This is a genomic window from Streptomyces tauricus (assembly GCF_014650955.1).
Taxonomy (GTDB): domain Bacteria; phylum Actinomycetota; class Actinomycetes; order Streptomycetales; family Streptomycetaceae; genus Streptomyces; species Streptomyces tauricus.
This window is the reverse complement of the sequence record NZ_BMVY01000006.1, coordinates 1-56409: the sequence shown is the minus strand read 5'-3', so window position 1 is coordinate 56409 and position 56409 is coordinate 1. Positions and strand designations below refer to the sequence as shown.

Here is a 56409-nt window from a genome sequence, read left to right as displayed (position 1 = left end):
GGCCTCGCTGCGGGCCGGCGGCTCCGACAGCTGAGCCCCGCTCGCTCCCCCGACCGACCCGCCCCAGACCCCGGAGGTCGTCATGCAGATCAAGACCGTGTCCCACACCCTCGCGGGCGCCGACCCCGCCGGGTTCACCCTGGCCCTCGCGGTGGCCCACGAACTGCACGCGCCCGCGCCCCGCGCGCCCGAGATGGCCACGGCGCGGGCGCCGCGCGGCTCCGCCCGACGCGGCGGCGGCGCGGCCCGCGCCCGCCGTACCGTACGAGGCTGATCTCCCGCCGTCGAGGCTGCTCTCCCGCCGTCAGGCGGCTCTACGAGAACAGGCCCGAAACGTGCGAGGCTGAAAGCGCCCCGCCCACGTCCCACCGCACCCGAGGAACTGACCGCGATGAGCCCCGCCGAAGGCGACCGTGAACCCCAGCGCATCCTGATCGTCGACGACGAGCCGGCCGTGCGCGAAGCACTCCAGCGCAGTCTCGCCTTCGAGGGGTACGACACGGAGGTGGCCGTCGACGGCGCGGACGCGCTGGAGAAGTCCATCGCGTACCAGCCCGACCTGGTCGTCCTCGACATCCAGATGCCCCGGATGGACGGCCTGACCGCCGCCCGCCGGATGCGCGGCGCGGGCACGACGACGCCGATCCTCATGCTCACGGCCCGCGACACGGTCGGCGACCGGGTCACCGGACTCGACGCGGGCGCCGACGACTACCTGGTCAAGCCGTTCGAACTGGACGAGCTGTTCGCCCGCGTACGGGCCCTGCTGCGGCGCAGTTCGTACGCGGCCGCCGCGGTCGGCGCGCCGGCCGACGACGCGCTGACCTTCGGGGACCTGCGCATGGACCTCGCGACCCGGGAGGTCACGCGGGCGGGGCGTCCCGTCGAGCTGACGCGCACGGAGTTCACCCTGCTGGAGATGTTCCTGGCCCATCCGCGCCAGGTCCTCACGCGGGAGCAGATCCTGAAGGCGGTCTGGGGCTTCGACTTCGAGCCGTCGTCCAACTCCCTGGACGTGTACGTGATGTACCTGCGCCGCAAGACGGAGGCGGGCGGCGAGCCGCGTCTTGTGCACACGGTGCGGGGTGTGGGGTATGTCCTGCGGTCGGGCGGGGCGGAGTGAAGAGGCTCGCCCGCCGGTTCACCTCCCTGCCGATCCGGGCCCGGCTGTCCCTCCTCGTCGCGGCGGCGGTGGCGTTCGCGGTGGCGGCGGTGTCGGTGACGTGCTGGTTCATCGTGCAGGGGAAACTGTACGACCAGCTGGACAACGACCTGGAGAAGACGCTGGGGATGAGGGGGATCGAGGCCCAGGCCGAGGCCGCGGTCTCGAACTGCTCGCAGACCCCGACCCCGCTGAACAGCGACAACGGCCCTCCGCGGAGCGGCTACTTCCAGCTGGTCATGGAGGACGGAACGCCCTGTGTCCTGTCGTTCTCCACGGGCTCGGTCAACGTCACCCAGGGAGACAAGGACGTCATCGACGCCGCGGACACCACCAGCGGCACCTTCCGCAACGGTACCGACGCGGACGGGAACGATGTGCGCGTCATGGTCCTGCCGGGACTGACCGTCACCGACCCCACCACGCAGACCTCGTCCAAGGCCGCCCTCCTCGTCGCGCTCCCCCTCAAGAACACCCAGGGCACCCTCAACGACCTCGCCCTCATCCTGCTCCTCGTCTCCGGCATCGGAGTCCTCGGCGCCGGCGCGGCCGGACTGGCAGTCGCCCGCGCAGGTCTGCGCCCCGTCGACAAGCTCACCGAGGCGGTCGAGCACGTGGCCCGCACCGAGGACCTCTCCGTCCGCATCCCCGTCGAGGACGAGAGCGAGGACGAGATCGCGCGGCTGTCCCGGTCCTTCAACTCGATGACCGCCTCGCTCGCCAACTCCCACGAGTTGCAGCAGCAGCTCATCGCCGACGCCGGTCACGAACTCCGCACCCCCCTCACCTCCCTGCGTACGAACATCGAACTGCTCACCCGCAGTGAGGAGACGGGCCGCCCCATCCCCCCGGCGGACCGCAAGGCGCTGCTCGCCTCGGTGAAGGCGCAGATGACCGAACTGGCCGCGCTCATCGGCGACCTGCAGACGCTGTCACGTTCGGACGCGGGCACGCCGGCCGACCGCGTGCAGGTGGTCGCGCTGCAGGACACCGTGGAGTCGGCCCTGCGCCGGGCCCGGCTGCGCGGCCCGGAGCTGACGATCACGGCGGACGTGCACCCCTGGTTCGTCCGGGCGGAGCCCACCGCGCTGGAGCGGGCCATCGTCAACATCCTCGACAACGCGGTGAAGTTCAGCCCCGAGGGCGGCGCGATCGACGTCACCCTCAGAGGCGGCGAACTGACCGTACGGGACCACGGCCCGGGCATTCCCGCCGACGAACTCCCCCACGTCTTCGACCGCTTCTGGCGCTCCCCGAGCGCCCGCGCGCTCCCCGGCTCGGGCCTCGGCCTGTCCATCGTGGCGCGTACGGTCCAGCAGTCGGGTGGGGACGTGGCGTTGAGCCCGGCCCCGGGCGGCGGCACGATCGCGGCGATCCGCCTGCCCGGGGCGCCGACTCCCCCGCCCGCACTGAACGAGAGCTGACCGGGGACCGACCGGGACTCAGCCCGCCTGGGCCGGGGCCGAGGGGGTCTCCTTCATACCGTCGACCACGGCGCGGTTCTTGATGGCCATGGTGAAGTTCACGGTGCCGGGCTTGATCAGGATGCCCTCTTCCTTGAGCGGCTTCACCTGGACATTGCGCGCGCCGAGGTAGACATGGCTCTTCTTGTCGAAGATCCACTCCTCGCGCTGGCCGCTGGTCTCGTCCAGCCGGGCCACCGCCACGCCGTGCCGGCCGGCCGCGTCCACCGCGTCGTCGACGACGACCACGCCCGGGATCTTGGCAGCGGCCTCGAACAGCGCCGGGTAGAGCTCCGCCGGCGGGTAGCTCTCGGCGAGCAGGTCACCGATGGTGGAGAAGGCCTGCTGGTCGGGGGTGTTCCCCTGCCCCTCGGTCTCCTTGTAGATCTTGGCGAGCAGTGCGTCGGGGTCGGTGGTCAGCTTGGTCAGGTAGTCGTACGACGGGCTGCCCAGGTGCGCCTTCGGGGTGTTGCCCTGCTCGTCGGGCAGGGTCAGGGTCTCGCCCTCGGAACTCTCGTTGACGGCGGCGTCGATCAGCCAGCCCTCGACGCCGTCCGCGGACTCCCAGATCTGCCGCTTGTGCAGTTCGTGGCTGGCGAGAGCGGACTTGTCGTCGACGGTCTTCACGAAGGTGTCGGCCAGCACGGACTCGATGTAGACGTACTGGCCGTCCTTCACGGTCGGGTGGTCGCCCTCGGCCGCCGCCAGGGAGATCTGGTCCAGCAGCTGGGGCACGCCCTTCGTGGTCGCGGTACCGATGTCGGTGGTGAGGGCGGGTCCGGTGGCGACTCCGCTCTCCCGCACGCCGTCGCCGTCGCCGAAGGTCACGATTCCGGCGACGATCACCGCGGACAGGCCGAACGCCATCGCGGGCAGTGTGATCGCGGGACGCGGCAGCCGTGACCGCCGCGTCTTCGCGGGTGCGGCCGGGGCCGCCGTGCGCTCGTCCCGCTGGATCTGCTCGTGGATCTGGGCCATCAGACGCTCCTTGTGGAACTGGTGACGGCCCGACGGCAGGTCGCGCGCGGTACGGGACAGGAGCTGTGCGTCCTGCTCCCACTCGAACTGGGACCCGGACTCTGACTCGGCAGAGCCGTGCCGGGGCGTGTTCGCGTTCATCGGTTTCCCTCCTGTGCGGGCCGGATCGCTTTTGCGTGATCGCCTCTTGTCTGTCGGGCGGGCCGGGGGCCTTCCCGATTCCCGCGAACTTTCTCCGCGGCGTTTCCGGAAGCGGTACGCCGCAACTTCTTACGGGCCCTGGAGAGGCGGGAGGCGACCGTGCCGACGGGGATGCCGAGCGCTTCCGCCGCGGCCTCGTAGTCCAGGCCCTCCCCCAGGCAGAGCGTGATGACCTCGCGCTCGGGTCTGCGCAGGGCGGCGAGAGCGGTCAGGGCGGTGGCGAGCCGCTGCCGGTCGTCGATGCGCCCCGCGACCTCGTCCGCGTGATCGGGCACGGCCGTCTCGGCCGCCGCGGCGGCGCTCGCGGCACGGCGGTAACGCCAATTGCTGCGGAACTGGTTGCGCGCGGTGTTGGTGGCGATGCCCAGCAGCCAGGGCCGCAGGGAGCCGCCTTCGGGGTCGACCCTGTCCCTCAGCCGCCAGGCCTCCATGAAGGTCGACGCCATCACGTCCTCGGCGGTCGACCAGTCCGCGGTCAGCCGGTAGGCGTGGTTGTACACGGCACGGGCGTACACGTCGAAGAGCTCGGCGAAGGCGCCCTGGTCCCCGGCCCGCACCCGGGTTCGCATATGAGTGGTCACGCCTATGAGCTGTACGGCAGAGGAACCCGACTTCCCGTGATCCACGTCACACCCCGGGACGCCCGGCCGAACAACTCACAGCCAGAAGACCTGCTCCACGATGATTTGCGGGTCTTCGGCGCGGGACACGAAGGTGTAGGTGAGCCAGCCGTTTCCATGGCCGAAGAAGAACAAGCGAGCGCCCTTAGGCTGGCTGGACAGTGCCGGCTCGACGGCCATGCCGTCGGGTAGACCTGTATTGGCCTCGACGCCTCGGAAGTACGGGTCCTTCGCGGTGACCAGCTCGGCACGAACCTCGTCAACCATCTTGCGCACGTGCTCGGGCAGCGCATCACGGACGGCGAGGGCATCAAGCCGCCAGTCCATTTGCCAAGGCGGCCCCATGAACTCGTCGGTCACTCGCCGGGCTCCGTCCTCAGAGCCTCGTGCCGAATCCTCGATGCCTCTTCGAGGAGGGCCTTGGCCTCGGCGATGTCAGTGGCCTCAGCCGCCCGCTGTTCCAGGTCATGCAGGTGGGCGTCGAGCTTCGGATCACGCGCGATCGCGAACTCGACCCACCAGCGAGCCATGAACGCGGGCACGGGACCAAGGTCGTACGTGTCGGCGATCGCCCACTTCCAGTGCCTGTCGAAGTCGGCGAGGAGGTGGGGAGCATCCTCGGCGAGCGCCCTGCGCAGCGCTTTCGGGGTCCGCTCGGGCATGGGGGGGATCACCGCACCGGATTCCGCAGCGTGAGCAGCCATGATCGATGTCCTCCTTCGACGCACCGTGTCCACGACCATAGTCGGGCTCACCGCCCCAGCAAGGATTGTGCGCGCAGCGGCTTCGCCGAGGGGTCTGGGGTCATGATCTCTGCCATGGCATCACCCTGACCGGACCGCCCACCTCCCCGTCCGGGTTTCCCGCCCGCTTCACCCGCCGGGATTCAGGTCCGCCCCACGCTTGACGCCCTGCGTGAACGCGGACCAGGACCGAGGCGGCCCCAACTGGGCTCAGGCGCGCAGGTCCTGGCCTGCGCCAGGGCCGTGCCCGCCGGTCCGGAGGCGGGCGAACGTGCCGTACGTTTCGCGTTCACCAGGTCGGTGGAGTCCCTGGCGGACGTGCTCCGCGTCGCGGCCGGCCGGGGTGCGCGCATCGGCGTCGGCGACGATCCGCACCCCGGCCTTACGGACTCTGTTGTCCTCGATCACTCCTGAGTACCAGGCCGAGGTCCGGCGCAGCACCCGAGGGTCCGGGGATCGGGGCCGCCGCCAGGCTCTGCTGGAGACGCAGATGGCAGAACTCGTAGTGCGCCCCCGACCGCCGCAGCACCCCCCGCCGGTGGGCCTCCTCCAGGAAGCCCATCAGCCGCCACGGCGCCCGGCCGGTCAGCGCCAGCCAGATTCTGGCCGGGGCGAGGCGGCCCCAGGCGCTCAGCGCGAGCGAGGACGTGCCGACCTGGACCCACACCTCGGTGTGCATGGTGCCCAGCGTGCCGCCCGGCGGCATGACCGAGAGCAGCACCAGGCAGACCCCGCCGGTGAGGAGCGCGGCGATCGCGCTCCTGGCGAGCGTGGCGTCCCGGTCGGTGCGCAGGGTGCTGAGCGGGCCCGCCGCGCGCATGGTGTCGGACGGGGTGTTCAGGGCGCGGTAGACACCGGAGGCGCATCCTCCGATGGCACCGATCAGGAGGCCGAACGCCACGAAAGGGCCCACGGCGTCGAGGACGACCGCCCCGGGCGAACGGTGCACGAGCCAGACCTCGGCCTCGTACGGCAGGGCGCGCACCAGATTGTGGGCATCCACGGACCTGCCCCTCCAGTCGCGGGAGCCGCCCTTCCAGACGGTCACCCAGGCGCCCTCCTCCTGGTGGATCCGCAGCGTCCCCGTGAACGTTCCGAGTCTCTCGTCCCGCGAGATCCGCGCGCCCTTCCGCACGGCGAACGGCTCGTCCAGCCCCGTACGCCCCACCAGCCAGAACTCCTCCCGTACGACCGAGCGGACCGAGCGCCCGCCGTCGGCCGTCCGGTGGAGTTCCCAGCCTTCGATCACCTCGCCGCTCGCGCGCGGCCCGGCCGCGTGGATCTCGTACGCGGCGAACGCACCGGCCACGCAGCCCACCAGGGCCCCCACGCAGACCCCGATGAGCGTGCAGGCCACGAAGCCCCGGCGCAGTCCCCTGCCGAAGCCGCGCAGCACGGCGCCGGGGCCGGTGTACGGCGCCGCCGTCCGCTCCCCGCGCCGCAGTCCGGCCAGGAGGAGCAGCAGCCCGGCGCCGAGGCAGGTGAGGGCGGGGACCACCGCCGTCTGCCGCGAGTAGCCGTAGACGGCGAGGCCGGTGAAGACGACGACGGCGCCGAGCGCGCGCACGGCCCGCGGGCCGCTCGGGCTGCCCGCCCACGGCAGGCCCATCGGGAGGGGGCGTCGGGGCAGACCCGCGACGCCGAACATCATCGACAGGACCAGTCCGAAACAGCAGCCGTTCAGGAACCAGGCCGGTCTCTGCGTGAGCACCGCGCCGAGCCGGGAGCCGACCAGGGGCGGTACGAACAGGCCCATGCCCACCGCCACCACCGTGGCCGCGGCGGCCATCCGCAGGGCCAGCCGCACCAACTGCCGTGGCCCCTGCGGAGTCCGCGCCGTGGCGGGCAGCAGCCGGGCCAGTCCGAAGCACAGGCCCAGCAGGATGCCCGCGTAGTTGAGAACGGTCGACGGCACGCTGTCCCAGTCGGCGACCACGCCGTGCCCGAACTTGGCCAGCGGCACCAGCAGCGCGGCCGAGGCGAGCAGCGCCAGGACGGCGGGGCCGATCACGCGCAGCGCGCGGGGCATCGCCGTGGGCAGCTCCCACCAGGCCAGCCGCCAGGTGCCGGTCGTACCGACGTCGCGGGCGAGCCGGCGCAGCCAGCGGTGCGCCGCGTCCGGACTCCAGGCGCCGCCGCTCCGGCCGTTCTCGCCGAAGGCCGCCGGGACGAAGGCCTCCAGCAGGTGCTCCTCGACATGTCCGGCGGTGGGGAAGCGGCCGGTGTCCCGCAGTTCGGCCGGGTCACGCGAGGTGTCCCCGTACACCCTGCGGGCCAGCGCCACCATCAGCGGTGAGGACATGATCTCCGTGAGGGGCGGGGGCGGGTCCGCCAGGACCGGGGTCCAGGGCGTGGAGCCGTACGGGTCCGCTCGCGCGGTGGTCTCCAGATGGCCGCGCGCGGTGGCGAGGTCCAGCGGTCGCAGCCGTACGACCTCGGCGGCGGTCAGCACGGCACCGGCGCCCACGGCCCGGGTCCAGTCCTGCGTACGGCAGGTGAGCAGGACGGGCAGCCGCTCGTCGAGTTCGGCGTTCAGACGCCGCAGCGCCGTCCCGTGCGCCGGCCCGGGCAGCTCGTCGAACCCGTCGAGTACGGGCAACAGGAGCCCGGCGTCCAGCAGTTCACGGGCCATGGTGCGATTCCCGGTGACGGCGGCCAGCGGCCGGTACTCCGCGGCCAGCCGCTCCGCCAGCCAGTCGCGCAGCGTCAGGGACCTGGGGTCCCAGCCCGCCAGGGGGAACAGCACCGGTACGGGGTCGCCGGGCTGCCGGTCCGCGAGCGCCCCCAGCACGAACCGCACGGCGAGTACGGTCTTGCCCGCCCCCGGATCGCCCAGCACGACCAGCCGGCGGGACGGCAGCGCCATGAACGTCTCGACGATCCGGTCCAGCCGCTGGTCGCCGTCGCGCGGCTCCGGCAGCGTGATCGCGGGGCTGGGCGCCCCGGGCCGCCGGGTGTCCCGCGGCCGGTCGGCGAGCGGCGGGCCGACGCGCGACCAGTGGACGTCCAGCGGCTCGGGGTCGTACAGCCGGCGCAGCCGCGCCTCCGCCCGCCACTGGAGGTCCACCGCCTCGGCGAGTTCGTCGGCCGCCCGCTGCCGCCGGTCGGCGGCGGTGCACGGGTCCGTCTCCTCGCGCAGCAGTTCCGTCAGGAACGCGCCGACCGACACCAGGGCCGAGACCGCCGAGATCCACATCGACGTCCGGTCGGGGCCGCCGCCCGCCAGCGCGACGGCCAGCGCGAGCAACGCCGCGGCGCCCATGCCCAGCCCGAACCGCCGTCGCAGCCGTGCATCCCGCATCCCCCGCCCCTCCTGTCCGCACCCGGTCGTCCCAGGTCCCAGGGGGTGAACGAGGCGGCGGTCGTCCACGTACCGGCGTACCGGGCCCCGGGGGCGGGCGCGCGGAAGCATGACGGGAGCACATGCCCGTGTCCGGCGGCCGGCACCGACGCCCGCGCCCTGCCGTCCTCCGGTGCCGCGGCAACCTTTCCCCCACGGGCGGCGACCACCGAACGACCGGCTCCCCCACCCCCACACGAACGGAAGCCGCCCGTGACGGTGAACCGCAGCAAGGCCCGCCCCCGCGGGCACAGGACCGCAGTCGTCGTCGGTGTGCCGCTGGCCCTGGTAGCCGCCACAGCCACCGCGAACACGGCGAGTGGCGCCGAAGCCGGCGCCGATGCCCATGACCGTGTCCATGGCCGTGCCCACGCCCGTGCCGCCGCGGCCGTCACCCTCACCGTCGCCAAGGACGGCAGCGGGATGTACACGACCGTCCAGGCCGCCGTGGACGCCGTCCCCGCCGGCAACGCCTCGCGCGTCGTGATCTCCGTCAAGCCGGGCACGTACCGCGAGTTGGTCAAGGTGCCGTCCAACAAGCCGCACGTCACCATCCAGGGCACGGGCGGCAGCCGTAAGGACACCGTCATCGTCTACAACAACGCGGCCGGGACCGCGAAGCCCGGCGGCGGGACGTACGGGACCAGCGGCAGCGCCACCGTCGCGGTCGAGGCCGACGACTTCCAGGCGCGTAACCTCACGCTCTCCAACGACTTCGACGAGCGTGCCAACCAGAGCCTCAGCGGTCACCAGGCCGTGGCGCTGCGCACCGCCGCCGACCAGGTCTTCCTCGACGGCGTGATCGTCGAGGGCGACCAGGACACCCTGCTGCTCGACACCGCCGCCAAGGAGAAGCTCGGCCGCGTCTACGTCCGCAACTCCTACGTCGTCGGCAACGTCGACTTCATCTTCGGCCGCGCGTCCGCCGTGATCGACCAGTCGGTGATCACCCTGAAGAAGCGCTGGGACGGCAGTTCGGCGGGGTACATCACCGCCCCCAGCACGGCCGCCGACCGCAAGGGCATCCTCATCAACCGCTCGGTCGTCAACGGTGACGTGTCCGCCGGGACCTTCTACCTCGGCCGCAACTGGCACGCAGGCGGCGACGCGGCCCTCGACCCGCAGACCACCGTGCGCGACTCCACACTGAGCGCCGCCGTGAAGGCGACCCCGTGGGTGGACATGGGTGGCTTCTCCTGGAAGGACGACCGTTTCGCGGAGTACCGGAACACCGGCCCCGGCTCGGGCGCCGCGAGCACGGACCGCCCGCAGCTGACCGACGCCCAGGCAGGCGGCCAGGAGGTCGCGGACTGGCTCGGCACCTGGACCCCGACCGCCTCCTGACCGAGTTGTACAGACCTGCTCCTGACCGCGGAGTGCGGACCTGCTCCTGGCCCAGGAGTACGGATCTAAGGGCTCGACTGCAGCAGCAGTGGCAGGGTCGTCTCCGTCGGCAGCGGGCAGCCCGCGAGCCGCGCGTACGTGCCCCCGTGTGCGAGCAGTTCCTCGTGCGTGCCCTGCTCCACGAGGCGTCCGCCGTCCACGACGAGGATCCGGTCGGAGTCCGGGGCGAGCGTCAGATCGTGGGTGATCATCACGGTCGTCCGGCCGGACACCAGGCGCCGCAGCGGCTGGACGACCCGGCGCGCGGCGAGCGCGTCGAGCCCGGTGGTCGGTTCGTCGAGTACGAGGACGGGGGCGGCCCGGAGCATCGCGCGGGCGATGGCCACCCGCTGGAGCTGCCCGCCGGACAGCACGGCCGTACCGGGCGTGATCAGCGTCCCGTACCCGTCGGGCAGGTGGCGGACGAACTCGTGGGCGTCCGCGTCGCGTGCGGCCCGTTCGATCTCCTCGTCCGTCGCACCCGGCCGCCCGCAGGCGATGTTCTCGCGGACCGTGCCGTGCAGGACCAGGGTCTCCTGGGGCAGCAGGGCCACGTTCTCGCGCAGGAACTCCAGGGTGACGTCCGTGAGCGGGACGCCGTCCAGGCAGATCACGCCCGCGGAGGGGTCGTAGAAACGGGTCAGGAGTTTGGTGAGGGTCGACTTTCCGGCGCCGCTCGGGCCGGTGACCAGCACGAACTCGCCGGGCTGCGCGGTGAACGTCACCTCCCGCAGACTGTCGCGCTCCGCGCCCGGATAGCGGAAGGAGGTGTGGTGGAAGGAGACCCGGCCCTTCACGGGCCACTCCCCGACCGGGGTGGTTGGGTCGGTGACGGCGGGCTCGGTGTCCAGGATCTCCTGGAGCCGCTGGGCCCCGGCGGTCGCGGCGGTCAGGCTCAGACCGAGCCGGCCGAGGTCGCGGATCGGCGGATAGAGGTAGCCGAGGAACGCGGCGAAGGCGAGCAGTTGGCCCAGGGACATCCGGCCCTGCGAGATCTCCCAGGCGCCGAGCCCGATCACCGTGAGGACGCAGAGCGTCTCGACGACCTCGACGAACTGCTCGTACATCTCGCTCGCGCGGGCCCCGCGCACACTGGCCCGCAGCCAGGCGCGCGCCTCGCGGTCGAGTCGCTTCTCCTCCGCCCCGCGCCGGTTGTACGCCTGCGTGAGCACGATGTTGCCGAGGGACTCCTCGACGACCGAGGTGATCGCTCCGTCGGCGGTCCGCTCGTCCTGGGCGGCCCGTTGGATACGGCCCGCGAAACGGCGGGCCGCGACGAGGAAGAGGGGTGCGAGAAGGAAGGTGACCAGGGCGAGGTCCCAACGGAGCCAGAGCGCGGCGGCGGAGTAGAAGATCGCCGAGAACAGGGCGGAGACCGCTCCGACCGCGCCCGAGACCACCATCTGCTCGATGGCCTCGACATCACCCGTGAGCCGTTCCACCAGATCACCGCGGCGGTGGCGCTGGAAGAAGTGCGGGGGCAGGTCCTGGACATGGCGGAAGACGCCCGCGCGCAGCCGCAGTACGAATCTCTCGGCCGTCCGGACCGCGAGGGAGTTGCCGAGATAACCGACGACCGCCCCGAGGACGGCCACCGCGAGCCAGGCGCCGGCCGGGCCCCAGAAGGCGGACAGCGAACCGGCCTGAAGGGCGTGGTCGGTGAGTTCCGCGAAGAGCAGGATCGAGGCCGTCTCCGCGAGCGCGGACACGATCACGCAGGCGATGATCAGCGCCAGCCATCCGCGGTCGCCGCGCGTCAGCGGCCAGAAACGCGCGAATGCCTCCCTTACTTCCCGCATACCTTCCATTCCCTTTCCCTGCTCACTTCTCGCTGCTTGCCGCTTACCCTTGTGGCGCCTGGCCTTTTCCATTTTCCGGGGCCGGGAAAGGGCCGAGGCGGGGTCCCCGGATCGAATCCGGGGACCCCGCCTCGTGGCGTCGCCTACTTGTTGCCGACCGGGCGGCGGTTCTGCTGCTGCTTGGCGGCACGCTTCGGCGCGGGCTTCGCGGCCTGCTTCTTGGCGGCCGGAGCGGACTTGCGGGACTTGCGGACCGGGGTGACCTTGTGGAAGCTCATGGGATTTCCTCTTTCCTTGGATTCTCTTTGCCGTAAGCCCTGTTCGGCTTCGACATGGAAAACACTACGGGAGCACGGAGACGGAAATCGCCAAATCCGCTGAGACCTCGATGAATTGCGGCTGAGACGGTTTTCAGACGGAGTCGGGAACCAGGGCGCTATTCACACAGGCTTTATTACGCCGCTCACCCAGGACTTATTTATTTCCCTACGGCGAGCCCGTGGCCCGTCACCCGCACGCTGATCCCGTCCTTGTGGACCCGTACGTCCCGCAGCCGCAGATCGCCCCGGGGCGGCTTCGGGAGCCGGAAGCCGATGGAGAGACGGTCGACGAGGGCCGGACGCGTGAGGCGGGAGAGGCCGTCCAGGAGGGCCGGGTCGAAGCCGAGCCGCTTGAGGATCTCGGGGTGGTCCACGGCGAGATCGACGAGGTTGACCTTCATCAGCTTGCGGACGAACTGCGGGGAGCCGGTGAACTCGGCGAAGTCGTTGTCGTCGCGCAACGCCGTCCGCACCGCGCTGTCCGGCACACCCAGCCGCTTGGCGATCGCGGGCACCGACAGCAGCTCCTTGGCCTTGCGCTTCTCGCGCGCGAGGCGGGCGGCGGACTCACGGGTCAGGTGCAGGCCCTCGGACTTACGGGTGCCGGGGCGGAAGGTGGCCAGGTCACCGATGTCCAGCCGCATACCGCCGACCTCGGTCGCGATGCCGCGCTCCCCGTCCCGCCGGATCCGCGCGTCGGCCCGCAGCCGCAGATCGTGCCCGGCGACGGGCAGTGTGCCGCGCGCCCGCACCTCGTCACCGCCGTGGCCGGTGAACGTGACCTGGGACGCGCCCAGTTCACGGTTCAGGTCGTCGAAGGAGAGCAGTACCTCGCCGTCGAGCGAGGGGATCCGCGCGCCTCGGAGGGAGGTCGGGCCGCCGTCGATGCGGATCCCGGTGGCGGTGGCCGAGACCTTCGCCAGGGAGATCCGGTCCGCCGCCACGTCCGGGACGGTGACCGACACGGAGTCGAGCCGCCGGTCGAGGACCTGGGTGACGAAGGGGAAGCCGTCGATCTCGACCTCGGGCGACGCGCGCAGGTTCAGCTGGTCCCGGACCTTCTCGGCCGCCGTGCGCTCCGCGTACAGGAGGGCCCAGCGGTCACCGAGGGCGAGGAAGGCGGCGAGGACGAGGACCGCGATGACGGCTTTCGCGGCAAGGGGCAGGGCGGAGAGGGGAGTTCGGCGCCGGCCGCGCGGCTGACGGCGCCTGCCGGTCCTGCCGCCGCGTCGACTGCCGGAGCCCTTGCGGTGGTTGGGGGGTGCCCACTCCTCCTCCCCCTCCTCCGGTCCTTCGGCGAACGCGGGCTCCGCGTCGCGGAGGAAGGAGTCCAGGGGTCCGTCGTCGAAGGGGCCTTCGCCGAGAGCGGCGAGCTCCTCGTACGGGTTGGGCGGGGGACGCGGAGGGGCATGCGCCGTTATGGGGTGGGGGGTACGCATCGCTCGATTCGATCATGCGTACCAACCCCACCCGCAACTCCTACCAGCGGTTCGCGATCTATCTCACGGACAACTGGTGGACCACTGACGGACTACCGATGGATTACTGACGGACTACTGACGGACTACTGACGGACTACTGGACGATGGTGATCCGGTTCGCCGCGGGGGGCGCGATCGGGTTCGCCGCCGACGAGTTGGCCAGCAGGTACTTCTCCAGGGCCGCGAGGTCGTCGTCGCCCACCAGGTCGTTCGTGCCCTGGCCCAGCGTGGTGAAGCCGTCGCCGCCGCCCGCGAGGAAGCTGTTCGTCGCGACACGGTAGGTGGCGGCCGGGTCGATCGCGGCGCCGTTCAGCAGAATCGAGTCGGTGACGACCCGGTCGGCGCCGGTCTTCGTCAGGTCGAGCGTGTAGGTGAGGCCCGACGAGATCTGCAGCACCTTCGGCGAGGCCGCGTTCGTACCGCTGACCTGCTCCTTGAGCACCTGGATGACCTGGGCGCCGGTGAAGCTCTGCAGGTTGACGGTGTTGGCGAACGGCTGGACCGTGAAGCCCTCCGCGTACGTCACCACTCCGTCGCCCTCGCTGCCCTTGGCCGCGTAGGTCAGGGGAGCGCGGATACCGCCCGGGTTCATCAGCGCGAGGTCGGTCTCGGGGTCCAGCTCCTTGCCGTACGCGAGCTGCGCGTCGGCGATCAGGTCGCCGATCGGGGACTCGGTGCCGACGTTGGAGATGTCACCGGAGATGTAGCCGATGGGCTTGTTGCCGATCGGCGCCGCGAGGGTGTTCCACTTGGTGATCAGCTCGGTCATGTCCGGGGCCTTGGCCACGTCACGCGTCACCACGTGGTTCGCGGAGGCGACGGCGGTCCGGGCGATGTCGCCGGTCCTGCGGTCGTACGTCAGCGTCGTGTCGGTGTAGAGCCGCCCGAAGGACGCCGCCGAGGTGACCGTACGGGGCTTGCCCGACGGGTCGTCGATCGTGCACGCGTACGCGGCGTGCGTGTGGCCGGTGACCAGCGCGTCGACCTTCGGCGTGACGTTCTTCGCGATGTCCACGATGGGGCCGGAGATCCCGTCGCCGCCACCGGGCGAGTCGCAGTCGTAGTTGTACGCCGACGAGGCCGGCAGCCCACCCTCGTGGACCAGCGCGACGACCGACTTGACGCCCTGCTTCTCCAGCTCCTTGGCGTACTTGTTGATCGTCTCGACCTCGTCCTTGAACTTGAGGCCCTTCACGCCCTCGGCGGAGACGACTCCCGGGGTGTCCTCCAGCGTGACCCCGATGAAGCCGATCTTCACGCCGTTCTTCTTCCACACCCAGTAGGGCTTGAGGACCGGCTTCTTGGTCTTCTCGTCGAGGACGTTCGCCGCGAGGTACGGGAAGTCGGCGCCCTTGAACTTGCGCCCCTCCACGTAACAGCCGTCCGTGGGGTGGCAGCCGCCGTTCTGCAGACGGCCCAGTTCCTTGGCGCCCTCGTCGAACTCGTGGTTGCCGACGCTCGTCACATCGAGGTCGAGCTTGTTCAGCGCCTCGATGGTGGGCTCGTCGTGGAAGAGCCCCGAGATCAGCGGCGAGGCGCCGACCATGTCACCGCCGGCCGCGGTGACGGAGTACTTGTTGCCCTGGCGGGCCTGGCGCAGATGCGTCGCCAGGTACTCGACACCGCCGGAGTCGATCGTCTTGGTGGTGCCGTCGGGCTGGATCTCGGTGACCCGGCCGGAGGAGCCGGACGGCGGCTCCAGGTTGCCGTGCAGGTCGTTGAAGGACAGCAGCTGGACGTCCTGGTAGCGGGACGGGCTCTGGTGTCCGTGCTTCTTCGCCGACTCGCCCGCGGACGCGGATGCAGACGCGGACGCGGGAAGCGCCGCGACCAGCGCGCCGATGGTGGCGACGCCCGCGACGCCCGCGAGGAGGCGGGTGGTGCGGCGTCTTGGGCGGTGCGGCTGAGGTATGGCTGACATGTGCCCCCCTGTGGGTCGGCTGATATGTGGGCCCCGTCCCGGCGCAGCCTAGAGTCAACGCGCGTAGCGCGACAGGGGGTTAGGGGTTACGGACTGGTTGCCACGAGGGTTGTTTCACCACGAAACGGACAGGTCGTGTACCGGCCACGCACGGGCCGCGCCCCGGCCACGCATGGTCCGCACACTCCTCCCGATACCCCTTGGCGGGCCACTTCGCCATGAACCGGACACGCCGTACCCTCGTACCCATGACCAGCGACGACACCGCACCGGCTGCCCGCAAGCTCTCGGCCTCGCTCGGCCAGGGCGGTACTCCCACGGCCCGCTCCATCGACGTCCTCACCGCGCTGAACCCCGAGCAGACCGAGGCCGTACTGGCCCTCCTCGCGGAGGCCGCCCAAACCGACGGACAGCAGGCGGTGTCCGAACAGGGCCGGCTGCACCTGCGCGGTGCGGCACGGGACGGAATCCGCCATCTGCTGCTGAGCACCGGGGACCTGCTCGTCGGGTACGCGCAACTGGAGGACACCGACCCCGTCGAGGCGCCGGCCGCCGAACTGGTCGTCCACCCCGCGCACCGGGGGCACGGACACGGGCGGGCGCTGGGCAACGCCCTGCTCGCCGAGTCCGGGAAGCGGCTGCGGGTGTGGGCCCACGGCGGGCATGCGGCCGCCCGCCATCTCGCGCAGGTCCTCGGGCTCGCGCTGTTCCGCGAACTGCGTCAGATGCGGCGGCCCCTGACCGGCCTCGACCTGCCCGCACCGACGTTTCCGGACGGCGTGCGGGTCCGTACGTTCGTGCCGGGCGAGGACGACGCGGCGTGGCTCGCCGCGAACGCCGCCGCCTTCGCCCACCACCCCGAGCAGGGGTCGCTCGGGCAGCGGGACCTCGACGCGCGCAAGGCCGAGCCGTGGTTCGATCCGGCCGGGTTCTTCCTCGCCTTCCGCGGCGACGAACTGGTCGGGTTCCACTGGACGAAGGTCCACGAGGCCGAGGGTCTGGGCGAGGTGTACGTCGTCGGGGTGCGGCCCGATGCACAGGGGGGTGGGCTGGGGAAGGCCCTCACCGCGGTTGGCCTCCGGCATCTGGCGGGGGTCGGGGTGCCGGACGCGATGTTGTACGTCGATGCGGACAACTTGGCTGCGGTTGCTGTGTATGAGCGGTTGGGGTTCGTGGTGCACGAGACGGATCTCATGTATCGGACTGAGTCCTGAGGGGTCCTTGCCGGACGGGGGCGGGGTGGGTGGGGTCGTTGCGGGTGCGGGTTGGTGGGGGCTTGTTGCGCCGTTCCCCGCGCCCCTTCAGGGAGTCGGCCCGGGCGGCGTTTGGGAAGTGACGGGCAGTGAGGGCTGAGCGCGCCGTTCCCCGCGCCCCTTCGCGGGGTCGGGCTCGGGGCGTTTTGGAAGTGCGGGCGGTGAGGGCTGAGTGCGCCGTTTCCCGTGCCCCTTCGCGGGGTCGGGCTCGGGGCGTTTTGGAAGTGACGGGTGGTGGGGGCTGAGTGCGCCGTTTCCCGTGCCCCTTAATGGGGTGTGGGGGTGTGGGGGTGTCGGGGTTCTGTGGTTGCCAGTGCTGTTGTTGTTGCCGCTGCTGTCAGCAGTAGGGCCCAGTGGGTGTGGGTGGATTGCCAGCGGGGGTCCGTCGGGGTGACGAAGAGGGTCCAATGGGGTGGGAGCAGGAGGAATGCTGTGGCCCCTGTGGCCAGCAGCCAGGTCGATATCGCCGCTCCGGGCTCGGTGGCCTGGGTGCGCCGTACGACCAGGGCCGCCGCAGCCAGGGCCAGTACCGCCGTGGCCGCCGCCTCCAGGGTCAGCGCGCCCACCGGCGGACGCGCCTCCTCCGGTACGAGGAGCAGCGCCGCCGTCCAGCAGAGCGCGGCCCACGGGGCGACCAGCGCCACACGCAGGGCGACCCGCACCGGGCGCCGGGCCGGCACCGCAGCGGTGATGTGCCGGGCCGGGTCGTCCAGCAGGAACGCCAGGCCCAGCGCGAAGACGAGCGCGGCGGCCCGCAGCGCGTAGAGGCCGACCAGTGGATCGGGCGGGCCGGACTGCATGCGCGGGATGCCGGCCAGCAGCAGTCCCACGGCGGCGGCTGCCGCGAGCGCGCGCCGGGGTAGCGCGCGCCACACGGGCGGGACAAGAGCGCGCGTCATGGCCGTCACTCCTCGCACGCGTCACCGTCCGAGGCCGCCGCGGCCGACACGTTCAGCAGTTCCGCCACTCGCGCCATCGACGTGTCGGGCGAGGTCAGCTCCGTCCACTTCGCCTTCACCTTGCCGGCGACGTCGTACCGCGGCTTCTTGAGCAACTCAGCGACGATGCGTGTCTGTTCGGCGCTCATGTTGAAGGGCTCGGTGGGCGACAGGACGAGGGCGGGGCCCGAGACGCTGTCGTCGAGACGGACGTCGCTCAGTGCGGACATCGGGTCGGAGGCGCCACCCAGCGCCAGCCACATGACCGTCACCATGCGGGCGTCGCAGACCTCGGTGCCCGCCTTCTCGTCGCCCGCCACCAGCACCGACGCGACGGCGACGGCGAACTCGGGGATGCGGTTGCCACCCCAGTCGGTGCGGACGGTCACATGGCCGGGCTCGGTGGACGGAGTGAGCGAGGTGTCGGAGTCCAGACCGTAACGGGCGTCGATGCGCTGGTCCACGGTCAGCCGCTCGCCGCCCGCCCTGCCGCCCGCGAGGTTCTGGACGCGGTCGACCACGGCGGCCCAGTCGGCGGTGCGGCCCGTCCACTCGGGGAAGGCGCAGTACGTGGACCTCCCGTGCTCGATGCACTTGCGGATCTTCTCCGGGGTGACCGACGCCCGCTCGCGGGCCGGTGTCGACCCGGCCGGGGTGCCGCTGGACTGGCCTACCGCGCCCACCAGCGTGAGGGCGAGGGCTCCCGCGACGGCCGCCTTGACGGCCGTCGTACGGCCGCCGCTGACCAGCACCGCGAGAAGGGCGATGAGCAGGACGAGCCCGACGAGGTACAGGGCGTGCCAGGCGGCGGGGCGTTCCAGCAGGTCGGAGGGGAACGGGTCGGAACCGGTCTCGGAGACCACCGGGTACAGCCAGTTCACCCAGTTGTTCCCGGCCGGGGGCGCCAGGAAGACCATGGCGAAGAACAGGAGGACGAGGAGTATCGGCGCAGCGAGGATGGAGAGGAACAGGCGGCCGAAGAGCGCGCCCAGGACGCCGAACAGCAGGACCGTCAGCGGGCCGACGGCGAGTTCGGCGGGCGAACCGTGTCCCGCCGCGCCTGGCTTGAGCGCGGCCCAGGTGAACTGGACGGTCACGCACACGGCCGTGAACAGGGCCGCCGGGACGGCGGACAGCGCATGGGCGACCGTGCGCCGCCAGGGCTCGACGACCAGGACGTCGAAGTGCCGGTCGGTGTCACGCCGACGGGAGCGCAGGACCGCGCGGTTGACGTTGAGCATGACGGCCAGCCCGATCAGCACCGGCATCATCTGCGTACCGCGGTCGACGTTCTGCAGTATCGGGAAGTCGCCCTGGAGCCGGGTGGCCTGCCAGACGATCCAGATCATGTACAGGACCGCGAGGGCGAGGAAGGACATGTTCAACCGCAGCTCGCGCGCCTCGAAGCGGGCGAGGGCGAGGACGGCCGCCCAGGGGCGCGGCGGGTGCGTCGTCCCTGCGGCCCGCGCGGGGGTCTCCAGAACCGTGCTCATGCGGCCGTCACCTCCGAGGACTCCCCGTCGAGGGTGAGCAGATAGCCGTCCTCCAGGGTCGGTTCGACCAGCTCGGCGCCCTCCGGGGGTTCGCCGACGTTACGGAAGGAGCCCGTACCGGTGCGCCAGCCAGCCCACGCGCCCGGCTCGCGTTCGGTGCTGCTCCACACCCGGCCGGCCGCCCGTGCGGTCAGTTCGGCGGGGGTGCCCTCGAAGCGGACCCGGCCGCGGACCATGACGATCACGCGATGGCAGAGCATCGCGACGTCCTCGGTCTGGTGGGTGGACAGCAGCACGGTCCGCCCCTCCCCCGCCCGGGCGATCAACTCACGGAAGCGCATGCGCTGCTCGGGGTCGAGGCCGACGGTCGGCTCGTCGAGCACCAGGAAACCGGGGTCGCCGACGAGGGCGGCGGCCAGCGCGACCCGCTGGCGCATCCCGCCGGAGAGCTTCTTTATCCGCTTGCTCCGTACGTCCGACAGCGCGACGGCGTCCAGGACCCGCCGCACCTCGCGGTGCCGTGCGGTGCGGTCCGTCAGCTCCTTCAGGATCGCCACGTAGTCGACGAACTCGAACGCCGAGAAGTCCGGGTGGAAACCGGGCGCCTGCGGCAGATAGCCCAGTGCGCGCCGCACCTCCTGCCGTCCGGCCGACGTGCCCGGGTCGTGGCCCAGCACCGTGAATGCTCCCTTGTCCGGGGGCACCGCGGTGGCCAGGACCCGCAACAGCGTGGTCTTGCCGGCGCCGTTGGGCCCGAGCAGCCCGGTGACACCCTCGCCGAGCCGCACGGACACGTCGTCGAGAGCGGCCGTTCCGCCGTAGCGGAGGGTCAGTCCGGCGGCGGACACCGTCGGTACCGAAGGAGGTGCCGGGGAAAGGTCGGACATGCGTGACTCCAGTGGGTCCCGTGGAAGGCAGTGGAAGGAGGAGGGGGAGGCGAGAGGGTGGAGGGCCCTCACCCGTCGCCCCCGTCGGAGGAAGAGGAGGAGGACGAACGCCGCTTGCCCGAGGCGAAGGCCAAGAGGACCAGGACGGCGAAGTAGAGCACCTTCAGGAGGAGCGAAGCGATCATCAGCAGTGCGGCTCCGACCAGCTTGAAGCGCCTGCGCCAGGCAACCGACATCACGCCGCGCCCCCACCCGTGAAGCCCGCGAACGGTGTGTGCGCGGAGGTCGAGTCGAAACGGTCGCGGCGGAGATAGAACAACCCGGCGGCGAGGACGGCGACCGCGCCCGCGACGCTCTGCCCCGCCACCGTGTAGGGCGCGAGGGTCCCCTCGGAGGTCGTCCACTGCGCGATCAGCAGCACGGCGATCCATGAACCGCCGACCAGGCTCGGCGCGAGGACCGGCCCCAGCCGGGGCGTCAGCGCGAGCCCGGTCGAGGTGAGCGCCAGCGCCGGCAGCAGCCAGGCCAGGGCACGCAGTCCGTACGAGGGAAGCGCGAGCGTCGCCAGGCCGTTCAGCGCGAGCGCCACGGCCAGCACCGGAACCGTGCGGATCAGCAGCAGCCGGAAGCCGTGCATCGGCGACACCACGGCCATCTCGTACGTCGGGTCGAGCACCGGCCCGTACGACAGCGCGACCCCGGCGAGGGGCAGCAGCGGGGCGAGGGCGAGGAACATCGCCGGGCTCTGGGGCGCCCCGGCGGAACTCGTCGCGAGCACCGTGAAGAACAGCACGGCGACGAGCGCGCTCAGCCACGACCGGCGCAGCACCAGTGTCGCGGCCAGCAGTCGCGCGGTGTGGTCGGCCACCCCGGCCCGTACGAGCAGGGACTCCAGGAACGCCGGCCGCGGCACGTCCAGTTCGGCGTCGAGCCGCTCCCATCCCTCGTCCAGCAGGGCCGGGTCGCTCACCTCGGCGAGGACCCCCCGGCAGCGCGCGCAGGCCATGAGGTGCGTGTCGGCCGACCAGAGCATCGGGGCCGCCAGCTCGCCGCGTCCATACGCCCGGAGGTCGTCCTCCGCGACGTGCCAGGTCATACCGCTCGGATCGCGGACCTCGTTCGTGTCGCCGTCGCTCATGCCAACTCCTCCCGCAGCTGCTTGCGGGCCCGAAGCGCCCGTGTCTTGACCGTCCCCGGCGGGATGCCGAGCAGCACGGCCGCCTCCCGGGTGGTCAGCCCGTCTATGACCGTGGCCTGCAGAACCGACCGCAGTTCCGGCGACAGCCGGACCAGGGCGCCCGCGAGGTCCCCGTGCTCCACCCCCGCGAGCACGCGCTCCTCCGCGGACACCTCCTCGCGGTGCCGCAGCCGCGCGAGCGCCTGCCGCATCCGGCCCCGGGCGCCGTCGCCCCGCAGGGCGTCGATGAGCCGCCGCGAGCCGATGCGCCACAGCCAGCCGGCCACGTCGCCCTCCTCGCGGTAGCGGGCACTGCCGCGCCACACCGCGAGGAACGTCTCCTGCACGACCTCGTCGACCGTCCCCGCGTCGGAACAGCGACCTCGCAGCCTCGCTCCGAGCCATGGCGCATACCGCCGGTACAGCTCTTCGAAGGCGCGCCGGTCACCGTCCGCCGCGATGGCCCGCAGCAGATCCCCGTCGCTTCTCGTTTCCCTCACACCCCCTCATCGCACGAGCCCCACGGATCGGTTCACGCATCCACGAGAAGTTTCCGGAATCCTGCTTCACCTTGCGGAATCCCTGATTCACCTTCCGGACGCCCGATCCACCCTGCGGACGCCGGATCCACCTTGACAGGCCTTGACAGGCACCCGTCCCTACATCACCCTTTCACTACTCAATTAGTGAAAGGGTGATGGTCGCGTGGTCGAGTACCGCATCGACCGGCGCAGCGGTGTCGCCACGTACGTCCAGATCGTCCAGCAGACGAAGCAGGCACTGCGCCTGGGCGTCCTCGAACCGGGCGACAAGCTCCCCACGGCCCGCGAGGTCGTGGAGGCCACCGCGATCAATCCGAACACCGTCCTCAAGGCCTACCGCGAGCTGGAACGCGAGGGCCTGGTCGAGGCCAGACGCGGTCTCGGCACCTTCGTGCGGCGCTCCCTGGGCTCCGCACCCGCCGACCACACCGCCCTGCGCTCGAAGCTGACGGCCTGGCTGGACGAGGCACGCAAGGAAGGTCTGGAGCGCGAGGACATCTCCGCGCTCTTCACCTCCGTACTGGACGAGAAGTGCCCTGAGGGGGAGCGATGAACAGGGACGGCGAAGGGACCGCGCTGGAAGCGGTCGGGCTGGGCAAGCGGTACCGGCGCAGGCGGGGACACGTCCTGCGGGACTGTTCCTTCCGCCTGCCCGCGGGCCGGATCTGCGCCCTGGTCGGGCCCAACGGCACGGGCAAGTCGACACTCCTGGCACTGGCCGCGGGCCTGACACGCCCCACCGAGGGCACGGTGAGGGTCCTCGGCACCACACCGGCCCGCGCCCGCGAGCGTTTCGCCTACGTGGCCCAGGCCAAACCGCTGCCGCCCCAGCTCACGGTCGCCGCCACCCTCCGCCTCGGCGCCGAACTGAACCGCGCCCGCTGGGACCGGACGACCGCGGAACGCATCGCGTACGGGCCGGAGTACGGGCGCGCGTACGGGCCTGAGTACGGGGACACGGCCGGGCGGACCGCACCGGACCTGGACCTTGACCTGGACCCCGGCCCGGACCTGGTCCGGGAGGGGGCCCTCCGTCCCGGCGACCGGATCCGCTCGCTCTCCGGCGGCCAGCGCACCCGCGTCGCCCTCGCCCTGGCCTTCGGAAAGCGGCCCGAACTCATGCTGCTGGACGAGCCGATGGCCGACCTCGACCCGCTGGCCCGGCGCGAACTCCTCGGGGCCCTGCTGGGTGAGGCCGCCGAGCACGGCACGACCATCGTGATGTCCTCGCACGTCATCGCCGAACTGGAGGGCGTCTGCGACCACCTGTTCCTCATGGGCGGCGGCCGGATCAGGCTGGGCGGCGACCCCGAACGGCTGCTCGCCGCGCACACCCTGCTGACCGGCCCCGCACGCGACCTCTCCGGCCACACCGTCGTCGAGTCGCACGGCACGGGCCGCCAGCTCACCGCGCTGATACGCACGGACCACCCGCCGACCGACGGCTGGGAGACCGCCGCGCCCTCTTTGGAAGAGCTGCTCCTGGCCCATCTGCGCAACCCCGAAGCACCGGACCTCTTTACAGAAGAGCCCGAAAAGGCCGACGAGGGCGATGAGGCCGGACCGACCGGCGGGACCGGCGATCCCGGGACGACCGCCGCGACCGGCGTCACCGGTGAGACCGGTGAGACCGGTGAGGAGAACGTGCGCCCATGACGACGACTCTCCCCGCCCCTCCGCGCTCGGCCCCCGCTCCCGGGCTCGGGCTCGCCCGGTCCCTCCTGCGGCTGCACCGGTCGGCCCTGTGGTGCTGGCTGCTGCTGGTCGTGGCCCTCGCGGCGGCGATGCTGTGGGCGTACGGCCCGGGTTACGAGACGGCCGCCGCGGACGTCCAGGAGCAGTGCCGTACGGACATCGAGGCCTGTCACTTCCCCGGCGGCCCCTGGCTGAGCCGGTACAGCGCGACCGTGGCGCTCACCACCCTCGTCGTGTCCTTCCTCCCCCTCCTGGTCGCCGCCTGGGCGGGCGCGGCCCTCGTCGGCCGAGAGCTGGAGAACGGCACCGCGCATCTCGCCTGGACCCAGTCCGTCTCCCCGGCCCGCTGGCTCGCCGCGAAACTCGCCGTGCCCGCGCTGTTCGTCACCGTCGGCGCGGCCCTGCTGGTCCCCCTGCACCGCCTGATGTGGAACGGCGGCGGCGACCTGCTGTGGACGGACTGGTTCGACGCGTACGGCTTCCGCTCCAACGGCCCGGTCGCCCTCGCGTACGCCCTCTGCGGCCTGGCCGTCGGCGTCCTCGCGGGCCTGCTGACCGGCCGTACGCTGCCCGCCCTGGGCGTCGCCGTCACCGTCATGTTCGCCATCACCCAATTGGGCGATCAGTACCGGCCGAGTATGTGGCCCACGGTCACGGTCACCGGCGCCCGGTCCCTGAGCCTGCCGGACCAGGCCCTCCAGCTCGACCGCGGTGTGATCACCGACGACGGCCTGCGCATCGGCAACAACATGGCCTGCAGCGACGCCGACGGAAGCGTGGCCGACCTGCGGAGCTGCCTGGCCCACAGCGACCTGGCCGACGTCTGGGCCACCTTTCACCCGCGGTCCCACTTCTGGCCTCTGCAGCTCACCGAGAGCGGGATCGTCCTCGCCGTCGCCGCCCTCGCGGCCACCGCCGCCTTCGTCCTGCTCCACCGTCGTACCGCCGCCGCGGGAGCCGCCGTATGAACACCGGACAGCTCTCGCGCGCAGGACTGCCGTTCCGTGCCGGACTGCCGCTGAACACCGGACTGCCGTGGACCGTGCTGCGGCTGCACCGCGCGGCGCTGATCGTGTGGGGCGTGTTCCTGCTGGCCGCCCTCGGCACGCTGGTGTGGGAGGTCGAGATCACCGCGGACGCCGTACGGGAGCGGATCTCCGCGTGCGCGGGCACCGGCGGGCTCTGCCGGCTCCGGGTCGCGATCGACTACGGCGGGACCATCAGCTGGGTCTCCACCCTCGTCTACTACAGCTTCTTCGCCGTGGCCGCGTTCGCCGCCGGCGCGCTGGTGGGGCGTGAGCTGGAGAACGGCACCGCCGAGCTGGCCTGGACCCAGTCCGTCTCGCCGACGCGCTGGCTGGCCGCGAAGCTCGCCGTGCCCGCGCTGCTGCTGGTGGCCGGCGGGACGGTGTTCGTCCTCGTGTTCCGCTGGGCGTGGACGGCCAACCGGGACCTGATGGGCGACGACTGGACGTTCGACGACGTGTTCGCCGCGCGGGGGCCCGCGCTGGTGGCGTACGGGCTGTGCGGGCTGGGGGTGGGCGCGCTCGCCGGGGTCGTGGTGCGCCGGTCGCTGCCGGCGGTGGCCGTGGCGTGCGGGGCGATGTACCTGGTCAACCACAACCTGGAGGTCCACAGAGAGGATCTGTGGCCAAAGGTCGGGGACGGGGTCCGTCCCGAGTCCCACTACTGGCCGATGCACCTTGTGGAGACCGGGATCGTGCTGGGGGTCGCCGTGGTTGCCACGGGGGTCGCCTTCTGGGCGCTGCGGCGCCGTACGGGGTGAGGGGGGTACGTACGTGCCGGTCCGGTGGGGGCCGGCCGCGCCGTTCCCCTCGCCCCTCAAAGACTGCGCCGTTCCCCGCGCCCCCGAAAGACTGCGCCGTTCCCCGCGCCCCTTTCGGGGCGCGACCCCTCCCGTGAAGCGGGGCGACGTACGGGCAGCCATGTAGACGTCGGGGAGCCTCCCCCCGATATCCCGCACGTCATGTCGCCGTAACCAGTGATTCAGACAGGCTTGCGACCCTCGGGCAATGAACCCCGGTCCGCCCGAGCCCTCGTCTCCGCCGGAGCGCGAACCCTCCTCGCAGAGGAGGAACGGAAGCCCGCACCTCCTCGCGGCGCTTCCGCCCGCTCTCTCCGACGCGCCTGTTTCCGGCCCGGCGCGGAAGAATGGGTTCATGAACCAGCCCAATGCCCAGGCGCAGGTCCAGCACCCGCAGCCGTCCGTCGGTTCCATAGCCGCCCACCGCCCGCACACCGTGGCGGCGAACGTCTCCGACCTGGAGCCCGACCTCGACGCCGACCTCGACGAGTACGAGGATCTGGTCCAGGACGGCGTCCAGCTTCCGCAGGGCCGGTTCCTCGACCGGGAGCGCAGTTGGCTCGCGTTCAACGAACGGGTCCTCGAACTCGCCGAGGATCCCAACACGCCCCTCCTCGAACGGGCGAAATTTCTGGCGATCTTCGCCAGCAACCTGGACGAGTTCTTCATGGTCCGGGTGGCCGGTCTGAAGCGGCGCATCGCCACCGGCGTGGCCACCCGCTCGGCCTCGGGCCTGCAGCCCCGCGAGGTGCTGGAGATGATCTGGGCCCGCTCGCGCGAGCTCATGGCGCGGCACGCCGCCTGCTACCAGGAGGACGTGGCGCCGCAGCTCGCGGAGGAGGGCATCCACCTCGTCCGCTGGAGCGAGCTGTCCGAGAAGGAGCAGGCGCGCCTCTTCACGCTCTTCCGCCACCAGATCTTCCCGGTCCTGACCCCCCTCGCGGTCGATCCCGCGCACCCCTTCCCGTACATCTCGGGTCTCTCCCTGAACCTCGCGGTCGTCGTGCGCAACCCGGTCTCCGGGCACCGCCACTTCGCGCGCGTCAAGGTGCCGCCGCTGCTCTCCCGCTTCCTGGAGGCCTCCCCCAACCGCTTCGTCCCCATCGAGGATGTCATCGCGGCCCATCTGGAGGAGCTCTTCCCCGGCATGGAGGTGTTGGAGCACCACACGTTCCGCCTCACCAGGAACGAGGACCTGGAGGTCGAGGAGGACGACGCCGAGAACCTCCTCCAGGCTCTGGAGAAGGAACTGATGCGGCGCCGCTTCGGCCCGCCGGTGCGCCTGGAGGTCGAGGAGTCCATCGACCGGTACGTACTGGACCTGCTGGTACGCGAGTTGAAGATCTCCGAGGCCGAGGTGTACCCGCTGCCGGGTCCCCTGGACCTCACCGGCCTCTTCGGCATCGGCGCCCTCGACCGGCCCGAGCTGAAGTTCCCGAAGTTCATCGCGGGCACCCACCGCGACCTCGCGGAGGTCGAGTCGGCGTCGCCGCCCGACATCTTCGCGGCCCTGCGCGAACGCGACGTCCTGCTGCACCACCCGTACGACAGCTTCTCCACCTCCGTCCAGGCGTTCCTGGAGCAGGCGGCGACGGACCCCGACGTGCTGGCCATCAAGCAGACGCTGTACCGCACCTCGGGCGACTCCCCCATCGTCGACGCCCTCATCGACGCGGCCGAGTCCGGCAAGCAGGTCCTCGTCCTCGTCGAGATCAAGGCACGCTTCGACGAGCAGGCCAACATCAAGTGGGCACGCAAACTGGAGGAGTCGGGCTGCCACGTGGTCTACGGCCTCGTCGGCCTCAAGACCCACTGCAAGCTGTCGCTCGTGGTGCGCCAGGAGGGCGACACCCTCCGCCGCTACAGCCACGTCGGCACGGGCAACTACCACCCCAAGACCGCCCGCCTGTACGAGGACCTGGGGCTCCTGACCGCCGACCCGCAGGTGGGCGCGGACCTCTCCGACCTCTTCAACCGGCTCTCCGGCTACTCCCGCCGCGAGACGTACCGCCGCCTGCTCGTCGCGCCCAAGTCCCTGCGCGACGGTCTGATAGCGCGCATCAACAAGGAGGTCCAGCACCACCGTGCCGGACGCCCCGCCCATGTCCGCATCAAGGTCAACTCGATGGTGGACGAGGCGCTCATCGACGCGCTCTACCGCGCCTCCCAGGCCGGCGTACCGGTCGACGTCTGGGTACGGGGAATCTGCGCGGTACGGCCGGGCGTGCCGGGCCTGTCCGAGAACATCCGCGTACGGTCCGTCCTCGGCCGCTTCCTCGAACACTCCCGGGTGTTCGGCTTCGGCAACGGCGGCGAGCCCGAGGTGTGGATAGGCAGCGCCGACATGATGCACCGCAACCTCGACCGGCGTATCGAAGCACTGGTGAGAATCACCGACCCGGCCCACCGGTCGGCCCTCAACCGGCTGTTCGAGACCGGCATGTCCGACACCACTTCCTCCTGGCACCTCGGCCCCGACGGCGAATGGACCCGGCACGCGACCGACGCCGAGGGCCAGCCTCTGCGCAACGTCCAGGAGATGCTCATAGACGCCCGGAGGCGCCGGCGTGGCACAGCAACACCTTGACCCGACGGCCGGACCCGTGGCCGGGGACGCCCTCGCGGCATACCTCCGGGCCCAGGCCACGGAATTCCTCCGCGCGCTGCGCCAGCACCGGGAGACCGGCGGCGCGGCGGCGGTGAATGGCTCGAAGGAGGCCGTGGACGCGGCGCGCTCCCTGCGCCGCTCGGCCCGCCGCATCAGCGGCACCCTGCACACCTTCCGGCCCCTGCTCGACGAGGGCTGGTCGGAGGCCATGCGCCCCGAACTGGCCTGGCTCTCGGGGACCCTGGCCCGTGAACACGCGTACGGGGCCCGCCAGGAGCGGCTGCTCGCGGCACTGCACCGGCTGTCGGGCTCGGCGGCGTTCCCGTCGCAGGCCTCCTCCGAGGTACGGGCGGAGAAGGGCCAGCTGACCGTCGGCGCGGCCAAGGCGGGCGCCCTCCTGGAGCGCCAGCTGACCCTCGCCCGGACCCGCGCCCACTCGGCGGCGCTCCAGGCACTGGGCTCCAGCCGCTTCCACGCCGTCGCCGACAACGTCGCCGTACTGGCCAGCGAGGTCCCGCTGACCGCCGCCGCGACCACGGCCGCGACGACGGCCACGGCCACGGCTTCCGCCGGGCTCAAGCCACTGGCCGCCGCCGCGGAGGACCGCCTCTGCGACGCCGTCACCGGGCTGCCCCTGGTCACCGCGGGCCATCCCTACAACTCGGAGGCCCTCGTCCACGGCCTCTCCGCCGACACGGCCCCGCAGCCCCAGGACGCCCCCTGGCACCAGGTACGCCTCCTGCTGCGCCTGCACCGCTACGCGCGCGAGGTCCTGTTCGGCGACGAAGTCCGCCTCGACGTCCGCCTGCTGAACGCGGGCAAGGCCCTGGACCGGCACCGCGACGCGGCGGAGGCGGCCGCGGCGGCGGCCTCGGCGGCCCGCACCCCACGGATCGCACCGGCGACGGCGTACGCGCTCGGGGTGCTCCACGCGGACCAGCGACACGAAGTGGAAGCGGCCAGGTTCACGTTTCAGCGGGCCTGGATGAGGGAGACGGTCGGCACTCCGTGACGGCTTGACCGACGGAGGCCGCTACGCGCGATCGGAGGCCCAGTGCACTCGAACGGAAACCCCGTACTCGTGGACAAAGACCCGGTGCTCGCGGCGGGCTGCGTCCTGTGGCGCCGCTCACCGGCCGACGGCGAACTGCAGATCTGCCTGGTCCACCGGCCGAAGTACGACGACTGGTCGCACCCGAAGGGCAAGCTGAAGTCCGGCGAGGACACGCTCGCGGCGGCTCTGCGCGAGGTCGAGGAGGAGACCGGGCACCGGTGTGCGCCGGGGCCGCGCCTGACGACCCTCCACTACGTGGCCAACGACCGCCCCAAGCAGGTGAGTTACTGGGCCGCCGAGGAGACGGGCGGCGACTTCGTCGCCAACCGTGAGGTGGACCGGGTGCTGTGGCTTTCGCCTGTGGCGGCGCGGGGGCGGCTCACGCAGCCGCGGGATCGGGAGCTCGTGGATGAGCTGGTCGCGGTTTTGCGGCGCGTCTAGCACTGCGGTGCGCACTGCCGGGCGCACTGCGTGCGGCTGGCGGGTGTTCGGCTGCGGGGGCTTCGTGGCTGGTCGCGCAGTTCCCCGCGCCCCTTGAAAGCAAAAAGACTGCGCCGTTCCCCGCGCCCCTGAAAGCGAAAAGCCAAAGACTGCGCCGTTCCCCGCGCCCCTGATGGGGCGCCTCTGTGGGTGCGGATCAGCGGGGCTCTGCCGCGATGGGCTGGGTGTGGTTCTGGGCGTCCGTGCGGGCCAGGCTTCGGGCTCTTCTTGCCGGGCCTCTCCAGCCACAGGTGCATCGGGCCAGGCAGAAGGGGCCTTGCTCGACCGTCGTCGTCCGGTGTTCCAGGGGAGTGATCTCTTCCTGTTGCGCCACGCGCCCCACCGTACCCATCGTAGGTAAACGCTTCCCCATGCCCGGCAGCCGCGTGACAACACCCCCCACCAGTCGTTAAGCGAAACGACACGACACGAGGCCCGCCCAAGGACGTCCCGGCTGGGGGTAGCAGGCGATGGTGGAGCGGCAGCGAAAACGAGGGGACGGGGCGGTCGCCCTGGCCGCGGCGGCGACGGGGCTTCTGCTCTGCGCCACCGGATGCGCGGGCGGTGGGACCGCCTCCGACGACGCCCGGGCCGCCGAGGACCCGGTCGAGGTGCTCCACGGAGCGGCCCGGAACCTGGTCCGCGCCGGTACGTCCAAGGCGCGTACGTCCATGGAGATGGCGACCGGCGGCACCCGCGTGACCATCCGCGGCGAGGGGGTCTACGACTTCGCGGACCAGGTGGGTCGGCTGAAGGTGCTCCTCCCGCAGGACCCGGCCGGCGCCGACGGCCACCGGCCCATCACCGAACTGCTCGCTCCGGGCGCCCTCTACATGAAGAACCGCGGCGCGGGTGTGCCCACCGACAAGTGGGTGCGGGTCGACACGGCCACGCTCTCCGACGGAAACCTGGTCACGGGCGGCGCGACCGATCCGTTCGCCGCCGCGGAGCTGTTGCGGGGCGCGCGCAAGGCGACGTATGTGGGCAGGACGTCGGTCGCGGGCACGGCGGTACGGCACTACCGGGGTACCGCCGACCTCGCGGTGGCCGCGCGCGAGGCCTCGGCGGGCAACCGGGAGGCGCTGCGGGCGGCGGCGAAAGGGTTCGCCACGGCGAGGGTCCCCTTCGACGTCTACCTCGACGACCAGGGGCGTATCCGCAAGGTCCGCCACCGCTTCAGCTTCGTGAACGGGCAGCAGAAGGACACGGTGGCGGTGTCCTCCACGACGCTGCTGTACGACTTCGGAGCCGCGGTCGACGTACGCCTGCCGAAGACGAAGGACATCTTCGCCGGGCGGATCGCCGGGTGAGGGAACGGTGGTGCGACGGTGACGGCAGGGCGGGAGGGCCGGACGCGAAGGGCCGGAAATGGTCCGTTGGTGCCATGCGCTGTCCGTGGACCGCTCCCTACTCTAGGAAGTCGGTAACGGCAGGAAGAGGTGATGCACGTGGCTCCGGCGCGCGGTACGGCAGTTCAGGACCACGTGGCCCTGGCCGAGATCGAGCTGTGCGGCGACTTGATCATCGCGGCCTCGGCCGCCCGCGAGGACCGTCTCAGCCCCGACCGCATCGACGAGGTACTGAAAGTGGCCGAAGAACGCTTCCCCCACCAGCCCCCCAAGCCCCCCAAGCCCCCCACAACCTAACCACCCCACCCACCTAAGGAAGGGGCCGGGGGCGCGGGGAACGGCGCAGTCTTTCGTCGTTGAGGGGCGCGGGGAACGGCGCAGTCTTTCGTCGTTGAGGGGCGCGGGGAACGGCGCAGTCTTTCGCCCTTCAGGGGCGCGGGGAACGGCGCAATCACCCCCACTGACCCGCGCCAGAGCCCAACCCCCCGCCCGGCAAAGGGCTACGTGCGCAACAACCGCGCAATAGCCTTCGTAGCCTCCTCCACCTTCGCGTCGATCTCGGCACCCCCCTTGACCGCCGCGTCAGCGACACAGTGCCGCAGGTGCTCCTCCAGAAGCTGCAGCGCGAACGACTGCAGCGCCTTCGTGGAGGCGGAGACCTGCGTGAGTATGTCGATGCAGTAGACGTCCTCGTCGACCATCCGCTGCAGCCCCCGCACCTGCCCCTCGATCCGCCGCAGCCGCTTGAGGTGCTCGTCCTTCTGCTTGTGGTAGCCGTGGATCCCGCGATCGTGGTCGGTCACGATCTCCGCGGCACCGGCATCCGCACCGGTACCGGTACCCGTCCCCGCCGCACCGTTCTCCCCGGAGGGCGCCGTCGCGCCGGCCTCGGTGGTCGTCATCGCGTCCTCCTGCTGACTGATACCCCTACCGGGTATATCGTAACGAACTTTGCTGGGTATAGGGCCCTTGGCAGATGCCCTCGCGGGACCCCGTGCTGATCACTGTGCCCGATGGGCGACACTGGGGGGCGGCCGGTTAGCCGTGGCCGGATGATGCGCCTAGCATCAGCCTGACCGACACCGAAGCAATCCGAGGACCCCACGTGCGATTTCGTCTGACCCCCAGGGAGACGAGCTTCTATGACATGTTTGCCGCTTCCGCGGACAACATCGTCACGGGCTCCAAGCTCCTGATGGAACTGCTCGGGGCGGACTCGTCCGGCCGAGCCGAGATCGCAGAGCGTATGCGGGCCGCGGAACACGCCGGTGACGACGCAACGCACGCGATCTTCCACCAGCTGAACTCCTCGTTCATCACGCCGTTCGACCGCGAGGACATCTACAACCTCGCCTCGTCCCTCGACGACATCATGGACTTCATGGAGGAGGCCGTCGACCTGGTCGTCCTCTACAACGTGGAGGAACTGCCCAAGGGCGTCGAGCAGCAGATCGAGGTACTGGCCCGGGCGGCGGAGCTGACCGCCGAGGCGATGCCGAACCTGCGCACGATGGACAACCTCACCGAGTACTGGATCGAGGTCAACCGTCTGGAGAACCAGGCCGACCAGATCCACCGCAAGCTGCTGGCGATGCTCTTCAACGGCAAGTACGAGGCCATCGAAGTGCTGAAGCTCAAGCAGATCGTGGACGTCCTCGAAGAGGCCGCCGACGCGTTCGAGCACGTGGCCAACACGGTGGAGACCATCGCGGTCAAGGAGTCCTGACCCCTTCATGGACACCTTCGCTTTGATCGTGACCATCGGTGTCGCGCTCGGATTCACCTACACCAACGGCTTCCACGACTCCGCGAACGCCATCGCCACCTCCGTGTCCACGCGCGCGCTGACGCCGCGTGCGGCACTCGCGATGGCCGCCGTGATGAACCTCGCCGGCGCCTTCATGGGCAGCGGGGTCGCCAAGACCGTCAGCGAAGGCCTGATCGAGACACCGCACGGCAACCGGGGCATGTGGATCCTGTTCGCCGCGCTGGTGGGCGCGATCGTGTGGAACCTCGTGACCTGGTACTTCGGCCTGCCGTCGTCCTCCTCCCACGCGCTGTTCGGCGGCATGGTGGGCGCGGCGCTCGCGGGCGGGATCGATGTCATCTGGTCCGGCGTCCTGGAGAAGGTCGTCATCCCGATGTTCATCTCCCCGGTCGTCGGTCTGATCGCCGGCTATCTGGTGATGTGCGCGATCATGTGGCTCTTCCGCCGCTCCAACCCGCACAAGGCGAAGCGCGGCTTCCGTATCGCGCAGACCGTGTCGGCGGCCGGTATGGCGCTCGGCCACGGCCTCCAGGACGCCCAGAAGACGATGGGCATCGTGGTGATGGCCCTGGTCATCTCGGACGTCGAGGAAGCGGGCGACCCGATTCCGGTCTGGGTCAAGATCGCGTGCGCGGTGATGCTGTCGCTGGGTACGTACGCCGGTGGATGGCGCATCATGCGCACGCTGGGGCGGAAGATCATCGAGCTGGATCCTCCGCAGGGGTTCGCGGCGGAGACCACGGGTGCGTCGCTGATGTTCACGACGGCGTTCATCTTCCACGCGCCGATCTCGACGACGCACGTCATCACGTCGGCGATCATGGGTGTGGGGGCGACGAAGCGGGTGAACGCGGTGCGCTGGGGTGTCGCGAAGAACATCATCCTCGGCTGGTTCATCACGATGCCGGCGGCGGCGCTGGTAGCGGCGACGAGCTTCTGGCTCGTGGACGTGCTGTTCCTGTAGACGTTCGTCCGCCCCCGCCGCCCTTACCCTTCCCATCCCTGGGGCTGCGCCCCAGACCCCCTGTCGCGCTGACGCGCTCGTCCTCGAACGCCGGACGGGCTGAAGATGCCCGCCCGCCCGGTGACTCTTCAGCCCGTCCGGCGTTTGAGGACCGGGGGGTTCGGGGGCGGAGCCCCTGAGTCAGGGGCGGCGGGGGCGGGAAAGCCAACGGGCCCGCCCCCCGGTGAACCGGGGAGCGGGCCCTATCGGTCCCCGCGGTGGCACCGCCATGCAGCACCGCGAGGGGTCCAGAAGACGTACGAGGACGTCACCTCACGGACGTCGGCTCAGCCGAAGCGCCCCGAGATGTAGTCCTCGGTGGCCTGCACGGACGGGTTGGAGAAGATCCGCTCGGTGTCATCGATCTCGATGAGCTTGCCGGGCTGCCCGACCGCGGACAGGTTGAAGAACGCCGTCCGGTCGGAGACACGCGCCGCCTGCTGCATGTTGTGCGTCACGATGACGATCGTGAAGCGCTCCTTCAGCTCACCGATCAGGTCCTCGATGGCCAGCGTCGAGATCGGGTCGAGCGCCGAGCACGGCTCGTCCATGAGCAGCACCTTGGGCTCGACAGCGATCGCCCGCGCGATGCACAGACGCTGCTGCTGACCACCGGACAGCCCGGACCCCGGCTTGTTCAGCCGGTCCTTGACCTCGTTCCAGAGGTTCGCGCCCTTGAGCGACTTCTCAACGATGTCGCCCAGCTCGGACTTCTTGTAGTTGCCGTTGAGCTTGAGGCCCGCCGCCACGTTGTCGAAGACCGACATCGTGGGGAACGGGTTCGGACGCTGGAAGACCATGCCGACCTCGCGCCGCACCGACACCGGGTCGATCCCGGCGCCGTACAGGTTCTCGTCGTCGAGCATGACCTTGCCCTCGACACGTCCGCCCGGCGTCACCTCGTGCATCCGGTTGAGGGTGCGCAGGAACGTGGACTTGCCGCAGCCGGAGGGGCCGATGAAGGCCGTCACCGATCGGGGTTCGATGGCCATCGAGATGTCCTCGATGGCTCGGAACGAGCTGTAGTAGGCGCTGAGGCCGCTGACGTCGATTCGCTTGGCCATGGGGATCACTGCTTCTTTCGAGGGGGAAAACTGGTCGCTGTCTGGCCGCGTCAGCGACCGGTCTTGGGGGCCTTCCAGCGGGCGATGCCGCGAGCCGCCAAGTTGAGGATCATCACGAAGGCGATCAGGGTGAGCGCCGCCGCCCAGGCCCGGTCGTACGCCGCACCGGAGCCGCCGCTGTTCGCGTACTGCTGGTAGATGTACATCGGGAGCGAGGCCTGCGGGCCGTCGAACGGGTCCGTGTTGATGAAGGTCGAACCCCACACCAGCAGCAGCACCGGCGCCGTCTCACCCGTGATGCGGGCGACCGCGAGCATCACACCGGTCGTGATACCGCCGACGGAGGTCGGCAGGACCACCTTCATGATGGTGCGCCACTTCGGCACACCCAGCGCCAGGGAGGCCTCGCGCAGCTCGTTCGGGACGAGCTTGAGCATCTCCTCGGTGGAGCGGACGATCACCGGCAGCATCAGGATGGTCAGGGCCATCGCGCCGGCGAAACCGGAGTAGCCCATGTCCAGGATGATGATCCAGAAGCTGAGGATGAACAGGCCCGCGACGATCGACGGGATGCCCGTCATGACGTCGACGAAGAAGGTGACGGCCTGGGCGAGCCTGCCGCGCCCGTACTCCACGAGGTAGATCGCGGTGAGGATGCCGATCGGCACGGAGATCACCGTGGCGATGCCGACCTGCTCAAGGGTGCCGAGGATCGCGTGGTAGATGCCTCCGCCGGGCTCGGTGTCGGTCACCAGACCCATCGAGTGGGTGAGGAAGTAGACGTCGACGACCTTCACACCGCGCTCGACGGTCTCCCAGATGAGCGAGACCAGCGGGATGACGGCGAGGAGGAACGCGACCCAGACGAGGCTGGTCGCCACCCGGTCCTTGGCCTGCCGGCGGCCCTCGACCTTCGCGGCGATGCCGTACGACGCGGCCACGAAGAAGACCGCGGCCATCAGGCCCCATTGGATCTTGCTGTCCAGGCCGGCCGCCGCGCTGATGCCGAGACCGAGGGCGATCGAGCCGCCGGCGATCGCGTACGGGCTCCACTTGGGCAGTGTCGCGCCCTGGAGGGAGCTGGGGCGCCTGTCGTTCACTGTCTGGCTCATGCGTTGGCCCCCGAGTACTCCGCGCGGCGGGCGATGATCATGCGGGCTCCGCCGTTGACCAGCAGGGTGATGACGAACAGCACCAGACCGGAGGCGATGAGCGCGTCCCGGCCCATCTCGCTGGCCTCGCTGAACTTGCTGGCGATGTTCTGGGCGAAGGTGCCGCCGCCCGGGTCGAGCAGGCTGGCGTTGATCTCGAAACTCGGGGACAGGACCGTGGCCACGGCCATCGTCTCGCCGAGCGCGCGCCCGAGGCCGAGCATCGAGGCGGAGATGACTCCGGAGCGGCCGAAGGGCAGCACCGACATGCGGATGACCTCCCAGCGCGTGGCGCCGAGGGCCAGTGCGGCTTCCTGGTGCATCAGCGGAGCCTGCCGGAAGACCTCGCGGCTCACGCTGGTGATGATCGGCAGGATCATGATCGCGAGCAGGATGCCCACGGTGAACAGCGAGCGCGGTGCGCCGCCCTGCCAGTCGAGGATGCCGGTCCAGCCGAAGTAGTCGTCCAGCCAGCCGAAGAGACCGATCAGCTGCGGCGCCAGGACCAGGGCGCCCCACAGGCCGTACACGATGGACGGCACCGCGGCGAGCAGGTCGATCACGTAGGAGAGGGGGCCGCCGAGCTTGCGCGGCGCGTAGTGCGTGATGAACAGGGCGATGCCGACCGCGATCGGGACCGCGATGACCATCGCGATGATCGACGAGATGACGGTTCCGTAGACCAGGACCGCGATACCGAAGCTCGGCTCCGCGGCGGTCGGGTTCCACTCCAGCGTCGTGACGAAGTTGCTCTCGTCCTTGCTGATCGCCAGCACGGAGCGGTATGTGAGGAAGGCCGCGATGGCGGCCATGATCACGAGCAGGAAGATGCCCGACCCGCGGGACAGGCCGAGGAAGATGCGGTCACCGGGCCGGGTGGCCCCGCGGGCCGCGCGCTTCTGCTCGGCCTCGGAGGGTGGGGAGACGGGGGGAGGCACTGCGTCGTTCTTGGTGGATATATCCATGAGGTTCTCCGGTCTGCGGGGCCACACACTGTGCGCGGCCCCAGGCGGCGGTGCACCGGACGGCGCGCGGTCCGGCCCCAGGTTCGGGGCCGGACCGCGCGCTCAGGTCAGCTCAGGCTCGCGACGGTCGTACGGACCTTGGCGATGATCTCTTCGGGGATCGGGGCGTAGTCGTTCTCGGCCAGGATCTTCTGGCCGTCCTCGCTGGCGATGTAGGTGAGGAACGCCTTGGTGGCGGCCAGGGTGTCGGCCTTGTTGCCCTTGTCGCAGACGATCTCGTACGTGACCAGGGTGATCGGGTAGGCGCCGTCGGCCTTGGTCGCGCGGTTCAGTTCGAGCGCGAGGTCCTTGCCCGTGCCGACGACCTTGGCGTCCGCGATGGCCGTGGTGGCGTTCTCGACGGTGGCCTCGACGGGCTCACTGGCGCCCGTGTCCAGCTTGGCCGCGGCGATGCCGTCCTTGGCGTACGACAGCTCCATGTAGCTGATGGCGCCGGAGGTCTGCTTGACCTGCTGGGCGACACCGGAGGAGCCGGACGCGGACTGGCCGCCCTTGGCCTGCCAGGCCTTGCCGCCCTCGTACTTCCACTGGTCGGGCGCGGCCGCGATCAGGTACTTGGTGAAGTTGTCCGTGGTGCCGGACTCGTCCGAGCGGTGGAACGCCTGGATCTTGAGGTCGGGCAGCTCGGCGTCCGGGTTCAGCTTCTTGATCGCCGCGTCGTTCCACTTGGTGATCTTGCTGTCGAAGATCTTCGCGAGGGTCTCCGCGTCGAGGACGAGGCCCTCGACACCCGGGACGTTGTAGCCGACCGCGATCGGGCCGCCGACCATCGGCAGGTCGATGCCCTGGCCGCCGGAGCAGACCTCCTTGGAGGCCGTGACCTCTTCGGGCTTCAGCGCCGAGTCGGAACCGGCGAAGGCGACCTGGCCCTGGGTGAACGCCGTGACACCGGCGCCCGAGCCCTCGGACTTGTAGTTGATCTGGACGTCCTTGCAGGCCGTCACGAACTGCTTGACCCACGCGTCGATCGCGTTCTTCTGCGCGGAGGAGCCGTTGGCCAGCAGCTGGCCCTTGGCGTCGTCGCACTTGATGGAGCTGCTGGCGGCAGTCGTGCCGCCGTCGCTGCCGGAACCGCCGCCGGTGTCGTCGGAGCCGCACGCCGTCAGCGCAAGGGCGCCGGAGACGGCGACAGCACCGAGGGAAAGGGCGCGAAGCCGGTTCTTGCGCTGAAGCTTCACTTTCGTGAGTTCCTTCCAGAAGCCGCCGTTGCGGCGGCGTGCGAGGTCATGGGTCCTGCTTGTTCATCGACCGGTACAGGCGCTCACTTTCGTCCGCACCACGCACCGGGTAAGGCCGAAATTAGGCAGAACAGGTGAAGCCGCCGATGGCCGTGAGTGAACGGAGGGTGAACCCCTGCCGTCAGTGCGGTGAGGTCACGGAACGCTTACAGGTAGAACACGCCCCGGTCCCGACGAACGGAAGCGCGCCCTTCGCTCTCCCGCCCGCCTCCCGCACCTGGCCGGAACCCGTCGCCGCCCCTTTACCTGATCGTGGACGTAGCCGTGGGATTGCCTGACCCGGCCTGTGGAACCCGCCGGGCGGTTGACCCGTCTCGTTCAACGGGAGCACCGGGAGGCGCACATGCAACGGCGTACGTTCATAGGCGGCACGGCGGCGGTCGCGGTGACCACCGCGGTGTCGACGGCGTGCACCGGCAAGGACTCCGGACCGGGGCCAGCCGCGACGACCGGAGCGACCGGAACCGCCGGAGCGACCAGGACGGCCACATCGAGCGCCACGGCCGCACCGGCCGGGAACACCCCGGCGGCCAACCTGCGGGCACTGGCCAAGGACCTGGACGGCCCCCTGGTCCGCCCGGGCGACGCGGACTGGGCGGCGGCCCGCCAGCTCTACAACACGCGCTTCGACTCCCTGAAGCCGACGGCGGTCGCGTACGTGGCCGGCCCCGACGACATCCGTACGGCCCTCGCGTACGCCCGCGCCCACGGCGTCCGCGTCTCGATCCGCAACGGCGGCCACTCGTACGCCGGCTGGTCCTCCGGGAACGGCCGGCTGATCGTCGACGTGTCGAAGCTGTCCCGGGTACGCGCGTCCGGCGACGAGGCGGTGATCGGCGCGGGCGCCAAACTGATCGACGTCTACCGCGGGCTCGCCGCGAAGGGCGCGACCATCCCGGCGGGCTCCTGCCCGACGGTCGGCGTCTCGGGGCTGGCGCTGGGCGGCGGCCACGGGGTGGTGTCGAGGGCGTACGGCCTGACGTGCGACAGCCTCACACGGGCGACCCTGATCACGGCGGACGGCAAGCAGCTCACGGCGAGCGCGACCGAGAACAAGGACCTGTTCTGGGCGCTGCGCGGCGCGGGCAACGGCAACTTCGGCGTCGTCACGGAACTCCGCTTCAAGACGCACCCGGCCCCGCAGGGCGTGGCGGCGAACATGTCCTGGCCGTGGCCGAGGGCGGCGGCGGTCCTGGCGGCCTGGCAGGAGTGGGGGCCCGACCAGCCCGACGAGATCTGGTCGTCGCTCCACGTCGACAACGCGGCGGGCGGCACCCCCACCATCTCCGTCTCCGCGTTCTCCCTCGGCACGTACGGCGAGCTGCAGAACGCGGTGGACCGCCTCGCCGACCGCATCGGCGCCTCCGCCCGCAGCGTCTCCCTCAAACGCCGTTCCTACGAGGAGGCGATGGAGGTGTACGCGGGCTGCTCGTCCTTCTCGTCCGACGCCCAGTGCCACCTCCCGGGCCCGACACCGGGCCGCTCGCCCGAGGGAGCGCTGAACCGTGAGACGTACGCGGGCCGCTCGGACTTCTTCGACCGCTCGCTCTCGGCGGCGGGCATCGAGACGCTGCTCTCCCGCATGTCCGGGGTACGGGGCGGCACGGGCAGCATCGCCCTCACCGCGCTCGGCGGCGCGATCAACCGGGTCGACCCCACGGCCACGGCGTTCGTCCACCGCCGCTCACGCATGCTGGCCCAGTACATCGCGGCGTGGCGCCCCGGCACCTCCGGCAGCGCGTCGCAATCCTGGCTGACGGCCACGCACACGGCCATGCGCCCGCACGCCTCAGGCGCGGCCTACCAGAACTACACGGACCCCACCCTGACCAACTGGCGCAAGGCCTACTACGGCCAAGCGGCCCCCCACCTGAAATCCCTGAAGTCCCGGTACGACCCCCAGAACTTCTTCACCTTCCCCCAGTCCCTGTAGCCCCACCACGGGGGCGGGTTTCAGGGGCGCGGGGAACGGCGCAATCCTTGGCGTTTAGGGGCGCGGGGAACGGCGCAACCACCCACAGCGGACCCACACCAGCCCGCCCACCCCCGCCCACGGCCCACCTACGCCGCAAGATCCCTCTCCGCAGGATCAACATCACTACGAGCCCCGGGAATCACTTTCTCCCGAGCCCCCGCGGAGCGATCCGCCCGAACCAACCACCCCACCCGCCGAGACCGCTCAACGGCCTTGACCACAGGCGTCAACAAAGCGGTCGCGAGCGGCGAAAGCAGCAGCACGACAGCAGTTCCGAGCGCGAACCCCCCGACCACGTCGGTCGGATAGTGCACGCCCATATAAACCCGGCAGAACCCACCCAGCAGCGCAAGCCCTATCCCGACGAGCCCGAACTTCCGGTTGGCGACAAACAGCCCGACCCCCATGGCCATCATGAGAGTCGAGTGGTCGCTCACAAACGAATAGTCGCTCTTGCCGCCGATGAGAACGTCAAGCCCCTCATGGTCCACAAAGGGCCGAGGCCGTTCGACAAATCCCCGTATCGGCACGTTCACGAGTACGGCGACCCCGGCGGCCAACGGCGCCCAGATCAGCGCGGCCACGGACGAAGCGGCCTCGTCCCCACCCCGCCGCCGCACGTTCCACCAGCACCACAGCACCAGCAGAACCATGACGAGCAGGAGTCCCCACTCGCCCACGAACTCCATGACGCGGTCGAACCAGTGCGGCGCGTCTTTGGCGAGACCATTGATGTCGTAGAGCAAGTCGACGTCGGGGTTCGATCCGGAGTCGGCGAGTCCAGCCATGGTGCAACGGCTCCTTCGTCGTCATCTTTCCGACGCACCCATCGGATGCGTCGCGCCACAACCCCCGTCGTCGGCTACAAGAACAGGAACGCACACTCCCCTTCAATACGTTCCACCCTCCACCGAATGATCACGCAGACGTTATCGAAGAGAGATACATAGCCGCAGCTCAGGGGTGGGTTTCACACAGAGGTGGGCAATGCTTTCGCGCCATCTTCGGTCACCCGCGTCGCCCCGAAGTAGTCAGGGGTGTCGATGGAGTCGAAGCGGATCACGGCACCCGTCCGAGGGGCGTTGATCATGTACCCGCCGCCGACGTAGATACCCACGTGCCGGATGGCCCGGGAGTTGGTGAGGTCGTCCGAGAAGAAGACCAGGTCCCCGGGCAGCAGCTCGTCCCGCCCGGGATGCGGACCGGCGTTGTACTGGTCGTTGGCGACCCGCGGCAGGGTGATCCCCACCGTCTCGTACGCGGCCTTGGTCAGACCGGAGCAGTCGAAGCGTCCTCCCTGCTCAGGGGTGCCGTTGCCGCCCCACAGATAGAGCGTCCCGAGCTTCTTCTGCGCGAAGTAGATGGCACCGGCGGCCTGCTGGGAGGGCTGCACACGACCGACGGGAGCCGCGAAGCTGTCCTGCAGCGTGGTGATCGTCTTCACGTAGTTCTGGGTTTCCTTGTACGGCGGAACGCCCCCGTATTTGATGACGGCGTACGCCCCCGCGTTGTACGCGGCGAGCATGTTCTCCGTCGGGTTCCCGGGCGCGTCCTTGACGTACTTCGCGAGCGTGCAGTCGTACTTCGCGGCCGATGGAATCGCGTCATTCGGATCCCATACGTCGCGGTCGCCGTCGCCGTCGCCGTCGATTCCGTGCGTGGCCCATGTCCCGGGGATGAATTGCGCAATCCCCTGCGCGGCGGCCGGACTCCTGGCGTCGGGATTGAACCCGCTCTCCTGATACAGCTGCGCGGCGAGAAGTGCCGGATTAATAGCGGTGCACAGATTGCCCCACTTCTGCACGAGCGTCCGGTACGCCGCCGGCACGGACCCCTTGGCCAGGCCGACGGCCCCCTGCCCCACCCCGTTGGCGAGGTTCCCGGCGACCATGTAGACGCCGACCACCAGCACCATGACGAAGCTGAGCCCCGCCCCCACGACGGCGGTCGCCAAGATCCAGCCCTTACGCACCGTCAACCGCCCCTCGCCGCACGGTAATCCGAACGTCAGTGTAGATGCGGAACGCCCACCGCGGAATGATCACTCGCCGCCCCCGGACGGGGATACGGTTGCCGTCGAAGTCCTGCGCCACCCTCATCCACGTACACGAAGGGAGCCCGACGGATGTCCGACATCCCCGCGAACCTCACCTGGGAACGCGCCGCGCCGCCGGAGGCGACCGGGCCGGGCCCCTGGATCGAGCTCGCCTTCGGCGACGACGAACTCGTCTACATCCGCGAGACCAGCGACCCCGAGACCGTCGTCACGACCACCCGGAAGAAGTGGGACGCCTTCGTACTCGGCGTACAGGCAGGCGAGTTCGACCACTTCGTGGAGGGCGTGGAAGACATGTAAGGCGCGAGCCGCGTGGAAGGCATGTGAGGCGCGAAGGGCGCGGAGAGCATGTAAGGCGCGGAGGCCGTAGAGGGACTCCAGGGCGGTGGTCAGCCCTGAGCGGCCGGCCCCGCCGCCTGAGCACCCTTCGCCACACCCCGGGCCCACAGCACCAACGGCACCTGGAGCGGCAGCCGGGCCAGCGCCGCGGCCTTCTGGGGCGCCGGCCGGTGACGCCAGTCCACGGCCATCTGGACGTTCGCGGGGAACACTCCGACGAAGAACGCGGTGGTGGCCAGCGCGGCCACCCGTCTCGTACGCGGCACCGCCACCCCGGCCGCAAGCGCCAGCTCGACGACACCGCTCGCGTACGTCCAGGTCCGCGGCGAACCCGGCAGCGCGCGCGGGACGGTCGCGTCGAACTGCCGGGGCACCGCGAAGTGGGCGACGGCGGCGGAGGCCAACAGGCCCGCGAGCAGCAGGGGTGAGCGTTCCGACCGTGGCACGGTTCCTCCTCGGGGAGCCCGTGAGGGCTGGTGACGGGGCTACCGCGTGAGGTTACTCGAAAGTAAGTAGCCGGAGTCAGGAGGACTCCGCCCCCGTGTACGCCGCGGTCGTCCGGTCCGCCCTCCCCCGGGCGACCTCCTCGGCCTCACCACCGGCGACGGCGGCCGCGTACCATCCCTCGCTGCTCAGCGCGACGAACCGCAGCCCTTCCTCGGTCCCGAACCAGGCCATGGCCTCCTGGGGATCGACGGCCGCGCCGGAGGAGAGGTGGAGGGTGAGCCCGATGAGCGCCATGTCCCAGCCGACACCGACGGCCCCGGGCCCGAACTGCTGCCACTTCTCGTCGTCGTCGGGGGCGATGTGGTCCAGCTCGAAGCGCGTGCCGCCGTCCGCCGCGGGAGTCAGCCGGAGCTCGATCCAGCTGACGTTCCCGTCGAACTCCCAGGTCGCGGTGAACCCCTTCGGCGGATCGCAGCGCTCGACGGTGCCGCCCGCGTTGCCCTCCAGCTGGTACGTGCCCCCGGGCCGCAGCTCGCCGGTGACGGGCAGGAACCAGCGCGGGATCCGCTCGGGATCGGTACAGGCCTCCCACAGGTCCTCGACGGTCGTGTCGTACGTCTGACTGATGGTCACCACGTGGGCCTCACCGGCCTCGATGACACGGCTGCCGACCTGGCGCCGTACGGCGTTGATCTGATGGCTGACGTCGATCATGCGCTGCTCCTTCACTGCATCTGTCATTGCAAGGGGCTGTCGTCGCCGGGACTGCGATCGCCCGGTCTTTCGCCGCCGGGCCGCTCGCGGAGCCGGCGTTCGCGTTTGCCGCGGGCCACCTCGGTGGACAGCGCGTCGAGGTGGGGCGTCCAGAACCGCCGGAAGCGGCCCAGCCAGGCGTCGATGTCGCGCAGGGGGTCGGCGTTCACGGCGTACAGCCGCCGGGCCCCCTCCGGCCGGACCGTGGCGAAGCCGTTCTCCCGCAGGACCTTGAGGTGCTGCGAGACGCCGGGCTGGGATATACCGAACTCCTCCCCGACGATCTCGCTCACCGCCCCGGAGCTCATCTCGCCGTCCGCGAGCAGCTCCAGGATCCGCCGGCGAACGGGGTCTCCGAGTACGTCGAATGCGTGCACAGGACCAACGTATCACCGCACGCTTATATAAGCGTGCGGTACTGGAAAGCGGAGGCCATCGCTCCAGCCCCGGCACGCCCCGCCGCCCCGGCCGGGATAACCTGCACCAGAACAAAACGGGTGGCGTCTACACACCAGGAGACGCACGACCCGGAGGACATCGGCACGACGGACCGGCGCACTCGGGACGGAGTCGGGCTCGATGGACGGGCGGAATCGGCCACCATCAGTTGGCGTTCGCGTAAGAGGGGCTAACGACGGAACCACACCACAGGTTCCGCATCTACTTCATTGCCCGGCGTGACCTGCCGTGATACACAGAGTGACGATACGCCTCCCCGCAGACCGTCCTGCGCCCCCCTGAAGGGTCCCGCGAGCTCCGGTGACAAGGGATTCGTACGAAACCCGCCAATCAATGACGCCAAGTCGACATGCGACAGCATCATTGTCAGCGACAATAGCCGTGACCTCTGCGCAGAGTGGCAGAGGAGGCAGAACAACCCACTAGGGGCGGTGACTTACATGCTTTTCGCAGCCGAAAAGGGCGACATCAACACGATCATCGGCGGAATCGCTCCGGACTGGGGCCCGTTCGGCACCCTGGGCAACGAAGCCCGCGTGATGATCGAGGTCGTGATGGCGGTCGCCATCCTGCTGTGCCTCGGCATCGCGATCTGGGGAGCGGCGAAACAACGTATCGGCGCGACCGCCCTCCGCGACACCTTCAGCGCGGAACAGGGCAAGGGTCTGATCATCGCGGGTCTCACCGGGGTCTTCATCATCGGTTCACTGGGCACGCTCTTCACCATCGTGTACGGCATGGCCGTCTAGGCGGCCGCCGGCCCGGCGTCCACGGACCCGGCCGGGCACACCCGATCCCTCTCCTCCACCCACCCGTCCGTCGTGCCCACCGGCTGAGGTTGCGTTTCCCTGATGTCCAGTCACCACACCGCGCCCGCGCGGAAACCAGCGGGGCTACCGTCGTATCACGCGGTTCAGCATGAGGTTGAGGGGGCGTACGCGGCATGAGTCTCGGCGACGAGCACGGAGCGCGCGGCGAGGACGGCGGGTACGGAGGTACCGGCCAGACGCGCACGCGGCTCCCCGACGGTGCCGGTGACGCCTACGGAGGGGCGCGACGCGGCGGCCGTTCGTCGTCGCGCAGCCTCGTCACGGTGGTGGGTGTCGTGGTCCTCCTGATCGCAGCGATCGCCTTCGCGAACCGCGGAGACGGAGGTTCCGGCTCGGACGACGCCGGAGACGGCGGGAAGGCGGGCTCAGCCCCGACGGCCGCCTCCGGCGAACAACCGGTGAAGACGAAAGCCGGCGGGATTCCGACCGGCTACGCCCACAACGACCAGGGCGCACAGAGCGCGGCGGCCAACTACGCCACAGCACTCGGTTCCGACAGCATGTTCATCACCGCTCAGCGGCACGAGATCCTGCAGACGATCGCCGACCCCGGCGCGCTGGACCGGCTCCGGTCCGGGTTCGACGCGGACTACTCGGCGGCGCTCCTGGCCAAGATCGGCCTCACGAAGGACGGCGACGCGCCCTCGGGCAGCACCTTCGTCAACCGCACGCTGCCGGTGGGCACCAAAGTCACGTCCAGCAGCACCGATACGGCCACGGTCGAAGTCTGGTGCAACAGCCTCTTCGGGCTCACAGGGGAGTCCTCCACCAAGCCCGTGACCAGCGGGTGGTTCACCGTGACCGTGAAGTTGAACTGGGCCGAAGACGACTGGAAGGTCCTGGAGACCAGCCAGAAGACCGGCCCCACCCCCGTCAACGGAGACGACCCCGTCTCCGGGTCCGACGAGATCGGCAAGGCGGTCGAGGAGTTCGGAGGGTTCACGTATGCCCGGTAGCCCGCAGCGCGTGCTCAAGCTCACCGGCGCCGTAGCAGCTGTACAGACCACGGTCGTACTGCTGGCTTCGCAGGCCCACGCGGCTCCAACGCCGACGCCGACACCGACGCCCTCGGAAGACTACTGCTCACAGATCTCGGGTCAGGCTCGCGACTACTGCGAACAAGGCAGCAACAATCGCAGCGGCCCCTCCCTGGACGACCCCACCACAGCCCTCGACCCCCTCGCCTCCCTCGCCAAGGGCTGCGCGAAGGCCGCCTCCTGGACCATCGACAAGCTCAGCGACGCCGTCCAGAACACGGCGACCGTCGACTTCACGAACACCACGTTCCTCCAGCAGTACGCCGTCGTCTTCGCCGCGTCGACCATCCTCACCCTCCTCCTGTGGCTGCTCGCGGTAGCCAAGCGCGCCGTGCGGGGCGTCCCCCTCAGCACGGCCATCGGCGAAGCCATCGGGTTCCTGTGGCTGACGGTCCTGGCCTCGGCCTTCACCCCGCTCATCCTCTACACCGTCGTCTCGGCCACCGACGGCATCGCCGAGGTCCTCGCCAAGACGACCGGCAACCAGACCGACACGTTCTTCGGCAACTTCTCCGGCGCCCTGAACAAGGGCACCGACATCGGCGGCGGCCCGATCATGCTGATCGTGGTCTCCCTCGTGTCGATCCTCGCCGCGGGCGTCCTCTGGCTCGAACTGGTGATCCGCGCCGCCCTCCTCTACGTGGGCGCGCTCCTCGGCACGGTCGTCTACGCCGGCCTCGTCGACAAGAACCTCTGGGGCCACGTCCGCCGCTGGGCCGGCATCATGATCGCCGTCATCCTGGTCAAACCGGTCATCGTGATCGTGCTGGGCCTCGCCGGAGCCCTCTCCGCGGAGGACGGCCCGGACTCCTTCTCCGCCGTCGTCTCCGGCCTCGCGATCATCCTGCTCGCCATCTTCGCCAGCGCGATGATCTACCGCTTCGTCCCCGGCTTCGGCGACGAGATCGCCAACGGCCGCAACAACCGCATCATGCAGGGCGCCGAGGGCAAGGCCGCGGCCGCCATCAGCTCGCCCGCCCACCTCGTCGCCCAGGGCATCAAGACCCACAGCACCCGGGCCGACAACAACGGCGGCGGCAACAGCGGCGCCCGCCCCTCGAACCCCGTCTCCGGCGGCGTCGCGGCCCACAGCTCACGCGGCTCCTCGGGCGGTGGCGGCGGATCGGTCCCCTCCGCACCCCCGCCCCGCTCCAGCCCGATCAACACCCCCCACGCCGGGAACAACCGGAACAGCAACAGCAACGGCAGCAACAACCGCACGGGAGGTGAAGGGCGTTGACGACCGAGTCCCACGTGTCCCATCCGGTCACGCCCCGCCGTACATATCTGATCGGCCGCGCCCGGCCGAGCGCGATCGTCGGCCGCAACCGTGAGTCCGGCGAGATCGGGCTCATCATCGCGGGCGCGTTCCTCGGCATGATGTGCGGCCTGATCGTCCCCGTGCTCTCCGTGCGCATCGTGCTGCTCATGGGCTTCCCGATGCTCGCGCTGGCCGCGGTCTACGTCCCGTACAAGCGGCGGACCTTCTACAAGTGGTTCGAGATCAACCGCAGTTACAAGCGATCGCTCCGCCGCGGCACCGCCTACCGCAGCAACGTCATGGAGTCGGGCACCCACGTCGACGGCCGTGAGGTCGAGGTCGGCCCGCCCCCGGGCATCGGACGCATCTCCTGGCTCGCGGCACCCTTCGGCCCGGACGAGATCGCCGTCCTCCTGCACGCCGACCGCAAGACCGTCACCGCCGCCATCGAGATCGAGGGCCCCGGCGTCGGCCTGCGCGACAGCGAGGACCAGGAAGCCCTCGTCGACCGCTTCGGCACCCTCCTCAAGCACGTCGCCAACGGAGACGGCTTCGTCACCCGCATCCAGATGCTCGCCCGCACCCTCCCCGCCGACCCGGACGCCCACGCCAAGGACGTCTCCGTACGCGGCGACGAGCGGGCACCCGGCTGGCTGCAGGAGTCGTACGAGCAGCTCTCCTCCATGGTGTCGACGAGCAGCGAACAGCACCGCGCCTACCTCGTCGCCTGCATGCACTACTCCCGCGAACTGGCCGCCGAGGCCCAGGCGATGGCCCGCGCCGCCCGCCCCAAGGGCGGCAGGAAGCTCGACAGGGACTCCGGACTCGCCGTCGTCATGGCCCGCGAGCTCACCGACATCTGCTCCCGCCTCCAGGAGGCCGACATCCGGGTACGCCAGCCCCTCGGCCAGGGCCGGCTCTCCTCCCTCGTGCACTCGATGTACGACCCGGACCACCCCATCGACCACATCCAGGCCATGACCAAGCGCAACGCCTGGCCTGCCGAGCTGGACGCCATGGAGCCCACCTACCTCCAGGCCAAGACCCGCGAGTCCTCCACCCGCGCCCCCTGGTGCCACTCCACGGCCTGGGTGAAGGAGTGGCCGATGACCCCGGTGGGCGTCAACTTCCTCGCCCCGCTGCTCGTCCATACCCCGGACGTCATCCGCACGGTCGCCGTCACGATGGACCTCGAACCCACCGAGATCGCCATCGAGCGGATGCTGACCGAGAAGACCAACGACGACGCCGAGGCCAGCCGCCAGGCCAAGATGAACCGCACCGTCGACCCGCGTGACGTCGCCTCGCACAACCGCGTCGACCAGCGCGGCCAGGACCTCGCGAGCGGCGCGGCCGGCGTCAACCTCGTCGGCTACATCACCGTCTCGTCCCGCAACCCCGAGGCGCTCGCCCGCGACAAGCGGACCATCAGAGCCTCGGCCGGCAAGTCGTACCTGAAGCTCGAATGGTGCGACCGCGAGCACCACCGCGCCTTCGTCAACACGCTCCCGTTCGCGACCGGCATCCGGAGGTAGGACTTCATGCGGGATCCGCTGTCCGCCCTCACGGAAGGCTTCACCTCCTTCCTCTTCGGCAAGGTCGAGACGACCCGTCCGCCGGTGCGCACCTCCACCGGCCAGGCCCAGGCCGTCTACCTGCCGACCGCGGCCCCCGGCCTCGGTGACTCCGGCGTCATCATCGGCCGCGAGGTCTACTCCGGGAAGGGCTACATCTACGACCCCTTCCAGCTGTACGGGCAGCAGCTCCCGGCGCCGCACTGGCTGGTCCTCGGCGAGTCCGGCAACGGCAAGTCCGCGCTGGAGAAGACGTACGTCATGCGGCAGTTGCGGTTCAAGGACCGCCAGGTCGTCGTCCTCGACGCACAGGGCGAGGACGGCGTCGGCGAGTGGAACCTCATCGCCCAGGCACTGGGCCTCACGCCCATCCGCCTCGACCCGACCGCCGCCCTGGACATGGGGATCCGGCTCAACCCGCTCGACCCGGCGATCACCACGACCGGCCAGCTCGCGCTGCTCCGGACGATCATCGAGGTCGCGATGGGCCACGGCCTGGACGAGCGCTCCGGCTTCGCGCTGAAGGTCGCGCACGCCTACGTCAACGAGACGATCGTCGACCGCCAGCCCGTTCTGACGGACATCGTCGAGCAGCTGCGCCACCCCGAACCGGAGTCGGCGGAGGCGATGAACGTCGCCATAGACGACGTACGCGCCTGGGGCCTCGACGTCGCCCTGGTCATCGACCGGCTGGTCGACGGTGACCTGCGGGGCATGTTCGACGGCCCGACGACGGTCGGCATCGACCTGGACGCCCCGCTCATCGTCTTCGACCTGTCCCACATCGACCGCAACTCCATCGCCATGCCCATCCTCATGGCGATCGTCGGCGTGTGGCTGGAGCACACCTGGATCCGCCCCGACCGGAAGAAGCGCATCTTCCTCGTCGAGGAGGCCTGGCACATCATCAACAGCCCGTTCGTGGCCCAGCTCTTCCAGCGCCTGCTGAAGTTCGGCCGCCGCCTCGGTCTGTCCTTCGTGGCCGTCGTCCACCACCTGTCCGACGTCGTGGACGGAGCCGCCGCGAAGGAGGCCGCGGCGATCCTCAAGATGGCCTCGACCAGGACGATCTACGCCCAGAAGGCCGACGAGGCCAGAATGACGGGCCGGGTCCTCGGCCTGCCCCGCTGGGCCGTCGAGATCATCCCCTCCCTCACCCCCGGCATCGCCGTGTGGGACGTCAACGGCAACGTCCAGGTCGTCAAACACCTGATCTCCGAGACCGAGCGCCCCCTCGTCTTCACCGACCGCGCCATGACGGAGTCGTCCGCCGACCACCTCGCGGACGACGCCCTGCGCGCCGCCGAGCTGGAGGCCGAGGAGCGGGCCGCGGCGTTCATGGAACAACACCTGAGCGATCTCGACGACTCGTCCGAGTCCACAGTGGCGTAAGCGGCGTAGAGGAGCTGCCCGAGATGAGACCGGACGATCGCGATCGCCACCACGGCGGCGGCCAGGGGGGCGTCCCCGACGGCCTGCTGCTCGGCATCCTGGCCTTCGTCCTCGGCATGACCGTCATGGTGTGGACGGCGACCGGCCTCGCCGGCCTCTTCTCCCACGGCTCCTGGCCCGCCGAGGTCACCTTCCGCAGTACGCCCCTGGCCATACGCCAACTCGTCGCGGCACCCCACGACCTGCCGACCGCCTGGCCCGACACCCCACCGGACCAGCTCTCCGGATACGGGCTCTTCTGGGGCCTGTTCATCGGCCAGCTGATGATCCTGGTCGTCCTCACGGTGTTCGTCCTGGGCACGGTGGCGAGGTGGCGCGCGGGCAGAGCGAGACGCAGGGCACTCGCCCTGGCACCGGAACCGGAACCGGAACCGGATCCGCTGACCAGGGACGAGCCACGCGACATCCCCCGGAGCCGGACGGCGGAACGACCGGAGACGACGCACCCGCCGGTCGAGCACACGGCGGTGCGGCCGACGGAGCCGCCGCTGGAGTCGGTTTCTGTTTCGGTCCCTGTTTCGGTCCCTGTCGAAACCGCCGAACGGGTGGGTGGATGGGAAAGCCCCGCCCCGAGGGGACCGGTCGTGCTGGGCCCGCCCGAGACCCGCCACCCCCTCGCCATCCAGGCGATCCGGGACGCCGACGGCCCCGCCCTCGTCATCACCTCCGACTCCACCCTCTGGTCGAGCACGAAGGACGCCCGCGCGAAACTGGGCCCCGTCCTCCTCTACGACCCCTCCCACCTCTGCGACACCCCGGCCCGCCTCCACTGGTCCCCCTCCGCGGGCTGCGAGGCCAAGGACATCGCGAAGGCCCGCGCGGCGGCGCTCCTCGCCCCGGTCCGCCCAACCGCCCGGATCGACCAGGCGGTCGCCGACACCGCGGAGACCCTCCTCCGCAGCTACCTCCACGCCGCGGCGGTGGACGGCCGCACCATCCGCCACGTCCACCGCTGGGCCCAGGGCGCCCAGGTCCAGGAAGCCGTACGCATCCTCCGTACGAACCCCAAGTCGGCCGCGGGCTCCGCGGGAGAACTCGAGGCGGCCCTCACCTCGCACCCGGAACGCCGTGACATCGCCCAGGAGTTGACGGCCCGAGCGCTCTCCGCACTCTTCACCGTCAACGTCCGGGAAGCATGCACTCCAAACCGAACCGACACCCTCACCTTGGATTCCTTCGTCAACGAAGGGGGCACGCTTTATGTGGTCGGTGAACCCATCGAGGACCCGAGGTCGAACCCCGGCGCCATGCCGCTCCTGACGGCCCTCGCCTCAAGCGTGGTCGAGCGCGGCCGGCGCATGGCCGAACGGTCATCCTCCGGTCGCCTCGACCCACCACTCACCCTCGTCCTGGACGACGTCGCAGCGGTGGCCCCGCTCCCCCAACTCCCGGACCTGCTCGCCGCCGCCGACGGCACAGCCCCGGACCGGGGCCTCCCCACCCTGGCGCTCCTCCGCTCCCAGGAACAGGCCCGCGCCCGCTGGCCCCACCAGGACCTCCCGGTGTGACCCGCGCCGCCTAGGACCCCGCGTACACGAACTCCAGCTCCCGCGCAGCCGCATCCCCTGGCACCGGAACGCTCTCCCCCGTAGGCACGAACCCGAACTTCCGGTAGAAGCCCTGAGCCCGCTCGTTCCGCTCGTGCACGAACAACCGCACCCGCTCCACCCCGGCGTCCTCCCGGGCCCACCGCAGCGCATACCCGAAGAGCCGCTCGGTCAGCCCGCTCCCTCGTACCTCGGGCCGCACGTACACACCCACCAGATGCCCCTGCCGTACGTGGCTCACGGCCCCCAGCGCCCCGACGGCCCCGGCCTCCTCGACCAGCACGACCACGCACCCGACCCAGCGCCCACCGGGCCCCTCGGCGACGACCTGCTGCCGTTCACGCACCCCTTCCGCGGCTCCGGCGGCCCGCTCCCGCCAGAAACCGTCGGGCCGGCCCACCGCGACCTCGTACGTATCGAGAAAGGCCAGATGCGCCACCGGATCACTGAGAGCGGCCAGCGCGAGCTCCTTCACCGCGGGCCACTCCTCGGCCCGTACCGAGCGGATCACGTACTCCTCGCGGACTCCACGGACGTCATCGGCGCGCACATCGGGGTTCATGACGGGCCACCGTAATACCGGGGTACTACGGCCCGCACCCGATATCCGGCCCCCGTCCGACGCCCCGGGCCCGCCGCGCGCCGAGGATCGAAGACATGATCGCGGCAACCGAACTGACCAAACGCTACGGCGACAAGACGGTCGTCTCCGACCTCACCTTCACCGTCCGACCGGGCACGGTGACCGGCTTCCTCGGCCCCAACGGCGCCGGCAAATCCACCACCATGCGCATGATCCTCGGCCTGGACTCCCCGACCCACGGCACCGCCACGGTCGGCGACCGCCCGTACGCCGCCCACCGCGCGCCCCTCCAGGAGGTCGGCGCGCTCCTGGAGGCCCGCTCGGTCCACCCGGGCCGCACCGCCTACCACCACCTGCGCGCACTCGCCCTCACCCACGGCATCCCGCGCGGCCGCGTCGCACACGTCCTGGACCTCACCGGCCTCACCGACGTCGCCGGCCGACGGGTCAAGGGCTTCTCGCTCGGCATGGGCCAACGCCTGGGCATCGCGGCCGCACTGCTCGGCGACCCGGCCACGCTGATCCTCGACGAACCGGTCAACGGCCTCGACCCGGAGGGCGTCCTGTGGATCCGCACCCTCCTCAAATCCCTCGCCGCCGAGGGGCGTACGGTCTTCGTCTCCTCCCACCTCATGAGCGAGATGGCCCTGACCGCCGAGCACCTCATCATCATCGGCAGGGGACGGCTGCTGGCCGACACCACCGTCGACACGTTCGTCCGCGAATCGGGCGCGGGCACCGTCAAGGTCGTCACCCCCGAGGCGGGCCGCCTCACCCAGCTCCTCGCCGCCCCGCACGTCGACGTGAGCAGTTCCGCCTCCGGCACCCTCGACGTCCGCGGCACGGACGCCGAACACATCGGCCGCACCGCCGCCGCCCACGGCATCCCCCTCTTCGAACTCACCCCGCACGCGGCCTCCTTGGAAGAGGCCTTCATGGACCTGACCCGCGACTCCCTCGAATACACCGCCCACCTGGAGCAGGCATGACCACCCTCGCCCCCGCCACCGCCCCCGCCCCCGGTCCCGCCCTCAGCCCGGCCCGGGTCCTGCACTCCGAGTGGCACAAGCTGTGGACGGTCCGCTCGACCTGGATCATGCTCGCCGCCTCGACCGTCCTGACCATCGCCGGCGGCATCGCGATCGGCGCGTCCTACGAGTCGGGCCAGGCCGCGGACTTCGCCCTCGACCCGGTCCAGTTCCTGCTCTTCGGCACCCAGTTCTCACAGATCATCCTGGCCGTCGTCGGTGTCCTGTTCATCGCGGGCGAGTACAGCACGGGCATGGTCCGCTCCACGATGGTGGCCGTACCCCGCCGCGTACCGGTGCTGTGGTCCAAGGCCGGTGTCGTCGCCGGCGTCGTCTTCACCACCACACTCACCACCCTCGTCGTGACGTTCACCAGCGGCCAGCTCTTCCTCGACGGCACGGACAAGGAACTGTCCCTCACCGACCGGGGCGTCCTCGGCACCCTGCTCGGCAGCGCGGCGGGACTGACCGCCCTCGCCCTCGTCGGCCTGGGCCTAGGCGCCCTGCTCCGCTCGGTGCCCGGCGGCATCACGGCCTTCATCGGAGGAGTCACGGTCCTCCCGGAGGTGCTCAGGATGTTCCCGTACGACGTGCTGGACTCCGTCGCCAAGTACTTCCCAGGCAGGGCCACCGAGGGTCTGATGACCCTCCACGACACACCGGACTACGCGACCACGGGCCCCGCACTCCTCGCCCTCACCCTGTGGACGGTGGCGATCCTGGGCACGGCGACAGTCCTCCTGCGACGACGTGACGTGTGACGGCTCCCCTCCCGAACGGCCCCCGTACGAGGATGGATCCGTGACGGAGAAACGGCACCGGAACCGGGCCCGTCGTGACCAGGCCCGCCGGGATCAGGCCTGGCGCGACCAGGCGTGGCGGGACTGGTCACCGCAGGGCGCCCGGCAGCAGCCGGTGACCCGCCGGCTGCACCGCCTGAACCGCCGACTGCGCACCTTCGACCGGCGCCGCCCGCTGGTGTGGGACGCCGTGTTCACCGGCTTCTTCCTGACCGTGGCCCTCAACGACCTCCTCGGTGGCGGCTGGCGGAACATCACCGAGAACCCGCAGGCCCCGAACTGGCTGCTCATCGCCCTGTCACTGGGCTTCACCGTCCCGCTCATGTGGCGCCGCACCCACCCCGTGGCGGTCCTGCTGACGATGCTGCCGCTCGCCGTCGTCAACTCCTGGACCGGCACCGACCTCCAGGCGGGCCTGATCATCCTGGTCGTCGCGTTCAACATCGCGGTGCACACCCGCCTGCGCACCCTGCTGTGCTGCTGCGCCCTGACGATGGTGCCGATCATCGTGGACGCGCTTCGCCACCCCGCCGAACAGGGCGCCGACCAGACCATCGTCCCGCAGGCGACCCGCCTCGCCATGATGGCGATCATCGGCATCTCCTACCGCACCCGCCAGGAGTACCTCGCCTCTCTCGTCGAGCGCGCCCGCCAACTGGAGGTCGAACGGGACCAGCAGGCCAGGCTCGCCACCGCCGCCGAACGCGCCCGCATAGCCAGGGAGATGCACGACATCATCGGCCACAACCTCTCGGTCATCACCAGCCTCGCGGACGGCGGCTCGTACGCCGCCGCGAAGAACCCCGAACGTGCCGTCCAGGCGCTGACCGCCATCGGCGGCACCAGCCGCCAGGCGCTCGGCGAGTTACGCCGTCTCCTCGACGTCCTGCGCACCGAACCCCCGGAAGCCGACACCTCGGACGCCGGACCCCACCCTCTCGAAACGGCTCCCCAGCCCTCCCTGGCCGACCTCGACCACCTCCTCGACGGAGTACGCTCCGCCGGCCTCCCCGTCCGTTCCACCGTCCAGGGCCCCACCGCCACTCTCTCCCCGGGCCGCCAGCTCACGGTCTACCGGGTCGTCCAGGAAGCCCTCACGAACACCCTCAAACACGGCGGCCCCGAAGCCGAGTCGACCGTCCGGATCTCGTACGGGGACGGGGGCGCCGTCACCGTGACGGTGACCGACACCGGCGTGGGCGCAGGGGCCCACGACAACGGCACCCGGGGCAGCGGCCTCACCGGAATGCGCGAGCGAACCGCCTTGTACGGCGGCACACTTGAGTCCGGCCCCCTGCCGGAACAGGGCTGGCACGTCCGCCTTCACCTACCGGAGGAAACGGCGCAGTGACCACCGTGCTCATCGTCGACGACCAGTCGCTCCAGCGCTTCGGCTTCCGCATGCTCGTGGAGAGCCAGGACGACATGACGGTCCTCGGCGAGGCCGCGAACGGCGGCGAGGCGGTTCGGATGACGGCCGAGCTGCGTCCCGACGTGGTCCTGATGGACATCCGCATGCCCGGCTTCGACGGCATCGAGGCGACCCGCCGCATCACCACCGCCGGGAACCGCACCCGCGTCCTCATCCTGACCACCTTCGACCTGGACGAGTACGCGTACGCCGGCCTGCGAGCGGGCGCTTCCGGCTTCCTCATCAAGGACGCGCAGCCCGAGGAACTCCTAGCCGGCATCCGAGCGGTCGCCACAGGCGACGCGGTCGTGGCCCCGAGCCTGACCCGGCGCCTCCTCGACGCCTACGCCGAACACCTGCCTTCAGGGCCGACAACCTCGGACGCATCCCCTGCGGCCGACCCCCGTCTCACCTCCCTGACGGACCGCGAACGCGAGATCCTGACGGTGATCGGCCAGGGCTGGACGAACTCGGAGATCTCCGCACGCCTACACCTCGCCGAATCGACGGTGAAGACCCATGTGAGCCGCATCCTCGCGAAGACCGGCTCCCGAGACAGAATCCAGGCGGTGATCCTGGCGTACGACACGAAACTGGTCCGCCCGTCCTGACCTGTCTGGAGCTGTCTGGGGCCGTCTGGAACTGCCTGCAAAGAATCCGAACGCGAAAAAGCCCCCGCACCGAAGTGCGGGGGCTTTCCCATTAAAATTTGTTCGGCGGCGTCCTACTCTCCCACAGGGTCCCCCCTGCAGTACCATCGGCGCTGTAAGGCTTAGCTTCCGGGTTCGGAATGTAACCGGGCGTTTCCCTCACGCTATGACCACCGAAACACGGTGAAACTCTGATTCAAACAACCGCACCACACCCCCCTGTGGCCAGACAAAAAGGGGTGCAGG

General features: G+C 70.5%; 56 protein-coding genes and 1 rRNA gene (1 of these 57 only partly in view). 29 read left to right on the top strand and 28 right to left on the bottom strand.

Annotated features, from left to right (window positions below):
- The 4 genes from IE278_RS12380 to IE278_RS12365 form a co-directional block, all read left to right on the top strand.
- On the top strand, positions 1-34 hold the 3' end of the coding sequence (locus IE278_RS12380; protein WP_189771644.1) for a S1C family serine protease. 1103 nt of this gene lie to the left of the window's left edge; 34 of the gene's 1137 nt are visible here — the last part of the coding sequence; the start codon falls outside the window, past its left edge; its stop codon occupies positions 32-34.
- A gap of 48 nt (positions 35-82) precedes the next feature.
- Complete coding sequence (locus IE278_RS12375; RefSeq protein WP_189771643.1) at positions 83-274, top strand: hypothetical protein; 192 nt, start codon at positions 83-85, stop codon at positions 272-274.
- A gap of 117 nt (positions 275-391) precedes the next feature.
- Positions 392-1123: a response regulator transcription factor gene (locus IE278_RS12370; protein WP_107015248.1), complete on the top strand. Its 732-nt coding sequence runs from the start codon at positions 392-394 to the stop codon at positions 1121-1123.
- Complete coding sequence (locus IE278_RS12365; RefSeq protein WP_189771641.1) at positions 1120-2586, top strand: sensor histidine kinase; 1467 nt, start codon at positions 1120-1122, stop codon at positions 2584-2586. The genes IE278_RS12370 and IE278_RS12365 overlap by 4 nt, the downstream gene beginning before the upstream one ends.
- A gap of 18 nt (positions 2587-2604) precedes the next feature.
- On the opposite strand, the gene IE278_RS12360 is transcribed toward IE278_RS12365, so the two are convergent.
- From IE278_RS12360 to IE278_RS12340, 5 genes are all read right to left on the bottom strand, one after another.
- Positions 2605-3744, bottom strand: a complete 1140-nt coding sequence (locus IE278_RS12360; RefSeq protein WP_189771638.1) for a CU044_5270 family protein — start codon at positions 3742-3744, stop codon at positions 2605-2607.
- Entirely contained in the window at positions 3741-4373 is a 633-nt protein-coding gene (locus tag IE278_RS12355; RefSeq protein WP_189771999.1) for an RNA polymerase sigma factor, read from the bottom strand. The genes IE278_RS12360 and IE278_RS12355 overlap by 4 nt, the downstream gene beginning before the upstream one ends.
- An 87-nt stretch (positions 4374-4460) precedes the next feature.
- Entirely contained in the window at positions 4461-4784 is a 324-nt protein-coding gene (locus IE278_RS12350) for a hypothetical protein (RefSeq protein ID WP_189771636.1), read from the bottom strand.
- Entirely contained in the window at positions 4781-5128 is a 348-nt protein-coding gene (locus tag IE278_RS12345) for a DUF6247 family protein (RefSeq protein WP_189771634.1), read from the bottom strand. Before IE278_RS12345 ends, IE278_RS12350 begins: the two co-directional genes overlap by 4 nt.
- Before the next feature lie 421 nt (positions 5129-5549).
- Positions 5550-8468, bottom strand: a complete 2919-nt coding sequence (locus tag IE278_RS12340) for an NACHT domain-containing protein (RefSeq protein WP_213089718.1) — start codon at positions 8466-8468, stop codon at positions 5550-5552.
- A gap of 258 nt (positions 8469-8726) precedes the next feature.
- Between IE278_RS12340 and IE278_RS12335 the strand changes: the two genes are divergently transcribed.
- Complete coding sequence (locus IE278_RS12335) at positions 8727-9851, top strand: pectinesterase family protein (protein WP_373311986.1); 1125 nt, start codon at positions 8727-8729, stop codon at positions 9849-9851.
- Positions 9852-9916: 65 nt separating this feature from the next.
- Here the strand turns inward: IE278_RS12335 and IE278_RS12330 are convergent, their stop codons facing one another.
- The 4 genes from IE278_RS12330 to IE278_RS12320 form a co-directional block, all read right to left on the bottom strand.
- Entirely contained in the window at positions 9917-11698 is a 1782-nt protein-coding gene (locus tag IE278_RS12330; protein WP_506417399.1) for an ABC transporter ATP-binding protein, read from the bottom strand.
- Positions 11699-11832: 134 nt separating this feature from the next.
- On the bottom strand, positions 11833-11967 hold the full coding sequence (locus IE278_RS42920; protein WP_263973018.1) for a hypothetical protein: 135 nt from the start codon (positions 11965-11967) through the stop codon (positions 11833-11835).
- A 200-nt stretch (positions 11968-12167) separates the two neighbouring features.
- Positions 12168-13448, bottom strand: a complete 1281-nt coding sequence (locus tag IE278_RS12325) for an LmeA family phospholipid-binding protein (protein ID WP_189771628.1) — start codon at positions 13446-13448, stop codon at positions 12168-12170.
- Between the two features lie 136 nt (positions 13449-13584).
- Positions 13585-15411 (bottom strand): bifunctional metallophosphatase/5'-nucleotidase, encoded by a 1827-nt coding sequence (locus IE278_RS12320; protein ID WP_189771627.1) that lies wholly within the window; start codon positions 15409-15411, stop codon positions 13585-13587.
- Positions 15412-15659: 248 nt separating this feature from the next.
- Between IE278_RS12320 and mshD the strand changes: the two genes are divergently transcribed.
- Positions 15660-16625 (top strand): mycothiol synthase, encoded by a 966-nt coding sequence (mshD, locus tag IE278_RS12315; protein ID WP_189771625.1) that lies wholly within the window; start codon positions 15660-15662, stop codon positions 16623-16625.
- 305 nt (positions 16626-16930) lie between these two features.
- On the opposite strand, the gene IE278_RS12310 is transcribed toward mshD, so the two are convergent.
- From IE278_RS12310 to IE278_RS12285, 6 genes are all read right to left on the bottom strand, one after another.
- Entirely contained in the window at positions 16931-17563 is a 633-nt protein-coding gene (locus tag IE278_RS12310) for an ABC transporter (protein ID WP_189771623.1), read from the bottom strand.
- Positions 17564-17568: 5 nt separating this feature from the next.
- Positions 17569-19095 (bottom strand): ABC transporter permease, encoded by a 1527-nt coding sequence (locus tag IE278_RS12305; protein WP_189771621.1) that lies wholly within the window; start codon positions 19093-19095, stop codon positions 17569-17571.
- Positions 19092-19982 (bottom strand): ABC transporter ATP-binding protein, encoded by an 891-nt coding sequence (locus tag IE278_RS12300; RefSeq protein WP_189771619.1) that lies wholly within the window; start codon positions 19980-19982, stop codon positions 19092-19094. Before IE278_RS12300 ends, IE278_RS12305 begins: the two co-directional genes overlap by 4 nt.
- A gap of 68 nt (positions 19983-20050) precedes the next feature.
- Positions 20051-20221, bottom strand: coding sequence for a hypothetical protein (locus tag IE278_RS12295; protein ID WP_189771617.1), 171 nt, complete (start codon positions 20219-20221; stop codon positions 20051-20053).
- Positions 20218-21078 (bottom strand): zf-HC2 domain-containing protein, encoded by an 861-nt coding sequence (locus tag IE278_RS12290; protein WP_189771997.1) that lies wholly within the window; start codon positions 21076-21078, stop codon positions 20218-20220. Before IE278_RS12290 ends, IE278_RS12295 begins: the two co-directional genes overlap by 4 nt.
- Positions 21079-21116: 38 nt before the next feature.
- Positions 21117-21659, bottom strand: coding sequence for an RNA polymerase sigma factor (locus tag IE278_RS12285; RefSeq protein WP_189771615.1), 543 nt, complete (start codon positions 21657-21659; stop codon positions 21117-21119).
- A 205-nt stretch (positions 21660-21864) separates the two neighbouring features.
- On the opposite strand from IE278_RS12285, the gene IE278_RS12280 reads away from it, so the two are divergent.
- The 7 genes from IE278_RS12280 (at position 21865) to IE278_RS12250 (ending at position 29324) form a co-directional block, all read left to right on the top strand.
- A complete protein-coding gene (locus tag IE278_RS12280; RefSeq protein ID WP_189771613.1) occupies positions 21865-22254 on the top strand; it encodes a GntR family transcriptional regulator in 390 nt (129 codons plus the stop codon).
- Positions 22251-23357 (top strand): ABC transporter ATP-binding protein, encoded by a 1107-nt coding sequence (locus IE278_RS12275; protein ID WP_189771611.1) that lies wholly within the window; start codon positions 22251-22253, stop codon positions 23355-23357. The genes IE278_RS12280 and IE278_RS12275 overlap by 4 nt, the downstream gene beginning before the upstream one ends.
- Complete coding sequence (locus tag IE278_RS12270; protein WP_189771609.1) at positions 23354-24364, top strand: ABC-2 membrane transporter-related protein; 1011 nt, start codon at positions 23354-23356, stop codon at positions 24362-24364. The genes IE278_RS12275 and IE278_RS12270 overlap by 4 nt, the downstream gene beginning before the upstream one ends.
- A complete protein-coding gene (locus tag IE278_RS12265; protein ID WP_246570272.1) occupies positions 24361-25182 on the top strand; it encodes an ABC-2 membrane transporter-related protein in 822 nt (273 codons plus the stop codon). Before IE278_RS12270 ends, IE278_RS12265 begins: the two co-directional genes overlap by 4 nt.
- A 394-nt stretch (positions 25183-25576) precedes the next feature.
- A complete protein-coding gene (locus IE278_RS12260; protein WP_373311983.1) occupies positions 25577-27808 on the top strand; it encodes an RNA degradosome polyphosphate kinase in 2232 nt (743 codons plus the stop codon).
- Positions 27789-28841 (top strand): CHAD domain-containing protein, encoded by a 1053-nt coding sequence (locus IE278_RS12255; RefSeq protein WP_189771605.1) that lies wholly within the window; start codon positions 27789-27791, stop codon positions 28839-28841. Before IE278_RS12260 ends, IE278_RS12255 begins: the two co-directional genes overlap by 20 nt.
- Before the next feature lie 42 nt (positions 28842-28883).
- Entirely contained in the window at positions 28884-29324 is a 441-nt protein-coding gene (locus IE278_RS12250) for an NUDIX hydrolase (protein ID WP_189771603.1), read from the top strand.
- 196 nt (positions 29325-29520) lie between these two features.
- Here the strand turns inward: IE278_RS12250 and IE278_RS42205 are convergent, their stop codons facing one another.
- Positions 29521-29715: a hypothetical protein gene (locus IE278_RS42205; RefSeq protein WP_246570271.1), complete on the bottom strand. Its 195-nt coding sequence runs from the start codon at positions 29713-29715 to the stop codon at positions 29521-29523.
- A 118-nt stretch (positions 29716-29833) separates the two neighbouring features.
- Between IE278_RS42205 and IE278_RS12245 the strand changes: the two genes are divergently transcribed.
- Together IE278_RS12245 and IE278_RS12240 are read left to right on the top strand one after the other, a co-directional pair.
- The gene (locus tag IE278_RS12245; protein ID WP_189771601.1) at positions 29834-30673 is read left to right on the top strand and encodes an SCO4651 family lipoprotein; all 840 of its coding nucleotides are present in this window, start codon (positions 29834-29836) and stop codon (positions 30671-30673) included.
- A gap of 132 nt (positions 30674-30805) precedes the next feature.
- Complete coding sequence (locus tag IE278_RS12240) at positions 30806-31009, top strand: hypothetical protein (protein WP_189771599.1); 204 nt, start codon at positions 30806-30808, stop codon at positions 31007-31009.
- A 203-nt stretch (positions 31010-31212) separates the two neighbouring features.
- On the opposite strand, the gene IE278_RS12235 is transcribed toward IE278_RS12240, so the two are convergent.
- Positions 31213-31614, bottom strand: a complete 402-nt coding sequence (locus tag IE278_RS12235) for a metal-sensitive transcriptional regulator (RefSeq protein WP_189771597.1) — start codon at positions 31612-31614, stop codon at positions 31213-31215.
- Between the two features lie 203 nt (positions 31615-31817).
- Between IE278_RS12235 and IE278_RS12230 the strand changes: the two genes are divergently transcribed.
- Together IE278_RS12230 and IE278_RS12225 are read left to right on the top strand one after the other, a co-directional pair.
- Positions 31818-32438: a DUF47 domain-containing protein gene (locus IE278_RS12230; RefSeq protein ID WP_107015224.1), complete on the top strand. Its 621-nt coding sequence runs from the start codon at positions 31818-31820 to the stop codon at positions 32436-32438.
- 7 nt (positions 32439-32445) lie between these two features.
- Positions 32446-33444, top strand: coding sequence for an inorganic phosphate transporter (locus IE278_RS12225; protein WP_189771595.1), 999 nt, complete (start codon positions 32446-32448; stop codon positions 33442-33444).
- A 326-nt stretch (positions 33445-33770) separates the two neighbouring features.
- On the opposite strand, the gene pstB is transcribed toward IE278_RS12225, so the two are convergent.
- The 4 genes from pstB to pstS form a co-directional block, all read right to left on the bottom strand.
- Positions 33771-34547 (bottom strand): phosphate ABC transporter ATP-binding protein PstB, encoded by a 777-nt coding sequence (pstB, locus tag IE278_RS12220; protein ID WP_189771593.1) that lies wholly within the window; start codon positions 34545-34547, stop codon positions 33771-33773.
- Positions 34548-34597: 50 nt separating this feature from the next.
- The gene (pstA, locus tag IE278_RS12215; RefSeq protein WP_189771591.1) at positions 34598-35659 is read right to left on the bottom strand and encodes a phosphate ABC transporter permease PstA; all 1062 of its coding nucleotides are present in this window, start codon (positions 35657-35659) and stop codon (positions 34598-34600) included.
- Positions 35656-36663 carry a phosphate ABC transporter permease subunit PstC gene (gene pstC / locus IE278_RS12210; protein WP_189771589.1) on the bottom strand — a complete coding sequence of 336 codons (1008 nt, stop codon included), beginning with the start codon at positions 36661-36663 and terminating at the stop codon, positions 35656-35658. The genes pstA and pstC overlap by 4 nt, the downstream gene beginning before the upstream one ends.
- A 107-nt stretch (positions 36664-36770) precedes the next feature.
- The gene (gene pstS, locus IE278_RS12205; protein WP_189771587.1) at positions 36771-37901 is read right to left on the bottom strand and encodes a phosphate ABC transporter substrate-binding protein PstS; all 1131 of its coding nucleotides are present in this window, start codon (positions 37899-37901) and stop codon (positions 36771-36773) included.
- A 403-nt stretch (positions 37902-38304) separates the two neighbouring features.
- Here pstS and IE278_RS12200 point away from each other — a divergent pair, with 403 nt between their 5' ends.
- Positions 38305-39894, top strand: coding sequence for an FAD-binding oxidoreductase (locus IE278_RS12200; RefSeq protein WP_189771584.1), 1590 nt, complete (start codon positions 38305-38307; stop codon positions 39892-39894).
- 128 nt (positions 39895-40022) lie between these two features.
- Here the strand turns inward: IE278_RS12200 and IE278_RS12195 are convergent, their stop codons facing one another.
- Both IE278_RS12195 and IE278_RS12190 read right to left on the bottom strand, forming a co-directional pair.
- Positions 40023-40724 carry a phosphatase PAP2 family protein gene (locus IE278_RS12195; RefSeq protein WP_189771583.1) on the bottom strand — a complete coding sequence of 234 codons (702 nt, stop codon included), beginning with the start codon at positions 40722-40724 and terminating at the stop codon, positions 40023-40025.
- 182 nt (positions 40725-40906) lie between these two features.
- Positions 40907-41908, bottom strand: coding sequence for a C40 family peptidase (locus IE278_RS12190; RefSeq protein ID WP_189771995.1), 1002 nt, complete (start codon positions 41906-41908; stop codon positions 40907-40909).
- A 153-nt stretch (positions 41909-42061) separates the two neighbouring features.
- On the opposite strand from IE278_RS12190, the gene IE278_RS12185 reads away from it, so the two are divergent.
- Positions 42062-42292 (top strand): DUF397 domain-containing protein, encoded by a 231-nt coding sequence (locus IE278_RS12185; protein WP_189771581.1) that lies wholly within the window; start codon positions 42062-42064, stop codon positions 42290-42292.
- A gap of 89 nt (positions 42293-42381) precedes the next feature.
- Here IE278_RS12185 and IE278_RS12180 read toward each other — a convergent pair whose 3' ends face one another.
- The 3 genes from IE278_RS12180 to IE278_RS12170 form a co-directional block, all read right to left on the bottom strand.
- Positions 42382-42777, bottom strand: coding sequence for a DoxX family protein (locus tag IE278_RS12180; protein ID WP_189771580.1), 396 nt, complete (start codon positions 42775-42777; stop codon positions 42382-42384).
- A 76-nt stretch (positions 42778-42853) separates the two neighbouring features.
- Entirely contained in the window at positions 42854-43492 is a 639-nt protein-coding gene (locus tag IE278_RS12175; RefSeq protein ID WP_189771579.1) for an SRPBCC family protein, read from the bottom strand.
- A gap of 23 nt (positions 43493-43515) precedes the next feature.
- Positions 43516-43908: an ArsR/SmtB family transcription factor gene (locus IE278_RS12170; RefSeq protein WP_189771578.1), complete on the bottom strand. Its 393-nt coding sequence runs from the start codon at positions 43906-43908 to the stop codon at positions 43516-43518.
- Positions 43909-44430: 522 nt separating this feature from the next.
- On the opposite strand from IE278_RS12170, the gene IE278_RS12165 reads away from it, so the two are divergent.
- From IE278_RS12165 to IE278_RS12140, 6 genes are all read left to right on the top strand, one after another.
- Positions 44431-44739 carry a DUF8827 family protein gene (locus tag IE278_RS12165; RefSeq protein WP_107015212.1) on the top strand — a complete coding sequence of 103 codons (309 nt, stop codon included), beginning with the start codon at positions 44431-44433 and terminating at the stop codon, positions 44737-44739.
- Positions 44740-44933: 194 nt separating this feature from the next.
- Complete coding sequence (locus tag IE278_RS12160; protein ID WP_189771577.1) at positions 44934-45776, top strand: DUF8175 domain-containg protein; 843 nt, start codon at positions 44934-44936, stop codon at positions 45774-45776.
- Positions 45766-47097, top strand: coding sequence for a hypothetical protein (locus IE278_RS12155; RefSeq protein WP_189771576.1), 1332 nt, complete (start codon positions 45766-45768; stop codon positions 47095-47097). The genes IE278_RS12160 and IE278_RS12155 overlap by 11 nt, the downstream gene beginning before the upstream one ends.
- Positions 47094-48653 carry an SCO6880 family protein gene (locus IE278_RS12150; RefSeq protein ID WP_189771575.1) on the top strand — a complete coding sequence of 520 codons (1560 nt, stop codon included), beginning with the start codon at positions 47094-47096 and terminating at the stop codon, positions 48651-48653. Before IE278_RS12155 ends, IE278_RS12150 begins: the two co-directional genes overlap by 4 nt.
- A 6-nt stretch (positions 48654-48659) precedes the next feature.
- Positions 48660-50084 carry an ATP-binding protein gene (locus tag IE278_RS12145; RefSeq protein ID WP_189771574.1) on the top strand — a complete coding sequence of 475 codons (1425 nt, stop codon included), beginning with the start codon at positions 48660-48662 and terminating at the stop codon, positions 50082-50084.
- A 23-nt stretch (positions 50085-50107) separates the two neighbouring features.
- Positions 50108-51652: a type IV secretory system conjugative DNA transfer family protein gene (locus IE278_RS12140; protein WP_189771573.1), complete on the top strand. Its 1545-nt coding sequence runs from the start codon at positions 50108-50110 to the stop codon at positions 51650-51652.
- 10 nt (positions 51653-51662) lie between these two features.
- Here the strand turns inward: IE278_RS12140 and IE278_RS12135 are convergent, their stop codons facing one another.
- The gene (locus IE278_RS12135) at positions 51663-52253 is read right to left on the bottom strand and encodes a GNAT family N-acetyltransferase (protein ID WP_189771571.1); all 591 of its coding nucleotides are present in this window, start codon (positions 52251-52253) and stop codon (positions 51663-51665) included.
- 95 nt (positions 52254-52348) lie between these two features.
- Here IE278_RS12135 and IE278_RS12130 point away from each other — a divergent pair, with 95 nt between their 5' ends.
- The 4 genes from IE278_RS12130 (at position 52349) to IE278_RS12115 (ending at position 56124) form a co-directional block, all read left to right on the top strand.
- Entirely contained in the window at positions 52349-53263 is a 915-nt protein-coding gene (locus tag IE278_RS12130; protein ID WP_189771569.1) for an ABC transporter ATP-binding protein, read from the top strand.
- Entirely contained in the window at positions 53260-54063 is an 804-nt protein-coding gene (locus IE278_RS12125; protein WP_189771568.1) for an ABC transporter permease, read from the top strand. Before IE278_RS12130 ends, IE278_RS12125 begins: the two co-directional genes overlap by 4 nt.
- A gap of 154 nt (positions 54064-54217) precedes the next feature.
- Positions 54218-55453, top strand: coding sequence for a sensor histidine kinase (locus IE278_RS12120; RefSeq protein WP_246570298.1), 1236 nt, complete (start codon positions 54218-54220; stop codon positions 55451-55453).
- Positions 55450-56124: a response regulator gene (locus IE278_RS12115; RefSeq protein WP_189771567.1), complete on the top strand. Its 675-nt coding sequence runs from the start codon at positions 55450-55452 to the stop codon at positions 56122-56124. The genes IE278_RS12120 and IE278_RS12115 overlap by 4 nt, the downstream gene beginning before the upstream one ends.
- Before the next feature lie 100 nt (positions 56125-56224).
- Here the strand turns inward: IE278_RS12115 and rrf are convergent.
- Positions 56225-56341, bottom strand: a 5S ribosomal RNA gene (gene rrf, locus IE278_RS12110).
- Positions 56342-56409 lie beyond the last annotated feature (68 nt).

Excerpts from the sequence above, each read along its gene's own strand:
- IE278_RS12200 (WP_189771584.1), top strand. The coding sequence starts at position 38,305 with ATGCAACGGCGTACGTTCATAGGCGGCACGGCGGCGGTCGCGGTGACC.
- mshD (WP_189771625.1), top strand. The coding sequence starts at position 15,660 with ATGACCAGCGACGACACCGCACCGGCTGCCCGCAAGCTCTCGGCCTCG.
- IE278_RS12225 (WP_189771595.1), top strand. The coding sequence starts at position 32,446 with ATGGACACCTTCGCTTTGATCGTGACCATCGGTGTCGCGCTCGGATTC.
- IE278_RS12275 (WP_189771611.1), top strand. The coding sequence starts at position 22,251 with ATGAACAGGGACGGCGAAGGGACCGCGCTGGAAGCGGTCGGGCTGGGC.
- IE278_RS12155 (WP_189771576.1), top strand. The coding sequence starts at position 45,766 with ATGCCCGGTAGCCCGCAGCGCGTGCTCAAGCTCACCGGCGCCGTAGCA.
- pstC (WP_189771589.1), bottom strand. The coding sequence starts at position 36,663 with ATGGATATATCCACCAAGAACGACGCAGTGCCTCCCCCCGTCTCCCCA.
- IE278_RS12140 (WP_189771573.1), top strand. The coding sequence starts at position 50,108 with ATGAGACCGGACGATCGCGATCGCCACCACGGCGGCGGCCAGGGGGGC.
- IE278_RS12160 (WP_189771577.1), top strand. The coding sequence starts at position 44,934 with ATGAGTCTCGGCGACGAGCACGGAGCGCGCGGCGAGGACGGCGGGTAC.
- IE278_RS12310 (WP_189771623.1), bottom strand. The coding sequence starts at position 17,563 with ATGACGCGCGCTCTTGTCCCGCCCGTGTGGCGCGCGCTACCCCGGCGC.
- IE278_RS12185 (WP_189771581.1), top strand. The coding sequence starts at position 42,062 with ATGTCCGACATCCCCGCGAACCTCACCTGGGAACGCGCCGCGCCGCCG.
- IE278_RS12290 (WP_189771997.1), bottom strand. The coding sequence starts at position 21,078 with ATGACCTGGCACGTCGCGGAGGACGACCTCCGGGCGTATGGACGCGGC.
- IE278_RS12320 (WP_189771627.1), bottom strand. The coding sequence starts at position 15,411 with ATGTCAGCCATACCTCAGCCGCACCGCCCAAGACGCCGCACCACCCGC.
- IE278_RS42205 (WP_246570271.1), bottom strand. The coding sequence starts at position 29,715 with ATGGGTACGGTGGGGCGCGTGGCGCAACAGGAAGAGATCACTCCCCTG.
- IE278_RS12260 (WP_373311983.1), top strand. The coding sequence starts at position 25,577 with ATGAACCAGCCCAATGCCCAGGCGCAGGTCCAGCACCCGCAGCCGTCC.
- IE278_RS12145 (WP_189771574.1), top strand. The coding sequence starts at position 48,660 with ATGCGGGATCCGCTGTCCGCCCTCACGGAAGGCTTCACCTCCTTCCTC.
- IE278_RS12165 (WP_107015212.1), top strand. The coding sequence starts at position 44,431 with ATGCTTTTCGCAGCCGAAAAGGGCGACATCAACACGATCATCGGCGGA.
- IE278_RS12270 (WP_189771609.1), top strand. The coding sequence starts at position 23,354 with ATGACGACGACTCTCCCCGCCCCTCCGCGCTCGGCCCCCGCTCCCGGG.
- IE278_RS12370 (WP_107015248.1), top strand. The coding sequence starts at position 392 with ATGAGCCCCGCCGAAGGCGACCGTGAACCCCAGCGCATCCTGATCGTC.
- IE278_RS12125 (WP_189771568.1), top strand. The coding sequence starts at position 53,260 with ATGACCACCCTCGCCCCCGCCACCGCCCCCGCCCCCGGTCCCGCCCTC.
- IE278_RS12340 (WP_213089718.1), bottom strand. The coding sequence starts at position 8,468 with ATGCGGGATGCACGGCTGCGACGGCGGTTCGGGCTGGGCATGGGCGCC.
- IE278_RS12135 (WP_189771571.1), bottom strand. The coding sequence starts at position 52,253 with ATGAACCCCGATGTGCGCGCCGATGACGTCCGTGGAGTCCGCGAGGAG.
- IE278_RS42920 (WP_263973018.1), bottom strand. The coding sequence starts at position 11,967 with ATGAGCTTCCACAAGGTCACCCCGGTCCGCAAGTCCCGCAAGTCCGCT.
- IE278_RS12195 (WP_189771583.1), bottom strand. The coding sequence starts at position 40,724 with ATGGCTGGACTCGCCGACTCCGGATCGAACCCCGACGTCGACTTGCTC.
- IE278_RS12305 (WP_189771621.1), bottom strand. The coding sequence starts at position 19,095 with ATGAGCACGGTTCTGGAGACCCCCGCGCGGGCCGCAGGGACGACGCAC.
- IE278_RS12130 (WP_189771569.1), top strand. The coding sequence starts at position 52,349 with ATGATCGCGGCAACCGAACTGACCAAACGCTACGGCGACAAGACGGTC.
- IE278_RS12175 (WP_189771579.1), bottom strand. The coding sequence starts at position 43,492 with ATGATCGACGTCAGCCATCAGATCAACGCCGTACGGCGCCAGGTCGGC.
- IE278_RS12300 (WP_189771619.1), bottom strand. The coding sequence starts at position 19,982 with ATGTCCGACCTTTCCCCGGCACCTCCTTCGGTACCGACGGTGTCCGCC.
- pstB (WP_189771593.1), bottom strand. The coding sequence starts at position 34,547 with ATGGCCAAGCGAATCGACGTCAGCGGCCTCAGCGCCTACTACAGCTCG.
- IE278_RS12330 (WP_506417399.1), bottom strand. The coding sequence starts at position 11,698 with ATGGAAGGTATGCGGGAAGTAAGGGAGGCATTCGCGCGTTTCTGGCCG.
- IE278_RS12345 (WP_189771634.1), bottom strand. The coding sequence starts at position 5,128 with ATGGCTGCTCACGCTGCGGAATCCGGTGCGGTGATCCCCCCCATGCCC.
- IE278_RS12375 (WP_189771643.1), top strand. The coding sequence starts at position 83 with ATGCAGATCAAGACCGTGTCCCACACCCTCGCGGGCGCCGACCCCGCC.
- IE278_RS12235 (WP_189771597.1), bottom strand. The coding sequence starts at position 31,614 with ATGACGACCACCGAGGCCGGCGCGACGGCGCCCTCCGGGGAGAACGGT.
- IE278_RS12325 (WP_189771628.1), bottom strand. The coding sequence starts at position 13,448 with ATGCGTACCCCCCACCCCATAACGGCGCATGCCCCTCCGCGTCCCCCG.
- IE278_RS12245 (WP_189771601.1), top strand. The coding sequence starts at position 29,834 with ATGGTGGAGCGGCAGCGAAAACGAGGGGACGGGGCGGTCGCCCTGGCC.
- pstA (WP_189771591.1), bottom strand. The coding sequence starts at position 35,659 with ATGAGCCAGACAGTGAACGACAGGCGCCCCAGCTCCCTCCAGGGCGCG.
- IE278_RS12240 (WP_189771599.1), top strand. The coding sequence starts at position 30,806 with ATGCACGTGGCTCCGGCGCGCGGTACGGCAGTTCAGGACCACGTGGCC.
- IE278_RS12355 (WP_189771999.1), bottom strand. The coding sequence starts at position 4,373 with ATGCGAACCCGGGTGCGGGCCGGGGACCAGGGCGCCTTCGCCGAGCTC.
- IE278_RS12265 (WP_246570272.1), top strand. The coding sequence starts at position 24,361 with ATGAACACCGGACAGCTCTCGCGCGCAGGACTGCCGTTCCGTGCCGGA.
- IE278_RS12360 (WP_189771638.1), bottom strand. The coding sequence starts at position 3,744 with ATGAACGCGAACACGCCCCGGCACGGCTCTGCCGAGTCAGAGTCCGGG.